General features: G+C 48.4%; 71 protein-coding genes (1 of these 71 running past the window's edge). 6 read left to right on the top strand and 65 right to left on the bottom strand.

The genetic code is table 11. The features are described from left to right. The 14 genes from H9X84_RS07270 to H9X84_RS13090 all read right to left on the bottom strand — a co-directional run. Nucleotides 1-2,147 carry the 5' portion of a xanthine dehydrogenase family protein molybdopterin-binding subunit gene (locus H9X84_RS07270; protein WP_205133634.1) on the bottom strand. Its footprint begins 130 nt before the window's first position, so the window shows 2,147 of its 2,277 coding nt (coding positions 1-2,147); its start codon is at nt 2,145-2,147; its stop codon lies off the left edge, out of view. After that, entirely contained in the window at nt 2,144-2,611 is a 468-nt protein-coding gene (locus H9X84_RS07265; RefSeq protein WP_205133633.1) for a (2Fe-2S)-binding protein, read from the bottom strand. Before H9X84_RS07265 ends, H9X84_RS07270 begins: the two co-directional genes overlap by 4 nt. After that, the gene (locus tag H9X84_RS07260) at nt 2,602-3,399 is read right to left on the bottom strand and encodes an FAD binding domain-containing protein (protein WP_205133632.1); all 798 of its coding nucleotides are present in this window, start codon (nt 3,397-3,399) and stop codon (nt 2,602-2,604) included. Before H9X84_RS07260 ends, H9X84_RS07265 begins: the two co-directional genes overlap by 10 nt. Continuing rightward, on the bottom strand, nt 3,392-4,180 hold the full coding sequence (locus H9X84_RS07255) for an ABC transporter ATP-binding protein (protein ID WP_205133631.1): 789 nt from the start codon (nt 4,178-4,180) through the stop codon (nt 3,392-3,394). The genes H9X84_RS07260 and H9X84_RS07255 overlap by 8 nt, the downstream gene beginning before the upstream one ends. Further along, nucleotides 4,170-5,168 carry a FecCD family ABC transporter permease gene (locus H9X84_RS07250; protein WP_205133630.1) on the bottom strand — a complete coding sequence of 333 codons (999 nt, stop codon included), beginning with the start codon at nt 5,166-5,168 and terminating at the stop codon, nt 4,170-4,172. Before H9X84_RS07250 ends, H9X84_RS07255 begins: the two co-directional genes overlap by 11 nt. Before the next feature lie 27 nt (nt 5,169-5,195). Next, the gene (locus tag H9X84_RS07245; RefSeq protein ID WP_205133629.1) at nt 5,196-6,263 is read right to left on the bottom strand and encodes an ABC transporter substrate-binding protein; all 1,068 of its coding nucleotides are present in this window, start codon (nt 6,261-6,263) and stop codon (nt 5,196-5,198) included. Further along, the gene (locus H9X84_RS07240; RefSeq protein WP_205133628.1) at nt 6,260-6,790 is read right to left on the bottom strand and encodes a nucleoside-triphosphatase; all 531 of its coding nucleotides are present in this window, start codon (nt 6,788-6,790) and stop codon (nt 6,260-6,262) included. The genes H9X84_RS07245 and H9X84_RS07240 overlap by 4 nt, the downstream gene beginning before the upstream one ends. A 251-nt stretch (nt 6,791-7,041) precedes the next feature. Next, a complete protein-coding gene (locus tag H9X84_RS07235) occupies nt 7,042-8,928 on the bottom strand; it encodes an ABC transporter ATP-binding protein (RefSeq protein ID WP_243423619.1) in 1,887 nt (628 codons plus the stop codon). Between the two features lie 20 nt (nt 8,929-8,948). Continuing rightward, nucleotides 8,949-10,697, bottom strand: coding sequence for an ABC transporter ATP-binding protein (locus H9X84_RS07230; RefSeq protein WP_205133626.1), 1,749 nt, complete (start codon nt 10,695-10,697; stop codon nt 8,949-8,951). Nucleotides 10,698-10,759: 62 nt separating this feature from the next. Next, nucleotides 10,760-11,221 carry a MarR family winged helix-turn-helix transcriptional regulator gene (locus tag H9X84_RS07225; protein WP_205133625.1) on the bottom strand — a complete coding sequence of 154 codons (462 nt, stop codon included), beginning with the start codon at nt 11,219-11,221 and terminating at the stop codon, nt 10,760-10,762. A gap of 176 nt (nt 11,222-11,397) precedes the next feature. After that, nucleotides 11,398-11,925, bottom strand: a complete 528-nt coding sequence (locus H9X84_RS07220) for a hypothetical protein (protein WP_205133624.1) — start codon at nt 11,923-11,925, stop codon at nt 11,398-11,400. Nucleotide 11,926: 1 nt separating this feature from the next. Further along, the gene (locus tag H9X84_RS07215) at nt 11,927-12,739 is read right to left on the bottom strand and encodes a hypothetical protein (protein WP_205133623.1); all 813 of its coding nucleotides are present in this window, start codon (nt 12,737-12,739) and stop codon (nt 11,927-11,929) included. 548 nt (nt 12,740-13,287) lie between these two features. After that, nucleotides 13,288-13,638: a helix-turn-helix transcriptional regulator gene (locus H9X84_RS13095; RefSeq protein WP_243423605.1), complete on the bottom strand. Its 351-nt coding sequence runs from the start codon at nt 13,636-13,638 to the stop codon at nt 13,288-13,290. 24 nt (nt 13,639-13,662) lie between these two features. Then, nucleotides 13,663-14,289 carry a hypothetical protein gene (locus H9X84_RS13090; protein ID WP_243423603.1) on the bottom strand — a complete coding sequence of 209 codons (627 nt, stop codon included), beginning with the start codon at nt 14,287-14,289 and terminating at the stop codon, nt 13,663-13,665. Between the two features lie 129 nt (nt 14,290-14,418). Here H9X84_RS13090 and H9X84_RS07205 point away from each other — a divergent pair, with 129 nt between their 5' ends. The 3 genes from H9X84_RS07205 to H9X84_RS07195 all read left to right on the top strand — a co-directional run bounded on the left by H9X84_RS07205 (nt 14,419) and on the right by H9X84_RS07195 (nt 16,412). After that, nucleotides 14,419-14,991, top strand: coding sequence for a flavin reductase family protein (locus H9X84_RS07205; RefSeq protein ID WP_205133622.1), 573 nt, complete (start codon nt 14,419-14,421; stop codon nt 14,989-14,991). Between the two features lie 771 nt (nt 14,992-15,762). Next, nucleotides 15,763-16,152: a TnpV protein gene (locus H9X84_RS07200; protein ID WP_087369957.1), complete on the top strand. Its 390-nt coding sequence runs from the start codon at nt 15,763-15,765 to the stop codon at nt 16,150-16,152. Next, nucleotides 16,149-16,412, top strand: a complete 264-nt coding sequence (locus H9X84_RS07195; protein WP_087369955.1) for a DUF6809 family protein — start codon at nt 16,149-16,151, stop codon at nt 16,410-16,412. Before H9X84_RS07200 ends, H9X84_RS07195 begins: the two co-directional genes overlap by 4 nt. A gap of 53 nt (nt 16,413-16,465) precedes the next feature. On the opposite strand, the gene H9X84_RS07190 is transcribed toward H9X84_RS07195, so the two are convergent. The 8 genes from H9X84_RS07190 to H9X84_RS07155 form a co-directional block, all read right to left on the bottom strand. After that, nucleotides 16,466-17,629 (bottom strand): AAA family ATPase, encoded by a 1,164-nt coding sequence (locus H9X84_RS07190; protein ID WP_087369953.1) that lies wholly within the window; start codon nt 17,627-17,629, stop codon nt 16,466-16,468. An 8-nt stretch (nt 17,630-17,637) separates the two neighbouring features. Beyond that, the gene (locus H9X84_RS07185; RefSeq protein WP_205133621.1) at nt 17,638-18,510 is read right to left on the bottom strand and encodes a hypothetical protein; all 873 of its coding nucleotides are present in this window, start codon (nt 18,508-18,510) and stop codon (nt 17,638-17,640) included. A 48-nt stretch (nt 18,511-18,558) separates the two neighbouring features. Further along, on the bottom strand, nt 18,559-19,668 hold the full coding sequence (locus tag H9X84_RS07180; RefSeq protein ID WP_089704906.1) for an HNH endonuclease family protein: 1,110 nt from the start codon (nt 19,666-19,668) through the stop codon (nt 18,559-18,561). A gap of 1 nt (nt 19,669) precedes the next feature. After that, entirely contained in the window at nt 19,670-20,818 is a 1,149-nt protein-coding gene (locus tag H9X84_RS07175) for an adenine-specific methyltransferase EcoRI family protein (RefSeq protein ID WP_089704910.1), read from the bottom strand. Continuing rightward, nucleotides 20,818-20,970, bottom strand: coding sequence for a hypothetical protein (locus H9X84_RS07170; RefSeq protein ID WP_158099785.1), 153 nt, complete (start codon nt 20,968-20,970; stop codon nt 20,818-20,820). Before H9X84_RS07170 ends, H9X84_RS07175 begins: the two co-directional genes overlap by 1 nt. Nucleotides 20,971-21,111: 141 nt before the next feature. Further along, nucleotides 21,112-22,374, bottom strand: coding sequence for a plasmid recombination protein (locus tag H9X84_RS07165; protein WP_205133620.1), 1,263 nt, complete (start codon nt 22,372-22,374; stop codon nt 21,112-21,114). Nucleotides 22,375-22,727: 353 nt separating this feature from the next. Then, nucleotides 22,728-25,037, bottom strand: coding sequence for a DUF3987 domain-containing protein (locus H9X84_RS07160; protein WP_205133619.1), 2,310 nt, complete (start codon nt 25,035-25,037; stop codon nt 22,728-22,730). A 136-nt stretch (nt 25,038-25,173) separates the two neighbouring features. Continuing rightward, on the bottom strand, nt 25,174-25,407 hold the full coding sequence (locus H9X84_RS07155; protein ID WP_205133618.1) for a hypothetical protein: 234 nt from the start codon (nt 25,405-25,407) through the stop codon (nt 25,174-25,176). Nucleotides 25,408-25,566: 159 nt separating this feature from the next. Here H9X84_RS07155 and H9X84_RS07150 point away from each other — a divergent pair, with 159 nt between their 5' ends. Further along, entirely contained in the window at nt 25,567-26,193 is a 627-nt protein-coding gene (locus H9X84_RS07150) for a helix-turn-helix domain-containing protein (RefSeq protein ID WP_243423601.1), read from the top strand. A 133-nt stretch (nt 26,194-26,326) separates the two neighbouring features. Next, entirely contained in the window at nt 26,327-27,313 is a 987-nt protein-coding gene (locus H9X84_RS07145; protein ID WP_330612299.1) for a tyrosine-type recombinase/integrase, read from the top strand. Between the two features lie 231 nt (nt 27,314-27,544). Here H9X84_RS07145 and rpsI read toward each other — a convergent pair whose 3' ends face one another. The 9 genes from rpsI to H9X84_RS07100 all read right to left on the bottom strand — a co-directional run bounded on the left by rpsI (nt 27,545) and on the right by H9X84_RS07100 (nt 35,517). Then, on the bottom strand, nt 27,545-27,937 hold the full coding sequence (gene rpsI / locus H9X84_RS07140; RefSeq protein WP_205133615.1) for a 30S ribosomal protein S9: 393 nt from the start codon (nt 27,935-27,937) through the stop codon (nt 27,545-27,547). Nucleotides 27,938-27,955: 18 nt separating this feature from the next. Beyond that, nucleotides 27,956-28,393 (bottom strand): 50S ribosomal protein L13, encoded by a 438-nt coding sequence (gene rplM, locus H9X84_RS07135; protein WP_205133614.1) that lies wholly within the window; start codon nt 28,391-28,393, stop codon nt 27,956-27,958. Nucleotides 28,394-28,599: 206 nt separating this feature from the next. Next, nucleotides 28,600-29,349 carry a tRNA pseudouridine(38-40) synthase TruA gene (gene truA, locus H9X84_RS07130; protein ID WP_205133613.1) on the bottom strand — a complete coding sequence of 250 codons (750 nt, stop codon included), beginning with the start codon at nt 29,347-29,349 and terminating at the stop codon, nt 28,600-28,602. Next, nucleotides 29,346-30,386: an acyltransferase family protein gene (locus H9X84_RS07125; RefSeq protein ID WP_205133612.1), complete on the bottom strand. Its 1,041-nt coding sequence runs from the start codon at nt 30,384-30,386 to the stop codon at nt 29,346-29,348. The genes truA and H9X84_RS07125 overlap by 4 nt, the downstream gene beginning before the upstream one ends. 129 nt (nt 30,387-30,515) lie before the next feature. Then, entirely contained in the window at nt 30,516-31,340 is an 825-nt protein-coding gene (locus H9X84_RS07120; RefSeq protein ID WP_205133611.1) for an energy-coupling factor transporter transmembrane component T family protein, read from the bottom strand. Continuing rightward, nucleotides 31,337-32,194: an energy-coupling factor transporter ATPase gene (locus tag H9X84_RS07115; protein WP_205133610.1), complete on the bottom strand. Its 858-nt coding sequence runs from the start codon at nt 32,192-32,194 to the stop codon at nt 31,337-31,339. Before H9X84_RS07115 ends, H9X84_RS07120 begins: the two co-directional genes overlap by 4 nt. Beyond that, the gene (locus H9X84_RS07110) at nt 32,170-33,036 is read right to left on the bottom strand and encodes an energy-coupling factor transporter ATPase (protein ID WP_205133609.1); all 867 of its coding nucleotides are present in this window, start codon (nt 33,034-33,036) and stop codon (nt 32,170-32,172) included. The genes H9X84_RS07115 and H9X84_RS07110 overlap by 25 nt, the downstream gene beginning before the upstream one ends. Nucleotides 33,037-33,299: 263 nt before the next feature. Beyond that, nucleotides 33,300-35,171 carry a heavy metal translocating P-type ATPase gene (locus tag H9X84_RS07105; RefSeq protein ID WP_205133608.1) on the bottom strand — a complete coding sequence of 624 codons (1,872 nt, stop codon included), beginning with the start codon at nt 35,169-35,171 and terminating at the stop codon, nt 33,300-33,302. A gap of 70 nt (nt 35,172-35,241) precedes the next feature. Beyond that, entirely contained in the window at nt 35,242-35,517 is a 276-nt protein-coding gene (locus H9X84_RS07100) for a metal-sensing transcriptional repressor (RefSeq protein ID WP_205133607.1), read from the bottom strand. A 373-nt stretch (nt 35,518-35,890) separates the two neighbouring features. Here H9X84_RS07100 and H9X84_RS07095 point away from each other — a divergent pair, with 373 nt between their 5' ends. After that, on the top strand, nt 35,891-36,052 hold the full coding sequence (locus H9X84_RS07095; protein WP_205133606.1) for a hypothetical protein: 162 nt from the start codon (nt 35,891-35,893) through the stop codon (nt 36,050-36,052). 289 nt (nt 36,053-36,341) lie between these two features. On the opposite strand, the gene H9X84_RS07090 is transcribed toward H9X84_RS07095, so the two are convergent. The 34 genes from H9X84_RS07090 to H9X84_RS06925 all read right to left on the bottom strand — a co-directional run bounded on the left by H9X84_RS07090 (nt 36,342) and on the right by H9X84_RS06925 (nt 54,589). Continuing rightward, entirely contained in the window at nt 36,342-36,884 is a 543-nt protein-coding gene (locus tag H9X84_RS07090; RefSeq protein ID WP_205133605.1) for a bL17 family ribosomal protein, read from the bottom strand. A gap of 105 nt (nt 36,885-36,989) precedes the next feature. Next, the gene (locus H9X84_RS07085) at nt 36,990-37,949 is read right to left on the bottom strand and encodes a DNA-directed RNA polymerase subunit alpha (protein ID WP_205133604.1); all 960 of its coding nucleotides are present in this window, start codon (nt 37,947-37,949) and stop codon (nt 36,990-36,992) included. Nucleotides 37,950-38,036: 87 nt separating this feature from the next. Continuing rightward, a complete protein-coding gene (gene rpsD, locus H9X84_RS07080) occupies nt 38,037-38,639 on the bottom strand; it encodes a 30S ribosomal protein S4 (protein ID WP_205133603.1) in 603 nt (200 codons plus the stop codon). 21 nt (nt 38,640-38,660) lie between these two features. Continuing rightward, entirely contained in the window at nt 38,661-39,062 is a 402-nt protein-coding gene (rpsK, locus tag H9X84_RS07075; protein WP_205133602.1) for a 30S ribosomal protein S11, read from the bottom strand. A 28-nt stretch (nt 39,063-39,090) separates the two neighbouring features. Further along, the gene (gene rpsM / locus H9X84_RS07070) at nt 39,091-39,459 is read right to left on the bottom strand and encodes a 30S ribosomal protein S13 (RefSeq protein ID WP_205133601.1); all 369 of its coding nucleotides are present in this window, start codon (nt 39,457-39,459) and stop codon (nt 39,091-39,093) included. A 233-nt stretch (nt 39,460-39,692) separates the two neighbouring features. Continuing rightward, nucleotides 39,693-39,806, bottom strand: coding sequence for a 50S ribosomal protein L36 (gene rpmJ, locus H9X84_RS07065; RefSeq protein WP_004034721.1), 114 nt, complete (start codon nt 39,804-39,806; stop codon nt 39,693-39,695). 16 nt (nt 39,807-39,822) lie between these two features. Beyond that, nucleotides 39,823-40,041: a translation initiation factor IF-1 gene (gene infA / locus H9X84_RS07060; RefSeq protein ID WP_004034723.1), complete on the bottom strand. Its 219-nt coding sequence runs from the start codon at nt 40,039-40,041 to the stop codon at nt 39,823-39,825. Between the two features lie 19 nt (nt 40,042-40,060). Continuing rightward, on the bottom strand, nt 40,061-40,336 hold the full coding sequence (locus tag H9X84_RS07055) for a KOW domain-containing RNA-binding protein (RefSeq protein WP_205133600.1): 276 nt from the start codon (nt 40,334-40,336) through the stop codon (nt 40,061-40,063). Between the two features lie 155 nt (nt 40,337-40,491). Further along, nucleotides 40,492-41,121 (bottom strand): adenylate kinase, encoded by a 630-nt coding sequence (locus H9X84_RS07050; protein ID WP_205133599.1) that lies wholly within the window; start codon nt 41,119-41,121, stop codon nt 40,492-40,494. Nucleotides 41,122-41,214: 93 nt separating this feature from the next. Continuing rightward, nucleotides 41,215-42,480 (bottom strand): preprotein translocase subunit SecY, encoded by a 1,266-nt coding sequence (gene secY, locus H9X84_RS07045; protein WP_205133598.1) that lies wholly within the window; start codon nt 42,478-42,480, stop codon nt 41,215-41,217. A gap of 1 nt (nt 42,481) precedes the next feature. Continuing rightward, entirely contained in the window at nt 42,482-42,922 is a 441-nt protein-coding gene (rplO, locus tag H9X84_RS07040) for a 50S ribosomal protein L15 (protein ID WP_205133597.1), read from the bottom strand. Between the two features lie 17 nt (nt 42,923-42,939). Further along, the gene (gene rpmD / locus H9X84_RS07035) at nt 42,940-43,119 is read right to left on the bottom strand and encodes a 50S ribosomal protein L30 (protein WP_205133596.1); all 180 of its coding nucleotides are present in this window, start codon (nt 43,117-43,119) and stop codon (nt 42,940-42,942) included. 13 nt (nt 43,120-43,132) lie between these two features. Then, on the bottom strand, nt 43,133-43,636 hold the full coding sequence (gene rpsE, locus H9X84_RS07030; RefSeq protein WP_022253560.1) for a 30S ribosomal protein S5: 504 nt from the start codon (nt 43,634-43,636) through the stop codon (nt 43,133-43,135). Nucleotides 43,637-43,655: 19 nt separating this feature from the next. Then, nucleotides 43,656-44,024 (bottom strand): 50S ribosomal protein L18, encoded by a 369-nt coding sequence (gene rplR, locus H9X84_RS07025; protein ID WP_205133595.1) that lies wholly within the window; start codon nt 44,022-44,024, stop codon nt 43,656-43,658. A 71-nt stretch (nt 44,025-44,095) separates the two neighbouring features. After that, the gene (gene rplF / locus H9X84_RS07020; protein WP_205133594.1) at nt 44,096-44,638 is read right to left on the bottom strand and encodes a 50S ribosomal protein L6; all 543 of its coding nucleotides are present in this window, start codon (nt 44,636-44,638) and stop codon (nt 44,096-44,098) included. 32 nt (nt 44,639-44,670) lie between these two features. After that, nucleotides 44,671-45,072 (bottom strand): 30S ribosomal protein S8, encoded by a 402-nt coding sequence (rpsH, locus tag H9X84_RS07015; RefSeq protein ID WP_205133593.1) that lies wholly within the window; start codon nt 45,070-45,072, stop codon nt 44,671-44,673. A gap of 20 nt (nt 45,073-45,092) precedes the next feature. Next, entirely contained in the window at nt 45,093-45,278 is a 186-nt protein-coding gene (locus H9X84_RS07010; RefSeq protein ID WP_205133592.1) for a type Z 30S ribosomal protein S14, read from the bottom strand. Nucleotides 45,279-45,295: 17 nt separating this feature from the next. Further along, the gene (rplE, locus tag H9X84_RS07005) at nt 45,296-45,835 is read right to left on the bottom strand and encodes a 50S ribosomal protein L5 (protein ID WP_205133591.1); all 540 of its coding nucleotides are present in this window, start codon (nt 45,833-45,835) and stop codon (nt 45,296-45,298) included. Nucleotides 45,836-45,857: 22 nt separating this feature from the next. Further along, nucleotides 45,858-46,160: a 50S ribosomal protein L24 gene (gene rplX / locus H9X84_RS07000; protein WP_205133687.1), complete on the bottom strand. Its 303-nt coding sequence runs from the start codon at nt 46,158-46,160 to the stop codon at nt 45,858-45,860. Between the two features lie 22 nt (nt 46,161-46,182). Beyond that, the gene (rplN, locus tag H9X84_RS06995) at nt 46,183-46,551 is read right to left on the bottom strand and encodes a 50S ribosomal protein L14 (RefSeq protein ID WP_205133590.1); all 369 of its coding nucleotides are present in this window, start codon (nt 46,549-46,551) and stop codon (nt 46,183-46,185) included. A 25-nt stretch (nt 46,552-46,576) separates the two neighbouring features. Next, entirely contained in the window at nt 46,577-46,834 is a 258-nt protein-coding gene (gene rpsQ, locus H9X84_RS06990) for a 30S ribosomal protein S17 (RefSeq protein WP_022253568.1), read from the bottom strand. A 32-nt stretch (nt 46,835-46,866) separates the two neighbouring features. Then, entirely contained in the window at nt 46,867-47,076 is a 210-nt protein-coding gene (gene rpmC, locus H9X84_RS06985; RefSeq protein WP_334298065.1) for a 50S ribosomal protein L29, read from the bottom strand. Further along, on the bottom strand, nt 47,073-47,510 hold the full coding sequence (gene rplP, locus H9X84_RS06980; protein ID WP_022253570.1) for a 50S ribosomal protein L16: 438 nt from the start codon (nt 47,508-47,510) through the stop codon (nt 47,073-47,075). The genes rpmC and rplP overlap by 4 nt, the downstream gene beginning before the upstream one ends. A 2-nt stretch (nt 47,511-47,512) precedes the next feature. Continuing rightward, nucleotides 47,513-48,172: a 30S ribosomal protein S3 gene (rpsC, locus tag H9X84_RS06975; RefSeq protein ID WP_205133589.1), complete on the bottom strand. Its 660-nt coding sequence runs from the start codon at nt 48,170-48,172 to the stop codon at nt 47,513-47,515. Between the two features lie 11 nt (nt 48,173-48,183). After that, nucleotides 48,184-48,573: a 50S ribosomal protein L22 gene (rplV, locus tag H9X84_RS06970; RefSeq protein WP_022253572.1), complete on the bottom strand. Its 390-nt coding sequence runs from the start codon at nt 48,571-48,573 to the stop codon at nt 48,184-48,186. Between the two features lie 29 nt (nt 48,574-48,602). Then, nucleotides 48,603-48,887 (bottom strand): 30S ribosomal protein S19, encoded by a 285-nt coding sequence (rpsS, locus tag H9X84_RS06965; RefSeq protein ID WP_016407826.1) that lies wholly within the window; start codon nt 48,885-48,887, stop codon nt 48,603-48,605. 49 nt (nt 48,888-48,936) lie between these two features. Further along, a complete protein-coding gene (gene rplB / locus H9X84_RS06960; RefSeq protein ID WP_205133588.1) occupies nt 48,937-49,767 on the bottom strand; it encodes a 50S ribosomal protein L2 in 831 nt (276 codons plus the stop codon). A gap of 75 nt (nt 49,768-49,842) precedes the next feature. After that, nucleotides 49,843-50,142 carry a 50S ribosomal protein L23 gene (rplW, locus tag H9X84_RS06955; RefSeq protein WP_205133587.1) on the bottom strand — a complete coding sequence of 100 codons (300 nt, stop codon included), beginning with the start codon at nt 50,140-50,142 and terminating at the stop codon, nt 49,843-49,845. Continuing rightward, on the bottom strand, nt 50,142-50,762 hold the full coding sequence (gene rplD / locus H9X84_RS06950) for a 50S ribosomal protein L4 (protein WP_205133586.1): 621 nt from the start codon (nt 50,760-50,762) through the stop codon (nt 50,142-50,144). Before rplD ends, rplW begins: the two co-directional genes overlap by 1 nt. A gap of 27 nt (nt 50,763-50,789) precedes the next feature. Next, complete coding sequence (rplC, locus tag H9X84_RS06945; RefSeq protein WP_205133585.1) at nt 50,790-51,419, bottom strand: 50S ribosomal protein L3; 630 nt, start codon at nt 51,417-51,419, stop codon at nt 50,790-50,792. A 186-nt stretch (nt 51,420-51,605) separates the two neighbouring features. Then, entirely contained in the window at nt 51,606-51,920 is a 315-nt protein-coding gene (gene rpsJ, locus H9X84_RS06940) for a 30S ribosomal protein S10 (protein ID WP_205133584.1), read from the bottom strand. Between the two features lie 656 nt (nt 51,921-52,576). Continuing rightward, on the bottom strand, nt 52,577-53,935 hold the full coding sequence (locus tag H9X84_RS06935) for a PFL family protein (RefSeq protein ID WP_205133583.1): 1,359 nt from the start codon (nt 53,933-53,935) through the stop codon (nt 52,577-52,579). Between the two features lie 16 nt (nt 53,936-53,951). After that, a complete protein-coding gene (locus H9X84_RS06930) occupies nt 53,952-54,224 on the bottom strand; it encodes an ACT domain-containing protein (RefSeq protein WP_205133582.1) in 273 nt (90 codons plus the stop codon). Between the two features lie 149 nt (nt 54,225-54,373). Then, entirely contained in the window at nt 54,374-54,589 is a 216-nt protein-coding gene (locus tag H9X84_RS06925; RefSeq protein WP_205133581.1) for a hypothetical protein, read from the bottom strand. Nucleotides 54,590-54,806 lie beyond the last annotated feature (217 nt).

Raw genomic sequence — 54,806 nt, 5'->3', positions numbered from 1 at the left:
GATTTAGCGCCAAAGGGACCTGTCTGCTCATAACTGCTGTCAAATTCCACATGCAGTTTTCCCATATCCAGACGGGTCGGGATCTTATACTGCATCAGAGAATTTTCCGCCACATATCCCTTTTCGTCATAGGTGATCTCCTCAAAAAGGGCCATGCCAATGCCCTGTACCAGACCGCCTTCCACCTGTACCTTCGCCAGATTGGGGTTTACCACCGTACCGCAGTCCACCACAGCAGCATAGTCCAGCACTTCCACAGAGCCGGTCTCCGGGTCTACCTCCACTTCTACGGCGCCAGCCATAAAGGGCGGCGGAGAAATGGGAGAAGAAAAGGCTTCTGTGGCATAAAGCGCGTTATTGGCGGCGCACATGGCCGCGTTGCCCAGCTCCTTCCGGCTGATGCTGCGCTCCTCCTTCAGGCAATATACTTTTTCCCCGTCAAACTCTACATCCTCTACATCACAGCCCAGCTTTTCCGCGCCATAGGCTTTGATCTTCTCCACCAGCGTCTGGCAGGCCTTTACCGTTGCCATACCCGTTACATAGGTGGTACTGGAAGCGTAGGAACCGCTGTCATAAGGGGAAATATCCGTATCTACCCCATGAACGATGATCTCATCCACAGAGCAGTCCAGACAATCCGCCGCCATCTGCGACAGAATGGTATCACAGCCTGTGCCCATGTCCGACGCACCAATGGACAGAGAATAAAATCCGTCATCGTTGATCTTCACGGAAACAGCGCCGGTATCCACATTGGAAATACCGGAACCCTGCATAGCCATGGCAATCCCCACGCCGCGGATCTTGCCATCGGGCATGACGCGTCTGGGGTATTTCTCCTTCCAGCCGACCATTTCCGCCGTCCGTTCCAGACAGCGGTCCAGATGGCAGCTTCCGGCTGTTTCGCCGTAATAGCCATGCATGACGTCCCCTTCTCTGGTCAGGTTCATTTCCCGCAGAACAACCGGGTCCATATCCAGTTTTACCGCCAGTTCATTGACAGCGGACTCCACAGCGAAAATCCCCTGTGTAGCCCCGTAACCCCGGTAAGCCCCCGCCGACATACGATTGGTATAGACCACGTCATACTGGAAACGGAAGGCCTCCGCCTTGCTGTACAGAGGGATGGATTTATGGCCGGACAGGCCTACTGTCGTAGGGCCATGCTCGCCATATGCTCCTGTATTGGACAATGTCTTTACCTCAATACCCCGGATATGGCCGTCCTTTGTGGCGCCGATGCGCACCTTGACCTCCATTTCATGTCGAGGGGAGGAAGCAATCAGACTTTCCTCTCTGGTATAAATGATTTTAGCGGGGCGTCCTGTTTTCAACGTCACAATGGCGGGATACACCTCCGCCACCACCGTCTGCTTGGCGCCGAAGCCGCCGCCGATTCTGGGCTTTACCACACGGATTCTGGACTTGGGAATATCCAGAGCATTGGAAAGAATCCGGCGCACATGGAACGGCACCTGGGTAGAGCTGATGACATTGAGTCTTCCGTAAGTATCCATGGTCGTATAGGTACGGAAGGTCTCCATCATGGTCTGCTGCACCGCTTTGGTATGGTAGGTATTCTCTACCACCACATCGCTTTCGGCAATAACCTTATCCACATCCCCGTGTTCCTCCAAACCGCAGGCGCAAAGATTGCGTTTGTTGTCCGCTCCCACTGGACAAAGCGCCTTCCAGTTCTCTTCCGGATGGACCAGAATGGGGTTATCCTTGGCTGTCCGAAAATCCAGTACCGGCTCCAATACCTGATATTTCACTTTGATGACTTTCATGGCCTTTTCTACGGCCTTTTCGTCCTCACCGGCTACAATGGCCACAGCATCGCCTACAAAACGGACTCTTTTGTCCAGAATCAGCCGGTCATAAGGGCTGGGCTCCGGATAGGTCTGCCCCGCCATGGTAAATCGTTTCTGAGGCACATCCTCATAGGTCAGTACACAGACAATCCCCGGCAGTTTTTTTGCAATATCCGTCTGGATCTCCTCAATGATGGCGTGGGCATGGGGACTGCGCAGTACCTTTACCACCAGACAATCCTTCGGCGCCAGATCATCCGTATAAACAGGCTTGCCTGTCACCAGAGACATGGCGTCCTTTTTTCGTATGGGTTGGTTCACATATTTCATTTGCTTTCCCCTCCCTTTTTATGGGCCATATAGGCACGAATGGCCCGCAGCTGGCCCTCATAGCCGGAACAGCGGCAAAGATTCCCCGCCAGATATTCCTTGATTTCTTCCTCTGTGGGGTCCTCATACTCCCGGAACAGCGCCAATACATTCATAATAAAACCGGGACTGCAATAACCGCACTGCTCCGCCCCCTGATCCGCCAGAAATGCCCCGAATTCGGCGGCTTCTTCCTGACATCCCTCTAACGTCACGATCTCATGGCCGTCTGCCCGGGCGGCCGGTACGGAACAGGACAACACCGGTTTTCCGTCCATCCACAGCGTACAAAGGCCGCAGTTGGTGGTCTCACACCCGCATTTTACACTGTAACAACCCTGAGAACGGACAAACTGTAACAAAGTCATATCCGGCGCTATATCGGCTGTCACCGGTTTTCCGTTCAGCTTCATGGTTATCTGCATTCCTCAGCACCTCCCCACAGGGCTTTTGCCCCTCTTCTGACCAGCACCCCTGCCACATGACGGCGATAGGCGCCGCTGGCTCTTGTATTATCGGCAAAAGCGACTTCCTGCTGTACTTTTTCGGCGAAGGTCTTCCAGCCTTCCTCGCCCCGCTCCAGCAGGCCCTCGCGATCCTCTACGATCACCGGCATACAGGGTCTTGCCCCAATGACAGCGTAATTCCCCGCCGCTCCTTTGGAAAGCGCGCAGGAAACCACGGGAAAATCTGTGGCGGAATTCCGCTGGGAAAGATAAACGGCCTTGCGGTCTGTTTTCTTCAAAATCACCTGTACCAGAATATCATTGTCTTTTTTCATTTTCACAAACTCCGCCAGAGGGATTCTCCCTGCCTGGTAAAGCTCCACCTCACAGTCCAGCCCCAGCAGACAGCAAAGGGGATCGGAAAAACCGAACCGGCCGTAAATACTGCCGCCAACGGTGGCACAGTTTCGCATCTGTACCCCAACAATATGGCGCAGACTTTCTTTTACAGCGCCGCCGGTATAGGTGTCAATACCCGGATGGATCTCCAGCTGACGCAGGCTCACCATGGCGCTGATGAAAAAGGCCGTCTCATCCTCCGTAATCTGATCCAACCCCAGCCCGGACAGATCAATGGCCGTCTGGATATTCTTTTTCCCAAGACGCAGCCAAAGGCCGCCGCCCAGGATGGTATTCATTTTTTTCTGGTTCAGCTCATAGGCCTCCTCCAGACTGGATACCTTGACATAAGTACGAATACTATACATGCTCCTCCTCCTTCCATAACAACGCCTGCCGGCCCTCCTGCTCCGTCAGCAGGATCTCCGGGCCGTAGATCTGACGCAGACACTCCTCCAGCCTTCTGGGAAACCCATCCTTTTCCCGGCAAAAATCCCCGAGGATGCTTTTTTCTCCCAGCACCAGGATGCGGTCGGCATACTGCACCGCCAGAGAAGGATTGTGAATGGTCAGAAATACTCCCCGGCCCTTTTGGCTTTCTTTCCGCAGAAGCCGCAGAAAATGATGCTCTCTGGTAAAATCCAGAGATGCCGTTGGCTCGTCCAGAATCAGCCAGGGTGTTTTCTGCACCCGTGTCCGGGCAATGGCAACTAACTTCTTTTCCCCGCCGGAAAGCCGGGTCATCTGTCTTGCTCCCAGCGCCGCGATCCCCAGTTCCTCCAGAGCCGCCGCGCCTTCCTTTAATCCTATTTTATCATAATTTTTATAAAAAGGGGTATAAGGTGCCTGCCCCATGGCAGCATATTCCAACGCCGTACAGCCCATGGGAATCTCCCGCTCCTGAGGAATATAGGCAATCCGCCGGCTTCGTTCCCCTGCCGTCCATTGTTCCACAGGCCTGCCATCCAGCAGAACCTGTCCCCTTTTTGGCCGATACCGGCCCAGTATGGTTTTCATCAGAGTCGTCTTTCCCGCGCCGTTTCGTCCCAGCAGCATGGTCACGCCCTCCGGCAGCAGACGCAGATTGACCTCCGCCAGCACCGGACGCTCTCCCAGGAAAACACTTACCTGCCGCAGCTCAATCTCCATCGCTCCACCGCCCTTCTTTGCGCCGTGTCAGCAGAAATACCACCAGGAATATCGCACCGATCAGGGAAGTCAGGATACTGATGGGAATTTCCGCCGTAAAAATACTTCTGGCCAGTGTATCCGCGATCATCAGCAAAATACTGCCGCAGAACACAGACTGTATAAAATTATCCTCGAACCGCTCTCCAAAGATCATCCGCACCATATGTGGTACGATCAGCCCTATCCAGGAGACCACGCCGGCCACGGAAACCACTGCCGCCGTCAGCACCGTCGCGCCCAGGATGCCCCCGAGACGCACCGGCAGTACCCGCACCCCCAGGGCAAAGGCTTCTTCTCCGCCCAGAATCAGCAGCTTCAACTGCCATCGCAGCAAAAACAGCAGCAAAAACGCGCCCAGAGAAAGCAGGCCCGCCACAATGCCATCCGACCAGTTGGCGGTATGAAAGCTGCCCATAAGCCAATATTCAATGGCCGCCAGCTGCCGGCTGGGGTCCGCGCCGTACTTCAAAGTCATAATGACCGCGTTGGAAAGGGCTCCCAGAATGATCCCCGCCAGAATCAGGCTGTAAAGCTTTCTGCCGCCCATGGCCTGGGCCAGTGCCACAGACAGCGCCACTACTGCCAGTCCTGCCGCGAAGGAAAGGGCCTGAGAAATGACAGCACTGCCGCCGAAAAAGAGCAGGGCCGTAATGGCACCGACGGAACAGCCGCTGCTGACGCCCAGCACATCCGGGGAAACCAGCGGATTCTGAAACATGCTTTGATATACAAAGCCCGCCAGCGCCAGTGCGCCGCCGGATACGGCAACCAAAAAAGTTCTGGACAGCCGTATTCTCCAGAAAACATTACACTTCATGGCATCGTCGCACCATCCCAGCAGTATCTGGCCGATATCTGTCATCGACAAATCATATCTGCCCACACAGCAGGAAAGCATAAAGGTCCCTATCCAAATTACGATCATGATCCAGAACTTTTTTCTCATGTCATTACTCCATTATACGCACATTTTTCAGGCAGCTTCCGCAGCGCTTTCCTCCAGACCCAGATCGCTTCTGCTGATCTCGATGCCGAAGAACTGCTGATAGAAGGCTTCTGCCTCTGCCACATAGGCTTCTTCTGTATACAGATCCGGATGCAGCACATGGGTCAGCCACAAAATCCCCAGTACGGAGGAAGGTGTCGGATAATCCCAGGGCTCCAGATCAGAAGGGAAGGAATAGACTCTGCCGTTTTCAATGGCGTCCATTCCTGCCAGCGCGCTGTCATTCTTGATATCATCCAGAGAATATTCCGCATAGTTGACAGCAAAAATATAAGCGGGATTCCAGCTGAGCAGCTGTTCCGCGGAAATGCTCTGCCAGTAGCCGTCGGTCAGCTCTGCGGATACGTTTCTGCCGCCTGCCATAGCGATCAGATCATTCTGATACATTTTGGAGGTGCAGGTGCTCAGGTAATCAGAGCCAGCGGACAGATATACCGCGGGGCGTTCCTCGTCGCTGAGGCCGCCGGTCAGTTCTGCCGCTTCCGCCATTTTATCTTCATAGTAGGTCAGCAGCGCCTGGCTGGTCTCCTCCGCGCCGGTTGCCTTACCCAGCAATTCCACGCAGGCGGTGTAGTTTTCCAGTGTTTCCGGGTCTACCACCAGAACAGGGATACCCAGTTCCTCAAAGGAAGCAACGGAATCCTGCAATTTCTGAGGCAGGATCACAAGATCCGGCTCCAAAGCCGCGGTTTCCTCTACATTGATGCCTTTGCCGGAGCCTACGGCAGGCAGATCCAGCAGCTGCGGCGCAGCGGCCTTATAAAGATTTCTTGTGTCCGCCTTCATTTCGATACCTACCAGCTGGTCCTCTTTACCTAACGCAATGAGAATAGCGGTAGAGATATAATAAGAAGACACAATCCGTTCCGCCGGTTTCTCCAGTGTGACTTCTCGACCAATCTGGTCTGTCAGCACAATGCCGCTTTCGACGGTATCCTCTTCCTGTGCCGGCTGAGAGCATCCTGCCAGCAAAGAGAACATCATCACAAAGACCAGCAAAAGACCTGTCCGTCTTTTTCCAAATACTTTTTTCATACGTTCCACCCCTCATATGTTTGCAAATAATTTTGAATGGCTGCTTTCGCCATTTCTTCCGTTGTCTCATCCAGGTCCAAAAGCAGAATATCCTCTCTGGAGCGCAGTCGGTCCAGAAACGGCGTTTTTTTCTTCTTCACGGCGCATATGGTCCATGCGTCGCTCTCCAGCACCGCTTCCACAGCTCTTTGGAACCGGGCCGCCTTTCCTTCCAGCCGTCCCAGCTCATCCATGACCACAAAGGAGGCTGCCGCCGCCTGCCGCAGGCACGCACTGCCCAGCCCCTCGAAGGTTTCCGTCACCGCTACGGCGCCGGAAGCCGTCGTCTGCACCGAAATGGGCACATCGTTCTCCCAATGCGCTACGGGCGCCAAACTGTGGAAATAAAACCCCTTTCGCCTGCCGCCGATCTCATAGGGCAGTGTAAAAAATCCCTGCCATGGTCCGCCCAGCTCCTTCATGAGTCTGCGGACCCAGGTAGACTTTCCGCTGCCTTTGCCGCCTGTGAACAGTATATTCCGTGGCATAGACCGCCTTCCTTTCCGCTTTTTTCCCCTCTTCGACACCGTTTTTTAGTATATCACGCGCCTGCCTTTTCTGGCAACGGATATTTCGGGAAAAACCCGCCAAAAATCAAGAATTTTTCCATACAAAACCACCAATATTTCCGGGCGGAAAAAGAAGCGCCTCCCTTTACTGGGGAAAGCGCTTCCTGTGGGGGGCATCCTCCTGTGAAACCCAATGTTTGCTCAGGAAGAACCCGGTTTTATTTTTACTTTTATTCCAGTTCAAAGGCGCCGGTATACAGCTGATAATATCTGCCTTTTTCCTCGATCAGTCTGTCGTGGTCGCCTCTTTCAATGATGCGGCCCTGTTCCAGTACCATAATAACATCGGCATTCTGGATGGTAGACAGTCTATGGGCAATGACAAATACGGTTCTGCCCTTCATCAATGCGTCCATACCACGCTGTACAATGGCTTCGGTACGGGTATCAATGGAGGAGGTTGCCTCGTCCAGAATCATAACGGGAGGATCTGCCACCGCCGCCCGGGCAATAGAGATCAGCTGCCGCTGGCCCTGGGAAAGGCCGGAGCCGTCACCGGAAAGAATGGTGTTGTAGCCCTCCGGCAGCATCCGGATAAAGCTGTCGGCGTTAGCCAGTTTTGCCGCCGCGATACATTCCTCGTCAGTAGCGTCCAGCTTGCCGTAACGGATGTTATCCATCACTGTGCCTGTAAACAGGTTAACATCCTGCAAAACGATACCCAAAGACCGGCGCAGATCGGATTTGTGGATCTTATTGATATTGATGCCGTCGTAACGGATTTTACCGTCAGCCAGATCATAGAACCGGTTAATCAGATTGGTAATGGTGGTCTTTCCGGCACCGGTAGCGCCTACAAAGGCTACCTTCTGGCCCGGTTCCGCGTAAAGGGTAATGTTATGCAGTACAATCTTGTCTTCCGTATAGCCAAAGTCCACATCAAAGAACCGCACATCCCCGGTCAGCTTGGTGTATTCCACCTCGCCATCCTCCTTAGGCTGTTTCCATGCCCAAATACCGGTATGCTCTTCACATTCTGTCAATGTGCCGTCCTCTGTGTACTTGGCGTTGACCAGTGTCACATAGCCCTCGTCCTGCTCCACTTCCTCATCCAGCAGGGTAAAGATACGTTTCGCGCCGGCCATAGCCATAACAACGGCGTTGACCTGCTGGGAAACCTGACTGATGGGAGCGGAGAAACTCTTGGACAGCTGCAGGAAGGAAGCGATGGCGCCCAGCGTCAGGCCGCCGATGCCATTGACTGCCAAAACACCGCCCACAATGGCGATCAGCACATATTGCAGGTTGCCCAGGTTCATCATAATGGGCATCAGGATATTGGCATACTTATTGGCCTTTGTGGCGTTTTCACACAGCTCGTCATTCTTCTTGCGGAATACTTCTTCCGCTTTTTCCTCGTGGCAGAATACCTTAACTACCTTCTGGCCATGGATCATTTCCTCGATATAGCCGTTGACATCCCCCAGTGATTCCTGTTGTTTCAGGAAATATTTCCCACTTCGTCCGGCGATGAATTTCATGCACCGCAGGATGAAGAATACGACAATCACCACCAGCACAGTCAGATATACGCTGGTATACAGCATGGCGCAGAATACGGCTACAATCGTCACAACAGAAGAGAACATCTGCGGTACACTCATGGAAAGCATCTGACGCAGTGTATCTGTATCGTTGGTATAACGGCTCATGATATCCCCATGGGTATGGGTATCGAAATACCGGATCGGCAGCTTCTGCATATGCGCAAACATCTGGTCACGGATGGTTTTCTGAATCCCCTGAGAGATTACGACCATCGTCCGGTTATACAGGAAGGTTGCCGCGATCCCCACCAGATAAATGCACGCCATTACGATGACTGCCCGCAGCAATCCGCCAAACTGTGGAGAAACCTGAGACAGCAGCGGCGTAATATAATCGTCAATGACGATCCGCAGGAACATGGAGCCCGCCACATTCGCCATGGCGCTCAGGCAAATGAATACCAGCACCAGCGTAAAGCGGAATTTATAATTTTTCAGATAACCCAGCAAACGGTTCATGGTTGCTTTGTCTAATTTGGGCCGTCCAATGGGAACGCTTCGTCCCCGCATGGCCCCGTGTGTCGTTCTGCTCATCCTTCCAGCCCCCCTTTCTGCTGGGATTCATATACTTCACGGTAAATCTGATTGTTCTGGAGCAGTTCCTCATGGGTACCCATACCATTGATCTTGCCATCGTCCATAACCAGAATGATGTCCGCATCCTCTACAGAAGAAATTCTCTGGGCAATAATGATCTTTGTGGTATTGGGGATTTCCTCCTTAAACGCCTTGCGGATCAGGGTATCCGTCTTGGTATCTACGGCGCTGGTGGAGTCGTCCAGAATCAGGATCTTCGGTTTTTTCAGCAGAGCTCTGGCAATACACAGACGCTGTTTCTGGCCGCCGGATACGTTGGTACCGCCCTGCTCGATATAGGTGTCATATTTGTCAGGGAAATTCTGGATGAACTCATCGGCCTGAGCCAGTCTGCACACCCGTTCCATTTCCTCGTCTGTGGCGTTTTCGTCGCCCCAGCGCAGATTGTCCTTGATGGTGCCGGAGAACAGCACGTTTTTCTGAAGTACCATGGCAACCGCTTCCCGCAGCGCCTCCACATCATACTCCCGTACGTCTCTGCCGCCGACCTTGACACAGCCCTCCGTCACGTCATACAGTCTGGGAATCAGCTGTACCAGAGTACTCTTGGAACTGCCGGTGCCGCCGATGATTCCCACCGTCGCGCCGGAAGGAATTGTCAGATTGATATGATCCAGACACAGCTTATCAGCACGTTTGCCATAGCGGAAATTTACGTTTTCAAAAGAAATACTGCCGTTCTCTACTTCGTAGACAGGAGATTCCGGATTATGAATATCGCTTTCCTCCTGAAGGATTTCCACGGCTCTTTCCATAGACGCATAAGAAATGGTAATCATAACGAATACCATAGAGAACATCATCAGACTCATGAGGATCTGCATGGTGTAAGAGAACATACTGGTCAGATCCCCGGTGGTCATACCCAGCGCCGGGTTATTGCCGGACTGCACAATCAGCTTTGCCCCCAGCCAGGAGATCAGCAGCATACAGCCATAGGCGCAGAACTGCATCAGCGGCGCGTTAAAGGCCAGCAGTTTTTCCGCCTTAGAGAAGTCCTGGAAAATAACTTCGGATACCTTCCGGAACTTCTGGGTCTCATGTTCCTCACGAACAAAGGATTTTACTACACGGATGCCGTGCAGATTTTCCTGTACTACGTTGTTCAATTCATCATAGGTATGGAATACCCGTTCAAAAATCACCTTGGCGTTGCTGGCGATCAGCCACAGCCCCACAGCCAGAATGGGCACGGCGATTACGAAAATCGGCGCCAGATGGGAATTGATCTGGAATGCCATAAACAACGCGAAAATCAGCATGATGGGGGAACGCACCGCGATACGAATAATCATCTGGTACGCGTTCTGGATATTGGTAATATCCGTTGTCAGTCTGGTTACGATACTGGCGGCGGAAAATTTATCAATATTGGAAAAGGAATATCCCTGTACCTTGTGGTACATATCCATACGCAGATTTTTCGCCACACCGGCGGAAGCGTCCGCTGCGTATTTGCCGGAAAGGGCGCCGAAGATCAGCGAAACGATACAGCAGACCACCAGAGCGCCGCCCATTTTCAAAATATAATTCAGGTCACCCGCCTCGATACCGAAGTCGATGAGCTTTGCCATCAGCATTGGAATCAATACCTCCAGCACTACTTCACAGGTGACAAAAAACGGTGTCAGGAAAGAAGCTTTTTTGTATTCCCTGACGCTTTTTAACAAACAGCCAACCATTTTCTGTTTTCCCTCCTTCTTTTTTTACAGTTCCGTCTCTTCCTGCATGTAAGGAATTTCTCCTAGTCACAGGCGTCAAAAAAGCCAAAGGGCTCTTTGCCGCACAGATTCTTCTCCATTTTTTCCAGGATCTGACACAGAGCTTCCTTCTCCTGCTCCGAAATCCCTTCATACATTTTCCGGGTCAGATCATGAAAAATCTTCGACGATGTCTGATGGATCTCCCGGCCCCTCTGCATCAGCAGAATCTGTTTCAATCTGGCGTCGGCGCTGACAGCCCGGCGCTCGATCATGCCTTTTTCCTCCATCAGCCGCAGTACCTTGGATACCGTGGAACGCCGGATAGAAAAATGCTCCTCCAGATCTTTCTGGTACACCGGCTCACTGCTGTGCGCCAGATACCCAATTACCATCATATTCTGCCCTGTAATGTTTTCATTCAGCTTTTGAGAAGTTCTGTTGTCCAATTCCCGGAAAAACCGATGTACGACACGATTCAGCAGCAGAATAGTTTTATCCTGCATGTTACGCGCTCCCTTCATTTGTTAGCTATCGAACTGTTTTCCGTCTAACATTATACTCGATCTAATTTTATTGTCAATACTTTTTTCTTCTTTAATGAAATTCTCATATTTGTGGATTTTGCCCAATAAAAAAGCAGACAGCTCCTGGCCGCGGCCGGAACCGTCTGTTCTCATTTTTATAATACTTCTTCCTCTTGCGGACACTCCGCCAAAGGCGGGGTCTCTCTGCACAAAGGCACAATGGCCAAAAAAAGATACAGCAGATAAATCACATCCGTAATGCCCCGTACCAGACCTATGGCCGGCAGATTCAGCTGTAAGCAGAAGGCCATGATATTGACCGCACAGATCATCAGCAGATTCCGCCGCCGCAGCAGGATAAATTCCTCCTGACGTTTCTGATACAGCAGTGTGGCAATACCGTAAAAAAACAGCAGATCCAGTACCTGATAGCCCACACTGATGGTCCAAAAAGGAATCGTCGCGCGTATCCCGCTGTATTCAAACACCAGAGAGTATGCCGTTAAAAGTTCCCCCAGCAAAGTCTGCCAGTGACGGCCTGTCTCCTCTTTCTGCATGGTCCAGACGCACCATGTCAAAACGGCGTAGCCTAGGGCCCGGGGCAGAACATTGATCCCGCCGATATGCAGATTTACGATCAGCAGCACAAGGCCCACATACATCCAGTTTCTGATTTTCTTCATCTCAGATGGCCCCCTTCATTTTCAGAATACGGTAAATCTGCCTAAATCCCAGATTCGGCTCATGGACGACCATTTCCCCGGCGGAAAATTCCGCCAGACTTCCGTCAGATGTTCTCGTCTGAAACCAGGGATGTATCCCTACGACTTCCTGCCGCCGGTAATCTCCCGGCAGAAGTTCCATGCTGGCGATAATTTCCATCTCTTCTCCTGCCGCCAGTTTCATAGGGAACGTAACCTCCTGACCGTCTCCATCCCTCAGATACAGAACATCAGAAAACCGGTTCTGCCCATAATGGGTGATCCCCAGAATCTCCACATCCTCCTGCGCATACCATGCCACATAAGCACTGCCGTCGGCCTCCTTGCCGCAGGCCACCAGAGATAAGGCCTCACTTTCCTCCATAGGCACATATAAATGGACTTCCCCCACATCCACCCGGCTTTTTGTGCCGTCGGCGCATAAAATCTCCATTTCCGTAAAGATCAAATCAGAGTTGCGCATCTCCTTAGGAAAATGAAACTCGATTGATGTATCATACAGGCTATATACGCCGTAATCCTCTTTATTGCAGTTTCTTGGCATTCCCTCCAGATAATCCAGTTCCGGCAGGCTGACAGATAATATCTCCTTGTTCTCGTCCCGGTTGGCGATATAAGAAAAGTCCAGGGACATCCAGTCCTCCATGGGCACACTGTAATAATGGGAAAGAAATACCGGTTCCTCCAGACGAGCCGCCAGATATATGACAAAATTGATTAAAAAAACAATCAGGATCGCTGCCAGTACCAGCGGAAGCTCCCATGTTTTTTTCATATCGCTCCCCCCTTTTCGCTCTTCTATCAGAATACCAGAAAATACAGAAAAAACCCATAGAAAATTTTCATATTTTCACCAAAAGAAAAGATTTTGCCAAAAAAGCGAAAAAAAAGTTTATTCTCTCCTGAAATTGTATTTATATCCATGCACTCTCAAAAATCTGCTTTCCGGAAGCTTTCCCAAAACCCAGCGCTAACATACACTCGGTTTTCTTGTTTTCTAATAAAAAATCCCTAAGACCCATAGGATCTTGGGGATAAGGTTCTCCAATAAATAATTATCTCTTGGGTAAATGAGATTAGCGCTTGCTGAACTTCAAGGGCTTTGTGCCGCCCTTGCCAAATATCCGGTCATTTCTTCGCTTTTCATCTGATTTTGCTTAATCATACGGTTTTTCCACGTATTATGTTCTAATTTTTATCCCCGTACATAGCGCACGAAAAACAGATTTTGCTCCTTATGCGCGCCTTGCGTATCGCTGCCCAGGACAACGGTAAGGAAAGAAAACAGGTTGCTGTGCTTGTCACTCCCTCTGAGAATCGTCACTAAGGCAGGGACTCATCTTCAAGGCGCAGAGAACCAATAGATTTCTTTCCGCTTTTGCCATATGCACGTGGTGACATACCGAAATAGCGCCGGAATGCCTTATAAAAGTTGCTGCTGTTGCCGTATCCAAGCATATCAGCTATTTTTTCTATGGGCAGATCTGTCTGATTCAGCAGCAGTTTTGCCCGCCGCATCCTGGATGCCAGCAGAATTTCAGAAAAAGTTCGTCCTGTCTTTTTCGGCAGAAGTTTGGAAAGATAGACCGGATGATAACCAAAGTGTGCGGCGGTGGACGCCAGGGTTACGGTATCCGAATTTGCTTCTATGTACTGCACAATCCGATCTTCCAAAACTTCCTGTACAGCCAGGCGCTGCTATTTATATTCCGCGGAAAGGTACATGGAGATGGCCATGACCATGGGCTTTATAATCTTCTGGATGTGTTCCGTCTTGTTGGCGTACTCCCAAACGATGAGGCCCAGCAGTTTCCAAACCGGTGAATCGTCGGGAATGGTAAAATGGAGAAACTCCTCCGAGTAGCGGTTCTTTTGCGGCTCAAGAAAGAACCGGAGCATGGCGGTGTCCGCCGAAAGAGATTGCAGGTACTCCCGGATGAATGTATCCCTGCGAATCAGTATGCCGATGATGATACACTCCTTATCTGACACGCGGCGGGCTGCATAACCGTTGTAAGGCTGTCCGATACAGCAGCTTCCCTCCGGCACACAAATCCGGCTGTGATTTTTGACGCTCAGGGTCTCGTAGGATTCCTGATAGGCGAAATGGATAAAAAAGAAATCCTGGCGATGAAAAGGCTCCTGAATAAAATTTCCTTTGAATACGTTTACCATCACTTCTTCCGACGATTCCCCCGGCCAATAGGAGACCAATTCTCCGCTGCCGGAAGCGGGGTCAGGGCGAAAATCCCAATTCAGGCGTGGAAACTCCTGCCCCAGCGTTTCCAGGGCCAGCAGAATTTCCTGATCCATGTATTTGTACATACTTGCGTTCTCCTTTTATTCCCTACGGTAGATTAAATAAAGCCATACTTAATCTTAATATATAGCGCTGTTTTCCGTCAAGAAGTGCGCTATAATATCAGCAAAAAAGAAGAAGGAAGTGTGTATGAAATGTTAAAAAATCTGGGACCCTACGCATTTGGCTTCGGTTATCCCATGCCGGTTTTGATGGTGGCCACTTATAATGATGATGGCACGGTCAATGTGATGAACCTTCACGAAGCCATGCGGACCAACGCCGGAGATTTGGCCCTGTGTATCGGCCCTCGCAGCAAGACCCATGCCAATGTGGAGAAGCGCCGCGCCTTCACGGTGGCGCTGGTCAACCAGGATCTGCTGGCGCAGGTGGACTATTGGGGCAGCGTATCCGGCCGGAATGTTCCCGACAAATTCGAGCGAACCGGGGCAAAAGCCGTTAAGAGCCAATTTGTCGATGCGCCCATCATTGAGGGCAGCCCCCTGGTCATTGAATGCCAGCTCGTTGAAATTGCCCACGGCACTAATTTTTCCACGGTCCTTGCCAGGATTGTCAATGTGGCCGCCGATGCCTCCGTCCTGGATCAAAGCGGGCGAGTAGATTCCCTGAAAACGGGGATGATTCTGTACGATCCCTTTGGCACCAGCTATGTTAGCCTGGGGCAACGGGTGGGAACCGCCTGGGGTGAAGGAAAGAAGTTCATGTAAATTACAGTGTGCGTTTATCGCCGACATCCGGACGAATGGACATCTCCCTTCACCGGGAATATACACAAGCCGTCACTTCAAAAAAATGAAAGTGACGGCCTTTTCTTATCTCGGAACAAAATTTCCCGGAAACGCAAAAAGCACACAGTAAAAAATACTGAGCGCTTGGCGATTAGATTTATTCTGTTGTATTCAAATCAGGGCAGATTATCTCAAACCAATCAGATGAAAATGGTCGATGACGGAGGAGAAAAAAGTACTCCTCCGGGGGACAAAAACCGGCCTTCGGTTATCCTGTTTGGTAACCACATGGCCCTCTTTTGACCATCTTTTTTGCCGGTTATCCACTTGGTAACCACTAAAAATCGGATGAAAATGGGTCCTGTTATATCAAACTTCATCAAACCACATCAAAAGGAAAACCCCGGAAAACCTTGATTTTCCGGGGTTTGTAAGCCATATCGGACTCCAATTATCTCTTGGGTAAGTGAGATTAGCGCTTGCTGAACTTCAAGGGCTTGGTGCCACCCCTGCCAAACATCCGGTGATTTCTTCGCTTTCCGCCTGATTTTTGGCTTAATACTGCGGTTTTTCTGCACATCAGATTCTAATTTTCATTCTCGTGCATGACGCACGAAAAACAGGTTTTGCTCCTTATGTGTGCCTTGCGTATCGCTGCCCAGGGCAACGCAGGACAACAGTAAGGGAAGAAACCTGGTTGCTGTTCTTGTCTTCACCTCAAAATTAAATTCAGACACGGAGGACAGCATAATGGAAAAATACATTTTCGATCAAAGCAACGGCCTTTGGTATGCACTCCAGGGCAACTACTATATCCCCTGCTTAGTGCTGGATGAAGCGGGGACATCTTCTATTGGCATGTGGGGCAGAAAGCACCAGCAATACCTGAAAGAGCATCGACCTATGCTCTATTCTAATCTCATTCTCAGCGGAAGATTGCTCAGCTATCTGGCTGATATTGATACCCAGGCACGAAACAAACTCCATCTGCTCATAACACAGCTGGCAGAGAAGGAGGGTATCAATGAGCAGCTGAAAGCGCAGGATCAGATGGCATGGGTGGGAGCTATGAATAACATCCGAAACCGGGCAGAGGAAATCATCCTCCAAGAGCTGATCTATGGGGAGGATGCCGTATGAGACTTCTTGAAGAATTTTGGTATGGCAACATTGAACCGACCGAATACGACACAAACGCCTGCAAGGAATACAAGGAAGTGCTTCACCTGATTACCCGAAATGAAGAAAAGCTTCAGGCAACCATGACGGATGAACAGAAAGAACTGTTCTCTCGATATACGGACGCCGTTCGTGAGTATCAGACCATGGCAGAGTGCCTGCTGTTCCAAAATAGCTTTAAGCTGGGTGCCAGAATGATGCTTGAGGTCATGGACGAATAACAATATCAACGATCAGCCGGGTAGTAGTTAGCTACTCGGCTGATTTATTACTTCTACTCGACGATCTGCTCGTACAGCGCGTCTGTGATCTGACGCATTATTTCACCATTGATGTCACGCATATTGGAATAGCGTGAAACATCAATACGCACTATATCAGAAGCCTTCAAATCGCTATCTATTTCGGGACATTCACACCTTATTTTCTCTAAATAACGTTCGCTCTTAAATGCTACATATTGTTCTTTTTCCTTTGTGGAAAGCGGCCAGAAAGCGCATTTATAATTAAACCTTGAACGCAATTCAGGAGGAAGAAATTCTCCGATCTTTTCCTTAGGCATATTGGAAGTAAAGACAATAATGTATTTATCTAAGTCATACTCTCGTCCTAAGGAGTCTGTAAATTTTCCTTCTTCAAGCAGCTGCAAGAAAAAGTTATAAACGGGTTTGCTGGCTTTTTCAAATTCATCTATCAGGATTACCTTACTTCGGCTACGCATAAGCTTGTCCGGTAATTCACCTTTATTACTGCCAATATAACCTCGTGGACTACCAATCAAACTATTCAGTGCATCTTGAGCACTATAATTGCCGAAATTAATTTTTATCATTGGTTCCTCTGGTGCCAACTTCTGATGGAGCAATCTGGCGACTTCTGTTTTACCAATGCCCGATGCACCACATATTAAAACAGAGAAAATCGGCTGTTGGCCAATTCGATTGAAAAGCCTATACTTTGTTAATTCCTCCTTTAAGCGTTTTTTGAATAGTTCGTTGCCAAAAAGATTTTGATTTAAGTAATCTAAGATATTGTCAAAATCAGACTGATTAACGTCAACAATATTTTGAATTGGGTCCTTTTCAATTTTAAGGAAGCTCTCAAGCTCAAGAACTTTATCAATTTTGTAATACAGCAAATCTTGAACTTGTTTGCTATATTGACGCTCGATAATGACATACAAGGCAACAGACTGCTCTTTTTGAACAGCATTCAACATAAGTTCTGCTGGTGCAACAAGAGCATCAGCCCGATCTTCGCTATAAAATAATGAAGACAAATCAATAAAGACCGAGCGAGTACCTGCAGGAAAGTCAAATTTTGATTGATCTTTGGCGAAAAAAGACCAACTTAATATTTGCCCATCAGCTTCTTCAATTGCTTTAACAACACGCTCTCGGTTCTTTCGATCGTACTCATAAATACTTACTCTATCCATAATAACACCTAAGCATTAAGGTCCTGAATAATTGCAATAACATCGATGTAATGAACCTTCCCCTGCGTACCAGAAGCATTCGGAATATCTTTTTTAGCCTCTTCTTGGACGCCATCTTCAATATCCATACCACTGTCTTGAAAATTGACTGTCTGCTCTTGATTCTTTTTACTGCTATCGTTTAACGCCATCATGCGATTGATCTTTCGCTCAACATCACTGCGTTCAAATTCTCCTCGATAAATGCCAAGCACAGTAACTTTACCGATCTCAATGTCCGAAATGCTGTACTGACTTTCCATTTCATTTTCAGCGCTCATGGGAATTTTGAGCATCATGTGCTCATTGGAGCCAAATCTATGTGGCAACTCACCGCAAAGAACATAGGCGGAGCCTTTAAACATTACCTCCACAAGAGAGGTGAAGTTCATATTACCAATGCCTTTAACAGGTACTTGACTCACCAAACCACTCATAAGCGCTTTTGTAGCCAAAACATCATTGGAATTTACGACAGTAAGGTAAACATCTTTAATTTTTACCAAATTCCCAACCTTGCTATCGTCCAACCGACGCACTTCTTTGGCTTTTTCATAAATAGGTTTGAGAATTGTTGATTTAGAGCTTACTACTTTTACGGTATCTTCCACTCCATTAGATCTACTATGAGATAAATTACCATTTAGATCTATGCTGGGCAAATACTGACCAATAACGGGAATCTTTGAAGCAGCGCTTGTAGTGGCATCCATATCACCCGCTAATGATAGTTCTGTGTTCTTAATACGAGTAATTTTCTCTACTATCTGATTATCAAACAACATTGAAATTTCGGAAGCTTTCTCGTTGTTGATATAGTAGATATTAAACATATTCTTCAATTAATCCCCTCCTTGCAGCCCAATTCTTTAGCCACGTTCTCTTGAAGCCTATTCCTGTGCACCTTTTTTTAGATTACAATCCCGGCAAAGCATTTGACAGTTATCAGGCGTCGTCTTGCCGCCTTTGCTCCACGGTGTAATATGATCAGCGTGCATCTGTTCAAACTCAAATTCTTCACCACAAATAGCACACTTATGTCCTTGCTTCTCGTAAGCCGCAAGAGCATCCCGACGGTCAAAGGAACGGATTGACAGTTTCTTTTCTTCGCCAGTCAACAGGTACTCATAAATACCGGATTTTTTGGTCACATCTTCATCACCCATGAGTCGCTGAATTTCCGTCTCCAGCTTCTTGGGGTCAAGGTCTGTCCGCTTGCCGTGCTGATTGTAGAAAAGGCCCCATGGCAACCCCTTCATTTCTTTGCGCTTTTTGGGGAAAATCGCTTGTACCCAGTCGATCACAGAGCGAAAATAGTTCCACAGCTGCACCGCACTTGGGTCGTTCTGATGTTCAGCCATGTACGCTTCAATGGTTTTTCCTTCAGCGCTGGCCGCCCAGAAAATAGCCGTTTCAAGGTATTCCTGACGGATAGAAGCGCCTTTCAAATAATCACCAGCCAGCATACCTGCTGCGCAGCCGGTCTTAGAGAAATACCGCTTTGCGTCAGAAGTCCAGCTACCGGCATAGACGGCGTTCCGCAGCTCCTGATCGGTCAATTCTTCGCCTGCAATGTTGATAATACGGAACCATTCCAGCTTTTCGCTGTCCGTACCATCACAAACATACACAAACAGGGGATAGTCAAGAATCTGCTGCTTCTTGTCGGCCGGTAGATTATAAAAATACTTGTCATCTACAGAGAAGGTGCCGTCTACATACTCGCACAGGGAAATGGTACGCTGCTGACCATCCAGCACCTCGAATCCATCTGACCCGTCCTCTTTCTTCACCTTGCACCAGTACATCACATTGAGCGGTAAGCCCTTCATGACAGTGCGAATGACTTCATCACGCTGCGCGTCCTTGTAGACGAACTCCCGCTGATACTTCGGCCTTATATCAAGGCGCTCGTCGTATCCAACGACACCTTCCTCTGCATCATTGAAATAGCCCTCACAGACTTCACCGACAGTTACTTTCAGTTCTTTGATTTGCATATCATTTCACCTCTTTCGGTGGTTCTGGATGTTTGTTACGAATGAACACACGGTCATAAGTCCTTTTGCCATTGAGCAAACAACATCCCCCACGATCTTCTTTGCTCGGTTTATATCCTAATTGTTCTAATATCTCAACCGGAGCAGATGCTCGTGTATTTCCTGACGCTTGCCAAATAATCTCAAATTGATCCGGATTAAACTTATCAAAGAATGTAATCGGAACTCCCATGATACCTGTGTAGTCACATGGAATATCAGCAGTTTTAGAAACTTCAACGGCATTATAATTATCATACGAAGGATTATTCTCTGGGCTATATCGCTTTACGAGAATTAGTTCCTCATGGCGCTGTTTCATGTCAAGATTGGTATACCACCGCACGCCTTTTACTCGGATATATTTTCGGCCTGTAGCTTCATCAATGCCACAAGTCGAAGCATCAAGTGAATAATCATCCGGAACAAAAAAAGCTCTATCTCCCGAATGGATACTTGCTCCAAGCCATATCTGATTTGATATGATATACGGGAATATTTCTTTATACTTCAGTGCATTAACATTACCAATAATGATAAAATGCTTTTGATGCTCCACCAACGTAGCTACATACTCACGAAACAATGAAAATGGCGGATTTGTAACCACAATATCTGATTCATCCAGCAAGGCCAGACATTCAGGCGAACGGAAATCGCCATCGCCCTCCAGCTCTACCAACTCATTTTCGCCGGTTCTGAACAGCTCTGCCACATCCAGCATATCCACGCCACCGTCACCCATCTTGTCATATACTTGAGTAACTACAGCCTTATAAGGACGCTTGCTTTTATTTTCTTCTGCACCCTTATCTTCAAAGTAAAAAGTCATCTGGCCGTTTGCGTCACAACCGTATTGTAACTGCTGCCCTGCAATCGGAGACGAATAGTAGCAAGTTGCAATCAACTTTTTCAGCCCCAAACGATTGAAATTCAGCGCAAAATACTTAAAAAAGTTGCTCTCAAACGGATCATCGCAGTTACACAGCACCGTCTTACCCTGGAAGTGCTTGCGATAATATCGCATTTCCTTTTCAATATCAGTTAGCTGTGTATAGAATTCATCCTTTTTAGCTGTTTTGGCAGCACCTAAATCAGCATTCTTTGCCATTACTGCTCTGCCTCCTTTGCTTGATATTCTTTCAGCCATTCACGCAGAAGGGCAGAAACCGTCATGTCTTTATCCAAAGCAATCTGCTTGAGCGCTTTGCGCTCTTCCCGTGTCATCGTGATTGTCAGATTTACCATGTTTCTTTCTGCCATAATCGTTTACCTCTCATGCACATTTAATTGTGTACTTGTGTAATAGTGTACCACAAAATGGCACATAAATCAACAAACTTAGACTGGCTCCGTCTTTGTTTTATAGCTGTAGATAAGATATTTCTCCGCCTTGTTTGTTAATTATCGCGACTCTCCTCTATCAATCTCGCTTCTTCTATGCTGTGAAAAATATGACCACAAATTATGCCGAGAAATTACATCTTCATATTTGCGGAGTTTACCACGAAGCTCACCATTTTCCTTCTCCAAGTCTACGGTGCGAAGCTGCCCCCGAACGGACTTGTACTCTGCCAGTTCTGCGGTCAGTGCGGCGACCTTTGCTTTCAACTCACTTATCATTTTCATCGCTGCATCCAAAGCCTTTTGCAGCTTGGATTCCTTGCGCTCCTGGACATAAAACTTCTTTGCCGCAGCTGCCAGATTTTCATATTCAGAACGATCCAGCATAACTTTTGAGGAAAACGGAACGGCATGAGGTTCTATTTGCTCCACTTCCTGAACCGCAATCTGCTGTTTTTGAATCTTCTCAATCTTCTTTTCCAGAGAAGCTGCCTGCTGCTCTTTCTGCTGCGTTTGTGCGGTGAGTTGTTCCAATCGCTCCTGTTCCCGTTCCACCTTGAACTGTGTCACGGTCAAATGTTCCTCGGAACTACCCCGTTCTCCACGCTCCACATCCGCATATCCAGCGTTTCGCATAGCCCGGAAGAAATCATCCTGGAGAACGCTGTAAGACTTCCGCAGCACCGGCTTGCCATTCTTCTGGAGAATAGGCGCTCCCTGTTCGTCCAATGCCGGTTTAGACAGCCATTTTTTACTGCTGCTCACCTGCATAATTGTTTCCTTGACAGTTCCCACAAGTGATTTGTCTTTGCACCTCTTAGACCAGAGGATCTGCTTCTCCACAACCGGAACATAAACCACATGGAGATGATAATGGAATACATCCTGCCCCAGTGCTTCGGACATGGCCCGGTTACGCTCATCGGCGTGCATAACAGCGGAGAGAATATACTGTTCGCCGCCAACGATCTCTATGGCAGCTTTGTAAGCGTCCTCATAAAATCGCTTGGCAAACTCATACCCACCATGGTTATAGAAGTAGGCGGAGTTTACATCAAAAATCAATTCCCCGTAAAGGTTGGCGTCTGATTTCAGACCACGGGTGGAGATTACACCGTCTTTTTCCATCTGAGCAAACATCTCTGCATATCCGGCGGTAGGTTTCTTAAAATGGATGTTCTGAGGGGTGTGTTCTGGTATAATATCTGGGTTGGTATAGGATTCCTTTTCTCGTTCGTTGTGCCGCTGGGCATTTCCGATTTTGGCGGCAGTCAAGTTTACGTTTCTTGCACTGGTACGGTCAATCCCGTCGTTTCTCGCCATAGAGCTCCTTTCACGTTTGTACGGCCTGCGGGCCGGGGCGCACTTCCTGCGGAAGTGTAATAACCCACTATGATACTTTCATCCTGCGGCTGCAAAGTATCGTGGGCTCTCCGAGGGGGGATGCGGCTCCTGCGGGAGCCTCCCTGACTTGCGTGTGCTATCCACACAGCAAGTCAGGTGTGTCCGGCCTCCTTGCTCCGGTAAGCAATCCTGCCGGCCACGGTTCGGGAAAATCCACCGGATTCTCCCGAACCTTCCATCTCCAAATCTGAGGATTTTTCGATGGGGACGGTGGTGCGATACCAGAGTGCAACTCTGTGCAGGAAATGCAATAAATGCAGATAATTCCGGTTTCATGCGGCGGGGTTCACGATGATTTTCACATCGGCTGGTCTGCCCACCGACTGGCGTTCCGGTTCTTCCAGACGAATGTATCCATGTCCCTCCAGCAGTTCCAGCGTCGGAAAAATCTCCTCCGTTTTCTTGAAGAACTTTCCCCGGCACATCTGAAAAAGCTCTGAACGCTTGATCACCGATATGTTCTTCTTTTTCAGCTTTGCCAGGACAAATTTAGCTTTCTGAATGCTCAAGTCAGTACCCATCATGGAATAGGCGTAGGTGGAATGAGCCAGAAAGTATTTGCCGATCTGAATCGCCTTGCTCATCGTAGAAGCTGTTACTTCTGCTTTGTCATCTTCCATATCAGCACAGTGCAACAGTCCTGCAATCCGGAGTACGGCACCGATATATTTGCTTGCCCAATCGGAAATTGCCTGTCCCTCGCCAACCAGAAACTTCTCATGTTCCTGAAAGTAATCGGCCATCAGGTCAAAGGCTTTTTCGGAAAGGTGTACCGTCTGGGCATCTCCAGCAATCGGTAAAGCCATCAGGCGAAAAATCAAGCTGCGATAAGCGGCGGTTATTTCGGGCGGAATCGGCTGGGTACGAAAGACCCGGCTGCCAATTCTGGATGGTGGGGACGCATACAGGAAGCGGGCAATCAAGCCCCGCCCGGTCATGGTGGTATTGGACATGATTTCATCCAGCACACTGGGCTGAATCGAGAGGATGGCTGACAATGCCGGGTGCATGATGCACTCCGCTTCACGGGTCATTCGATCCACATAAATGGCATCCCCACAGTGGCCTTTCAGCCAGACATCAATGTTGGATTTGTTGGAATACCGTCCTGCCATGATGTCAAATATGCCGCCCTCGGTGGAGATCACGGAGAACACTCCGTTGTTAGCTGCCATTAAGCTGGTCAGAGCTTCACTGGAACAATCGTCCGCAAAAAAGCGAACCGGCTTTCGTTCTGGAGTTTCTTCCAACTGCTCCTGAAGCTGCCGTAGCTCCAGCTCCATTTCCTGGCTTTCCTTACGCTCCAGCTTCTTTTGCAGACCGGAAATCTGACGTTCCAGAGATTCCCGCTGCAAGTGGTTTTCCCGTATTTCCATGCTGTGCGCCTTGTTATATTCCTGCTCATACTCATAGAGGAATGTGGTCATATCCCGCATGACGCTGGACTTTCGCTCCCCCGGTGCGGCGATCACCACTGTGTACAAGCTCAAAGGCTCACAGTATCCCGGCGTTCCCTCTATCTTGTATTTCCCTTGTAAGCAGGTTGCCAGCACACCCAGGCTGATCGCCGCTGCCATGTCCGGGGCAGTCTGACTGTGTTCGGCCACCGCACTCACATAATTCCGAATCACATCCGAGAGAGCGTCTACCGGAAATGCAGGCAGATCACTCCACTGTGGCGTCAGCGGAACAATAGGTTGAAAAACCGGTGACGGCTCCGCTTTTGGAGTGTAGATCTCTCGGCAATGCTCGATTGCCTTCTGAATGGTGATTGCACCATACGTTGTGCCGGATTGCTGCCGGTCCCATTTATCCCGCATCAATCCCGACTGCCGGAACATAGTGTCCATCTTGGCAACATCCCGTCCTGTCCAAAAGGCGAGATGACTGCACAGCGCCAGATCTGCCTCTGATGGGGACGAATATCCCTCCAACGAACCGTTCCAAAGGGCTGTGAACGCTGCCCCATTCTTACTGCTTTTTGCCAGTTGCAGAAGCTGCTCCATGCTTAAATCAGAGTTTTTTGCATTTATTGCATTTTCTGCGCATACCTCTGGCCTGCGCATGAACTTGTCCAGCAACACTTGCAGCTCCTGGGTCCGGTCACCATACTCATAGTCCTCACAGCGGTTTCCGGTCACGGTGACATATTTGTTGGTTGCTCCCGCCACATAAACCTCGATTCCGGCCTGATGGTTCATAATGTAGAATCGCTTGGTATCATACTGAAAGCCTTTTGCCGAAAAGAGGATGTGCAGACCGTTGCCGCTGGGGCTGTACTCGGTATAGCTGTGCATTAAGGCCACAATTTCTGCGGCGGTCTGGGTGTAATAGCCGCTGTCCGAAAGGCAGTTGTCCAGGTCAATCGCACAGATGCCGTTGAAAATGCCAATTCCAATGCCATCATATCCGCTGGCCTGTACTGCTGTTTTATAAGGTACGAAGCTGGAAGGATCGTTGCTTTTTGCTCCCAGGCCGGTTTCCGGCTGGTATGGCACCTTCGTTTTCCTCCCATTCCGTTCCTCGTACTTCCAGCAGCAGAACAGACCATTTTGTATGATGCTGTCTGGTAAAGCTGTCAAATTCTGTTCCTCCTTAAATAATTATTGAATTTGGCAGCTGTCGTGTTATAATATCCTTGCTGAGTGATAGTCACACGGCAGCTGCCGTTTGTACTGTCGCCAAGAGTTCTCATCTGCCAGGATGGGGGCTCTTTTTTTATGCGGTTTCCGGCTGGAAATATCCAATTTCCTCCCACACCTTTCTGTCGGGGCAGTAGTAGTTGTACTCGTTGGAGTTTTCCAGCTTGATCGCATAGCCGAATTTCAGGATTCCCTGCTGCAAGCCAGTGCGCACATACTGGGCATCTTTGTGCATGGCGGCTGCAATCTCAGTGATGGGGACATTGCGTCCAGTGAAGGGCGGCAGTTCGACATAAACTTTCTTCTCCATGTGAATGACCTCCTTATTGCCAATATGCGAATTATTAGTTCGTATTTCGATTATAAGCCATCCTCGACAGCTTGTCAACACTAAATACGAAAAAATTATTCGTATTGCGACCTTGTAATTCGTACGGCTTCGTGTTACAATACAAACGAGGTGATGACAATGCACAGCAACCCAGCCGAAATTGGCGAGAGAATCAAGGCAGCCCGCAAGGCCGCTCACTTGAGCCAAACAGAGCTGGCACAGCGTCTGGACAAGACGATGCGCACAGTTCAAAAATACGAAAGCGGTGAAATTGAGCCATCCATAGCGATGATCAATGCCATCGCCAAAATCTTAAACATATCTCCGGCAGACCTGATTGGCTACCAGAAACCTGAAATCCAGTTGGATAGCCTGTCTGATGTGATAGCGGTTCTTTACCAATTAAACAAGAAGGCCGGTATCCGGTTCGAGATCGACGTCCAGCGCCCACCCCACAGCGAAGAATGGTCCTGCTCCCTGAAATTCAATGGAAATGACCACTCCGCAGAGATGAACGATTCCCTGTGCCTGATTTTGGAAGAGTTCCGGGACGAACGTGAAAAGCTGGAAACCTATTGGACCGATCAGGAATCCTTTGACCGCTGGATTGAAAAGGAACTGGCCTACTACGCAGATGCCAAACTTCAGGACAAGGAAGTGGAAGTCCTCTCCGATTTGGAGCGCATTCAGCGGCGCAACGAACTGGATCGGCAGATGCTGGAGAAAATGAAAAAGGCCGCCGAAGAAAACGGCGACCAGGAATAACAAAGGGTGTTGCATACCCTTCATCAAATTTAATTCAAACGCTGGGAGAAAGGAAGTTTGAGATTTTTTGAGATTACCCAACGGATATGGAAGCGTCAAGAAAATGTCCGGAAAGCGAAGAAGGCCCTATGCAGTGAGGAAAACGGTAGGGTGGCACGTCAACCCTGAAACTGGAAAGTCTGTTCAGGAACAAATTACCATCGGCTATGCGGCAACCAGAGCAGAGGGGCTGCAAATGCTGGCAGAGTACAACAACAATCCCTTTGACATCAAGGCATCCAAGGCCACCTTCCAGGAGGTCTATGAACGCTGGTCAAAGGAGAAGTTTCCCACCATCTCCAAGTCAAATGTAAAAGGCTATGAGGCGTCCTATCGGGTATGCGGAACACTTTACAACAAGGTATTTCGGGATATTCGGCTGATGGATCTTCAATTTGTGGTGGACACCTGCGGGAAGAATTACCCCACCCTAAAAAAACTCAAGGGGCTGTTCAATCAGCTGTACGCCTACGCCATGAAAAACGACATCTGCAACAAGGATTACTCCGAGTTTGTGGATTTGAGCCGGTACAAGGATAAGAACCCCAACAAGCGTGACCGGAACAAGTTCACAAAGGAGCAGATTGCCCGCCTGTGGGAGCTTGCGGAAGATCCGTACTATCAAATCGTGCTGATGCTGATCTACAACGGCTGCCGCATCTCGGAGTTCCTGGACTTGAAGAAGGAAAACGTACATCTGGAAGAACAGTACTTTGATGTGATCGCCAGCAAAACCGAGAACGGCCTGCGGAAAGTCCCCATTGCCGACAAGGTGCTGCCATTCTACAAAGCATGGTACGAAGGTTCTCAGTGTGAATATCTGCTCCACACGCCGGACCAAAAGCACTTCGATTACAGGAACTATTACGACAGTTACTTCACACCCCTGATGGAGCAGCTTGGATATGACCAGACGCCACACTGTACCCGGCACACCTGCATCTCCATGCTGACAGAGGCCCATGTAGACCAAACCATGATCAAGAAGATTGTGGGACACTCCGGTGCCATGACGCTCACCGAACGTGTCTACACCCACCTGGATATTGAAACACTGGTGGAGGCAATCAACAAGATCTAAAAGGAAGAAGGAAAAACCGTGCAGCACAAAAAAAGCAGGAGATACGCTCCTTGTGGAACGATCTCCTGCTTCATAAGGCTTTTGTTTTCGCTTGCGATTCTTGTTCCTTGTGTGCTCCTTGCTTGCTCCTTACGGAGTAAAACGGAACACTTCTGAGGAACTCTCACAACTCCAAAACCATCCAGTTTTCTGCAAAACAGCGTCCAAAGACGTACTGAGAAGCAGTGGAAATTATCTCTTGGAGAACTGAGGTGCTCTTCTTGCTGCTTTGAGACCATATTTCTTTCTTTCTTTCATACGAGGGTCTCTTGTCAGGAAGCCAGCTTTTTTCAGAGAAGGTCTGAAATCGCCGTCTGCCTGCAGCAGAGCTCTGGAGATACCATGTCTGATTGCGCCTGCCTGACCTGTGAAGCCGCCGCCTTTTACGTTTACCAGAACGTCAAATTTTGCGGTTGTTTCTGTCAGTTCCAGAGGCTGACGAACGATCAGTTTCAGTGTTTCCAGACCGAAATATTCGTCGATATCTCTTTTGTTGATTGTGATTTTACCACTGCCGGGTACCAGATAAACTCTTGCTACGGAAGATTTTCTTCTGCCTGTACCGTAATATCTAGCTGCTGCCATTATGCCTTCCTCCTTCGATTAAAATTTCAGTTCCAAAACTTCAGGTTTCTGCGCTGCGTGGGGATGTTCCGCGCCTGCGTAAACATGCAGTTTGGAGAACATTTTTCTGCCCAGAGCGTTTTTAGGAAGCATACCTTTTACAGCATGTTCGATAACTCTTTCAGGGTGTGTTTCCAGCATTTTGTCCAGTCTTACTGTTTTCAGACCACCAATGTAGCCTGTGTGATGCTGATACAGTTTCTGTGTCAGCTTTTTGCCTGTTACAGCAATTTTTTCCGCGTTTACCACGATCACATAGTCGCCCATGTCAACGTTGGGTGCGTACTGGGGTTTGTTTTTACCTCTTAAGATGTTTGCGATTTCGGAAGCCAGACGGCCCAGTGTCAGATCTGTTGCGTCAACAACATACCACTTCTTTACTACATCTGCTTCTTTCGCAATGTAAGTTGTTCTCATGGTTCTTTACCTCCCTTATTATTTTTTTGTTCGACCCTTTGACTTTACAGCGATACGGGAATATCCCTGCAATCTCCATTATGCCTTTTACCTCATAACTTATTGGGTCCCACCTTGAGAAACTATATTTAAAACGCAAAGCGTCTTAAAATCTAAATCACAGCTTTATTATTATAATACGCCGAAATACCGGTGTCAAGGGATTTCTAAGGCAAATCATAATAAATTTCCAGCAAAGTCAGGCCCTGGGGCTCCGCTGTCTGGCCCGCCTGCGTCCGATCTCTGCTTTCAATGATACCGGCCACCCCTTCGGCGGGAAGTTTTCCCTGGCCTACGGCAATCAGCGTCCCGGCAATGATCCGCACCATATTGTACAAAAACCCGTCGCCCGTCACCAGAATACGGATCTGCTGGCCTTCCTGCTCCATGTGGCAGTCGAAAATGGTCCGCACCGTAGTAGAAACACTGCTCCCCGCGGCGCAGAACGCGGCAAAATCATGAGTGCCCACAAAGGCTTTCGCGCCTTCGTTCATTTTCTCCACATCCAGATCGTGATAGACAAAGGTGCTGTACAGCCGTTCCTTTGGGTTTTTATATTTCCCATGGTAAATGCGGTATTCATATGTTTTTTTCACGCAGTCATAACGGGGGTGAAACGCCGTTGGCACTTCTCTGGCCGCCGTCACCACAATATCCTCCGGCAGAAAAGGACGGATGGCAAGGGGAATTTTCTCCACGGGAATGGTGGTCTCCACATCTACCACCGCCCGCTGGCCCAAAGCATGAACGCCCCGGTCCGTCCGGCTGGCGCCGATACACTCCAGCTCCTTGTCCCGAAAAAGGGCCCGCAGGCCTTTTTCCAGCTCACCCTCCACCGTCAGCACCTCCGGCGATTTCTGCTTCTGCCAGCCGCTGTATCTCGTTCCATCATAGGCAATGGTCAATAATATCCTCATCCCATATCCGCCTTTCTTTTTCGCAAATATTGTACTGCCAAAGCGACCGCGACCGCCAGACCATAACAGCAAAATATCCTTGCCGCCAGAGCCGCGCCGTAATTGGAAATGCCCAACAGACCCAGAAGCCGGTCCTGCACCACATACAGCCAGATGCCATGGTACAGGTACAGCTCATAGCTGAAGGCGTCCACTGCCTGACACACCCTGTTTTCCATGACCTTCCGGCCCAGCGTATCCCCCAGCAAAAACAAAAATGCCATGGCAAACACCACATAAAGCCGATGAATGTCCTCCAGAAAAGGTACTGCCAACATTCCTCTGACCATGCCGTAATACAGCAGGCCGTCGGCACAGGCGGAAATCAGGAACAGACAGAAAATCACACCCTTATTCCGCTGCAAACTCTCCAGAAAGACGTCGTAGTTCCTTCCTGCATAACACCCCAGCACCCAATAGGCCAGATAGGAGGTAAAGACACGGTCATTATAAGGGAAGGCCGTTCCCGGGGAAACCATGGCAATCATAGAAGGCAGGCCGTCATGGAACGCCGCCATCAGCAAAACAGCGCTGACCGCCGCTGCCCAGAAATCCACTTTTTTCACCATCCAGCGCCATACGGGCATCAGCACATAAAACTGAAACAGAATAATGATAAAGTAAAAAGGGGCGATCATATTGCCCAAAAGCGCGGACTTCACCAAAAATTTCAGATCAAAGGCATAATACCCCAGCCAGATCAGCCCCAGATAAGAGACCAGAACGGCAATAAGATACGGCACGCCGATTTTCCGAATACGCCCCCACAAAAAAGGGCCGTAGGAAAAAGGCTTTTTTTCCATGTTCCGAAAAAGTTTCAGCGCAGACAGAAAAAGAAAGCCCTGCACCACAAAAGCGGAAAGCCGCCATGTCATTTCCACTGCAAAAAAGGCCCCGCTGGCCTTGTCCCATGTGCTCACCGCCACAGAACAAATATGAATCCACATAACCAACAGGCAAAGGATCATATTACAAAACGAAATTTCCCGATTCCGCACGCCCATTTCCTCCCCGAAATGTTTCCGGCAAAGTGCCTTTCCGCCCTCCTCCGGAATTTGAAAAAAATGCAGAAAACCACAAAAATACAGACTTCAAGCAGCCTGCATTTCTGCGGTTCTGTTCCTTTCTTAAATCATAAATGTCAAATGACCTGCGGCGATCCGCAACCCTACCACAACGCAAAGATATACCGCCGTCATGACAGCCGCCCGATAGTCCCTGCCCCGCATCCGCATTACGTTCATACGGGTTCTGTTCTCATCGCCGTGGTAGCATCTGGCCTCCATGGCCATAGCCAGTTCCTCCGCCCGGCGAAAGGCGGAAATAAACAGCGGCACCAGAATAGGGATCAGGCTTTTTGCCTTCTGTATCATGTTCCCTGTATCAAAGTCCGCGCCTCTGGCCTGCTGTGCCTTCATGATCTTGTCCGTTTCATCCAGCAGTGTGGGGATAAAACGCAGAGCAATGGTCATCATCATGGCAATCTCATGCGCCGGCACGCCAATCTTTTTCAAAGGCCGCAGCAAATACTCAATGCCGTCTGTCAGCTGGATGGGCGTTGTGGTCAATGTCATCAGAGAGGAGCCTACAATCAAAAGAACCAGTCTGACACACATTTTGATGGCCATATACAGCCCTTCCGTTGTAATGGTCAAAAACTTCCAGCTCCAGAGAATATGGTCCCCCCGTGTCATGAACAGATTGATGACCGCCGTAAAAAGAATGATAATTATAATGCTTTTCAGCCCCCGCAGCATAAACTTCACAGGGACCTTAGAGGCATGGATCACCACGCCCAGCAGCGCCGTTACGATCACATACCCCATAATGGTATTGACGATAAACAGCGATACAATATATAAAAATGTCACAACGATCTTGACTCTGGCGTCCAGCCGATGGATCGGCGACTCCGCCGGGTAGTACTGACCGATGGTAATATCCCGAATCATGCTTTCACCTGCTTTATCAATTTCAGCAAAGCCTCTTTGGCTTCTTCTATGGTATATACATCTGTAGGCACATCAAAGCTCCGCTTTTTCAGCTCCGCGAAAACGTAGCTGACCTGCGGCGCCGCCAGCCCCATCTTCTCCAGGTCTTCCACATGAGAAAAGATCTCTCTGGGGGTGCCTTCCATGGCCGCCTTGCCCCGATGCATCACAATGATGCGATCCACCAGCTTTGCCACGTCCTCCATGCTGTGGCTCACCAGAATGACCGTGATGCCCCGTTTTTCGTGCAGTTCTTTGATGGCCTGTAAAATCTCGTCCCGGCCTCTGGGGTCCAGACCTGCCGTCGGCTCGTCCAGAATCAATACCTCCGGATTCATGGCCAGCACACCGGCAATGGCCACACGCCGCTTCTGGCCGCCGGACAGCTCAAAGGGAGATTTTTCATAAACTTCCTCCGACAGACCTACGGTCTGTAACGCGGAAATGACACTTTCATGGATCTCCTCAGGAGAAAGGCCCATATTGGTAGGGCCAAAGGCTACATCCTTATAAACCGTCATTTCAAAGAGCTGGTACTCCGGGTACTGGAAGGCCAGCCCGATACGGCGGCGCACTTCCTTCAGCTTTGCCTTATCCTTATGAATATTCTCCCCATCCAGCAGGATCTCGCCGGAGGTAGGGGAAATGATCCCGTTCAGATGCTGGATCAAAGTAGATTTCCCGGAGCCTGTATGACCGATGAGGCCCACAAACTGCCCCTTGGGGATCTCCAGGCTTACATCATCCAGTGCCTTTTTCTCAAAGGCCGTACCGGGATTATATATATGGGTTAAATGGTTGATTTTAATTGACATACCGCACCTACCATTTCTTCTATCGTCAGAATATCCGCCGGAAGGTCAATACCTTCCTTCCGCAGAAGATACGCCACCTCTGTTACCTGAGGCACATCCAGACCGTATTTCTTCAGTTCTTCCACCTGGGAAAAGATTTCCCGTGGCGTCCCCTGCATGACTAGGTCCCCATCATCAATGACAAAGACCTTGTCCGCCCGTACCGCTTCGTCCATATAGTGGGTAATGAGGATCATGGTGATCCCCTCTTCTTTATTCAGCCGTTCAATGGTCTCCATGACCTCCCGGCGTCCCACAGGGTCCAGCATGGCCGTAGGCTCGTCCAATACGATGCAGTCCGGCTTCATGGCCAGCACACCGGCAATGGCGATTCTCTGCTTCTGTCCGCCGGAGAGCTTAGACGGGGTATGGGTAGCGTATTCCTCCATGCGCACCGTTGCCAGCGCCTCATCCACCCGACGGCGGATCTCCTTGGGTTCTACGCCCATGTTTTCCGGTCCAAAAGCAATATCCTCTTCTACTACCGTGGCTACCAGCTGGTTATCGGGGTTCTGGAACACCATTCCCGCCGTCTGGCGGATATCCCAAACCAGCGCGTCGTTTTTGGTATCCATGTCCTTCACCCAGAGGGTGCCGCCGGTAGGCTGCAGCAGCGCGTTGATCTGCTTGGCAAAGGTAGATTTCCCGGAGCCGTTATGGCCCAGGACAGCGATAAAATCTCCCTGTTCTATTTCCATGTTGACCTGCTTGAGAGCAGATACCTTTTCTTCCTTAGTGCCATGATCCGTTTCCATAACGCGAATATACTCGTAGGTCAGATCTTTGGCCTTAATCATTTTCATAATTTCCTGTTCACCTTTTCTTTCAGGAAGAAGATTTCTTCCATCTTTCATAGTCTATGGCGTAAATACTCACAGCTATCAATAAGATACCTTTTTTCTATGAAAAAGTCAAGAAAAATGCGGTCTTCCGCAAAATCCTGCGGCCCGTTTTCCGTACCGGAATCAGAATAGAGCCTCTGACGGTCAAAGCGCCTTTGCCCCCTTTCCCCGGCAAAAAAGACCGCGGACAGATCTGTCCGCGGCCGCAGGATACTTTTTCTTTTTCAGGCTTTCTTCCATTTCAGCAGCAGCGCCGAATTGAGAATTACCAGTACAGACCCGGCATTATGTACCAGCGCCCCAATAATGGGATTCAATACGCCAGTCATAGCCAGAATAATGGCGATAAAATTCAGAGTCATGGAAAAGGTCAGATTACATTTGATCGTAAACATCATTCGTTTCGCCAGCCGCAGCAAATGGGGCAGTTGCCGGATATCATCATTCACCAGCGCAATATCCGCCGCCTCTACGGCAATATCACTGCCGATCCCGCCCATGGCGATGCCCACATAGGCTTTTTTCAGCGCAGGCGCATCGTTGATGCCGTCCCCCATCATACAGACCTGTCTGCCGTCCTTCTGGTACTCGTCGATGCGGTTCAGCTTGTCCTCCGGCAGGCACCCGGCGTAGACCTCTGTGATTCCCAGGGCTGACGCAATATGTTTGGCGGCGTTTTCATGGTCTCCCGTCAGCAGTACCGGCGTTACACCAGCGGCCTTTACGCCCTCTATGGTTTCCGCCGCATCCTGGCGCAGTGTATCGGCCAGAGCCAAAAATCCCGCCGCCTGACGGTCTATGGCCACATAGATAATGGTACAGCCTTCCAGCCGGTGTTTTTCCGCCTCTGCCTGTATTGTTTCAGACAGCCTAATTTGATGATCCGCCAACAGCTCCGTATTTCCCGCCAGAATTTCCCTGCCTTCCACCAGAGCCGCCACACCGCGGCCCGGCAGCATCTGAAAATTCTCCGCTTCCGGCAGAAGATGACTGCTCTCCTTTTCACAACACTGCACAACCGCCTTGCCCAGAGGATGCTCCGAGCGCTTTTCCGCCGCGGCGGCCATTCTATACAGCTCCTCTTTTCCCAATCCCGGCAAATCGCTGTAAACTGCTGTCACTTTTGGTTTGCCGTAGGTCAATGTCCCTGTTTTATCAAAGGTAAGCCGGGAAACAGCCGCCAGACGTTCCAGGGCGTCCCCTTCCCGCACCAAAAAGCCATGCTTCGTGGCGTTGCCAATGGCCGCCATAATGGCCGTAGGCGTTGCCAGCACCAAAGCGCAGGGGCAAAATACAACCAATATGGTCACGGCGCGGATGATTTCCTCCGTAAAGAACCAGGTCAGAGCCGCCGAAACCAGCGCGATCACCACCACCCAAGTGGCCCATCGGTCGGCAATTCCCACAATCTTAGCCTTCCCGGCATCGGCAGACTGCACCAGACGAATCATCCGCTGGATGGAACTGTCCTCGCCTACCCGCAGAGCCTTCATATCAAAAGAGCCAAACTGATTGACGGTGCCGCTGGACACTTCATCTCCCGGCCCTTTGTCCACCGGAAGGGATTCCCCGGTCATGACTGCCTGATTCACCGAAGTCTCACCGGAAAGGATCATGCCGTCCACAGGAACGGTCTCTCCCGGAACTACCCGCAGGATATCTCCCGCCTGCACCTCTTCTGCCAGTATCATTTCTTCCTTTCCATCCACTATCCTTCTGGCCGTTCTGGGGGTCAAACGGACCAGCTTCTCGATACCCGCTCTGGCCTTGGCCACTGTCAAATCCTCCAGCAAAGCCCCCAGCTGCATAATAAAAGCCACTTCCCCAGCCGCAAAATGCTCTCCGATAAACACCGAGGCAATCAGCGCCATGGATACCAGCACATCCGCCTTGATGTCAAAGGCCGTCACCAGACCGATAATGGCCTCCAAAATGATGGGCAGGCCGCAAAGCACAATGGCTACCCATGCCAGATCAAAGGGAAAGGGCTGAATTCCCAGAATACTGCCCAGCAGACAAATACCGGAAAGTACCAGAAGCAGAATGTCTTTTTTCACGCCGCCCCATTCCAGCAGTTCTTCTAATTTTTCCACCATACATCCTCCTTTCAATACCCATGGGGGTATATGTTTATTATACATATAGGGGTATGGGTTGTCAATGGATTCATTTCATATTGGCAAAGCGCTCCACCGCTTTGGTAAAGCTGGCAATGGTCTGCTCCGCGTCGCCATGCTCAATGCCGTCCCGTACACAGTGCTTGATATGGCCTTCCAGCACCACCTGCCCTGCCCGATGGAGGGCGGATTTGGCCGCGTTGATCTGGGCCAGCACATCTTCGCAGGGAACATCCTCGTCGATCATGCGGTCTATGGCCTGTACCTGTCCGATAATTTTTTTCAGTCTGCGGTGTAAATTATCCGCGTCCATACATTGTCTCATGATTAAAACCTCCTTATACCTCTAGGGGTATCTGTATAACTGTATCTTATGGAAAAAAAGGCCCCCTGTCAAGAATCTTTCCTATCTCCGTCTCGAACTGTGTGTCTTAAGAAATTCTTCTCTTTTTCGAGATATTCCTGTAATAAAAAAGAAATGCGGCTGTAACCATAAATTTACACCGCTGTAACCTATGCTTGTCCCCTTTGTGGTATGATGGTATCAGATAAAAAAGTATTCTGCAAAGCAGCCTCCCTTTAAGAAAACAACGATTTTCTTATTCCTTGAGAGGAGCTGCAATGGCTGTCTTCATAAGAAAAAAATCCAATCAATATATTTGTTTTCTTATGAAGATGCCCTGAAAGGAGGGTTTCCTATGACAATGAAAAAAACGGTTCTGATGAGCGCTATTGTATTTTCTCTTTCTTTTATGATCGGTATTTCCATGACCTACACACCTGTTGCAGAGGAGACTTCTCCCGCAGCCATGGAACTAGTAGCGGAAGCCGATACTACTTCTGCCGGCGCGGAAGCATAAACAGCCAGTAACATCAAAAAATTCATTTTGATCTCCTAATGTAAAAGAACCCGTCCTCAAATAGGACGGGTTCTTTTAGATTCCTCTTCTGCCATATCTTTTTCCTAAGGGAACTCTGCGTTTCCGGCTTCCAACATAACAATATGGGCGGAGGCCTGCTGTTCCGCACGGATTTCTTTTCATTTTGGGCTACATTCCTCGCTGCAAAAATAAAAAAGCACAGAGCCTCAAAGACAAGGTTCTGTGCTTCTTATTTCTATGCTTGCCTGTCATCAGGCTGTCATCGATCTTAAACCAGTTCGATGATAACTTCCATCGCGCCGTCGCCTTTTCTAGCGCCCAGTTTCACGATTCTTGTGTAACCGCCTGTACGGCCTACATACTTAGGAGCGATTTCGTCGAACATTTTTGCTGCCATGTCAACTTTTTTGCTGTTCTTTCTTGCTTTCTTACCGTCTGCGGGTACCTCTGTTACAGGGTACAGGTAAGCCAGCATCTGACGTCTTGCAGCCAGTCTGGAAGGTTTATCCTTCTTAACTGTTTTCTTTACTTCGTCATAAACAGTTACTTTCTTGCCGTTTACAACTTCTTTCACTCTCTTGCCGTTGCCGTCTTTCTTTGCAACCTTTGCTGTTACTTCAACTTCTTCGAAGTTGTCTTTTTCCTTTACAGCCAGAGTGATGAGCTTTTCAGCGATTCTTCTAACTTCTTTCGCTCTTGTTTCTGTTGTTTTGATCTTGCCGTGGTACAGCAGATTTGTAACCTGGTTTCTCAGCAGAGCTTTTCTCTGAGGTGTTGTTTTGCCAAGTTTTCTATAACCGGATGCATGCATGGTTAAATCCTCCTTGTTGATACCTGCGGAACTTACCCCGGCGCCACTGCTCTTCGGGCTTATGTGTGCCGTAATTCCACAGTAAATAATGGTTAACGGGCAGAATTATTCGTCGCTGGGACGAAGGGACAGACCCAGTTCTGCCATTTTGTTCAGCACTTCTTCCAGAGACTTGCGTCCCAGGTTTCTTACCTTCATCATTTCTTCCTCTGTCTTGTTCGCCAGATCCTCAACAGTGTTGATGCCGGCACGTTTCAGGCAGTTGTAAGAACGTACAGACAGATCCAGTTCCTCAATGCTCATTTCCAGAACTTTCTCTTTCTTGCCTTCTTCTTTTTCTACCATAATGGAAGCGTCCTTCGCGTTATCAGACAGGTCGATGAACAGGTTCAGGTGCTCGTTCAGGATCTTCGCGCCGTAGCTGACTGCGTCATCGGGAGCGATGGTCCCGTTTGTCCATACCTCCAGAGACAGCTTGTCGTAGTCTGTGATCTGGCCTACACGTGTGTTTTCTACCAGGAAGTTTACTCTGGTCACAGGTGTAAAGATACTGTCTACCGGAAGCATACCGATTGGCTGATCGTCTTTTTTGTTTTTGTCGGCGCCAATATAGCCGCGGCCTTTGTTAATGGTAATCTCCATGTAGAGCTTACTGCCTGCGCCGCCGGAAAGAGTCGCGATATGGTGGTCGGGGTTCAGGATTTCAATATCGCTGTCCGCCTTGATATCGGAGCCTTTGACTTCGCCTTCGCCTTCCATGTCGATATACGCAATTTTGGGCTCGTTGCCTTCGCTGGTATTTTTGATTGCCAGTCCCTTCAGGTTCAGGATGATCTCTGTCACGTCTTCCTTAACGCCGGGAATCACGCTGAATTCATGAAGCACGCCGTCGATCTTAACGTTGCTTACTGCCGCACCGGGAAGGGAAGAAAGCAGGATCCGTCTCAGGGAATTGCCCAGAGTTGTGCCATATCCTCTTTCCAGAGGCTCTACCACAAACTTACCATATGTTCCGTCCGGTGACATCTCAGCAATTTCAATGCGAGGTTTCTCAAATTCAAACACTCATTCAAACCTCCCTTTAATATATTAGATGGCCGCAAGGAAAGCCTTGCGGCTGTATCTTTGACTTCACTGCACAATCGAAATCTATTATTTGGAGTACAGTTCGACGATAAATGTTTCTTCAACAGGAACATCGATCTGTGCTCTTGTGGGTTTTGCAAGCACGGTGCCGCTCAGTGCATCGTGGTTTGCGCTCAGCCATTCAGGAACCAGTCTGCCGTCTGTTACAGCCAGAACATCTTTGTATCTCTGAATGGATTTGTATTTTTCTTTTACTTCGATCACATCGCCAACCTTTACCTGGTAGGAAGGGATATCCACTGCCTTACCGTTTACGGTAACGTGTTTGTGACGAACGATCTGTCTAGCTTCTTTTCTTGTTCTGCCGTAGCCCAGACGGAACATTACGTTGTCCAGTCTCATTTCCAGCAGCATCAGCAGGTTTTCGCCAGGGATACCTTCTTTTTTCGCGATCTTTTCAGCCTGTGCATAGTATCCTCTGAACTGTTTTTCCAGTACGCCGTAGATGAATTTAGCTTTCTGCTTTTCTCTCATCTGCAGACCATACTCACTCATTTTTCTGTTTGCTTTCAAGTTCTGTTTTTTGGATTTTTTATCAATACCAAGGTAGATGGGATCCAGGTTCAAAGATCTGCATCTTTTCAGTACCGGTACTCTATCTCTAGCCATTTACTTTACACCTCCTGAAAATTATACTCTTCTGCGTTTGGGTGGTCTGCAACCGTTGTGAGGAACGGGTGTAACGTCTCTGATCAGTGTTACATCCAGACCTGCTGCCTGCAGAGCACGGATTGCGGCTTCACGTCCGCTGCCGGGGCCTTTTACGAATACTTCCACAGTCTTCAGACCGTAGTCGGAAGCAGCCTTTGCAGCTGTATCAGCAGCCATCTGTGCAGCATAAGGAGTAGATTTTCTGGAACCTCTGAAACCAAGCTGACCTGCGCTTGCCCAGGAAAGAGCGTTGCCAACAGCATCAGTGATTGTAACGATTGTATTGTTAAAAGTAGACTGGATATGAGCCTGACCACGTTCTACTTTTCTTTTGTCACGGCGTCTGCGAGTTGTTGCCTTTTTCACAGTTTTCTTTGCCATTTCTTCAAACCTCCTTCATGAAATCTTATTATTTCTTCTTATTCGCAACAGTCTTTCTAGGACCTTTTCTTGTTCTTGCGTTTGTTTTTGTTTTCTGACCTCTTACGGGCAGGCCTTTTCTGTGGCGGATGCCTCTGTAGCAGCCAATTTCAATCAGACGTTTGATGTTCAGAGCAACTTCTCTTCTCAGGTCACCTTCTACAGTCTGTGTTCTGTCGATGACTTCACGAATTCTGGATACTTCTTCGTCTGTCAGATCTCTTACTCTGGTATCCAGGTCAACACCTGCTTCATTCAAAATACGAACAGCACTGGAATGGCCAATGCCATAAACGTATGTCAAACCAATTTCAACGCGTTTTTCTCTCGGTAAGTCTACACCAGCAATACGTGCCATGTATCTCTTGCACCTCCTATGATAATTCACTTTATTTGTCGAAAAATATCTATCGAATGTTACTTCGTTATTCGCATAAATGGATCGTACCCGTCGGGCATTACAAACGGAAAGAACAGACCGTCAGCCTGCACGCTGCTTCCGCTATTAACTGTATGCTCCTTCGCGGTACCTTGACGGATTTACCAACGGTTCCCAGGGACGTTTACCCCTGCAGAGCCATAACGAAATCATCAGCCTTGTTTCTGTTTATGCTTGGGATTTTCACAAATGACCATAACCCGACCTTTTCTTTTGATAATTCTGCATTTTTCACACATCGGTTTTACGGATGGTCTTACCTTCATTGTGATCGCTCCTTCCTTATTTTGCTCTCCAGATGATTCTGCCTTTGGTCAGATCATAAGGAGACATTTCTACCAACACTTTGTCACCGGGCAAAATGCGGATGAAGTTCATACGCAGCTTCCCGGAGATATGCGCCAAAATCTGATGGCCGTTTTCCAGTTCCACCTGAAACATGGCGTTCGGTAATTTTTCCAGCACGGTTCCTTCTACTTCAATTACGTCGTCTTTAGACAAATCCGAGAACCTCCTTCAATTATTTCTCCGCCAATTTTTCTTGATAGCTTTTCAAAGCCTTTGCAATGTCCGCGTCCAGAACGTATTCGTTCCGGCACAGCTTGCCGGCCAACTCTGCGTCCACATACCCTGTCGGCTGGATATGGATGAGCTTCTTTTTCTTGGGCCGCTCCAGCTTCCGGCGTCTGCCGTCTGCCAGATACGCATAGGGTCCCTCCAAAGAAAGGATCATCATCATGCCGCCTTTGTCATGACCGCTTTTGGAATACACCACTTGCCCGATCTGATATTCCATGGTCCTCACCTCGCTGATCTCGAACCGGATAACGTAAGGATCTCAGGTTCCTCCTCCGGTCATCAGAACGGTTTTGCCGCGGCAGGCCTTCCCCGCCGCCGAAGCCGCACAATGCCGCTCCCCATGTTTTTCACCTGTGGTCTTAGGGCGCCTTTTCAGGCGTCCAGACCTTTGATAATCGCTTCTGTCAACGCATCGATTCCCTGTGTGCCGTCCACTTCGATCAGAATGCCTTTCTTGCCGTAGAAATCTACCAGAGGCTCGCTCTGCTCATGGAAGGTAGCGATACGCTTCTTCCCTGCTTCTACGGTGTCATCCTTACGCTGTGTCAGCTGTTCCCCGCATACATCACAAATGCCTGCGACCTTAGCGGGCAGGAACAGTTTGTTGTATGTGGCGCCGCATTTGGGACAGGTCTCTCTTGCGGTCAGTCTTTCCAGCATCACATCGTCCGGAGCGTTGATATAAACTACTTTGTCCAGTGTTACCATTTCTTCCAGTTTTTCAGCCTGCACAACTGTGCGGGGAAAACCGTCCAGGATAAAACCATTTTTGCAGTCGTCCTTTTTGATTCTTTCCTGTACGATGGCAATAATCAGCTCGTCGGATACCAGTCCGCCGGCTGCCATAATGCTTTTTGCCTGGTTTCCCAGTTCTGTACCCTTTGCCACTTCTTCTCTGAGCATATCGCCTGTAGAGATATGAGCGATACCGTAATGTTTAACCAGTCTTGCCGCCTGTGTGCCTTTGCCGGCCGCGGGCGCACCAATGAGTACTAATTTCATACGATTACCTCTTTTCTGATTAGGCCTTCTCTTTGTGTTCTCCCCGAAACAACCGGCGGGAAATGCGCGCTGCATTCCCCCATGCGGTTGCTTTTATTCGCTCAAAAATCCTTTGTAGTGACGCATCAAGAGCTGGCTTTCCAGCGCTTTTACGATGTCCAGTGTAACACCTACAACGATGATCAGTGTTGTGCCGCCGAAGCCAACATTGATCTTAAAGATCCACTGCAGTACGACCGGCACCATAGCCAGGATCGCGTAGCAGATGGCGCCTACCAGTGTGATTCTGCCTACCACTCTTGTGATATAGGCACTGGTGGGCTGACCAGGTCTGATGCCTGGAATAAATCCACCGTTTTTCTTCATATTCATCGCGATCTCATTGGGGTTGATTACGATGGATGTGTAGAAATAGGTGAAGAAAATAATCAGGATGATATACAGACACGCACCGATGGGGTGTGTCATATTCAGCACTTCAATTACCTTGGTAAATACTTCTCCCTTGTTCTGGATAAAGTTCCCGATCTGCTGAGGGAACTGTAGCAGAGAGATGGCGAAAATGATGGAAATAACGCCGGAAGTATTTACTTTGATGGGCATGGAAGTGTTTCTGCCGCTGGCCTGTTTTCTGCCGACCATCTTGGAGGAGTACTGCACAGGCAGTCTTCTCTCACCGCGGTTAACGCATACGATGAACGCCAGAACAATCAGCAGAATAATCAGGATCGCCGCAACCTTTGCCGCGCCTACTGCTCCGGAACCGGAGATAATGTAGTAAAGGCTGGCAACGCCGGAAGGCAGGTTGGATACGATGTTAATAAAGATTACCATGGAGGAACCATTCCCGATCCCCTTCGCAGAGATCTGTTCCGCCAACCACATTACAAATGTGGAACCGCATACCAAACAGAATACGGAGGTAATATAGTACAGCATATTATCCGCAACATACATCCCCTGATAGGTATATGTTAACCCAATACCCTGGATCAGCGCAAGTATTACGGTCAAATATCTGCTGTAAGACTGCAATTTTTTTCTGCCCTCGGGGCCTTCCTTGGACAGCTGCTCAAATTTCGGAATCGCAATGGTCAACAGCTGCATAATGATGGAAGCGTTGATATAAGGCCCGATCCCCATTGCGAAAATAGACCAGTTAGAATTTGCGCCGCCTGCGATGACGCTGTAAAGTGTGCCGATACCGGCTGTTTCTCTTGCCGCAACTACGCTGGCTGCGTCGATGCCGGGCAGAGCAATCTGTGTACCCAGTCGGATGATCGCGAAGATCATCAATGTGTAAAGAATTTTGTTACGGATTTCTTTTGTTTTCCAAGAATTTACAAAAATCTTAAACAAATTAGATCACCTCTGCTTTTCCGCCGGCTGCTTCGATTTTTTCCAGAGCACTCTTGCTGTAGAAGTTTACCTTTACTGTCAGCTTTCTTTCCAGATCGCCTTCGCCAAGGATCTTCACGCCATCTCTGGGGTTGCTGATCAAACCAACGGCCTTTAAAGCATCGATATCTACGACTGTGTCGTTTTCAAATACGTTCAGCATGGAAACGTTGATAGCAACGATTTCTTTGCTGTTTCTGCAAGTGAAGCCTCTCTTAGGCAGTCTTCTGTACAAAGGCATCTGACCACCTTCGAAACCGCATTTACCGCCGGAACCGGAACGCTGGCCCTGGCCTTTATGACCTCTGCCTGCTGTTTTACCGTTACCGGTTGCATGACCTCTGCCTCTTCTCCAGTTCTTTTCTCTGGAGCCTTCAGCAGGTCTCAATTCGCATAAGTTCATGTTGGCACCTCCTAAAATTAAATCTCTTCAACTTTTACAAGGTGGCTAATCTGATGAATCATGCCTCTGATAGCCGCGTTGTCCTGTTGAATCACGCTGCTGTTTGTCTTTCTCAGACCCAGCGCCTGTACTGTTTTTTTATGTTTCGGAATTGCTCCGATTGTAGATTTCACCAATGTGATTTTAATTTCAGCCACTGTCAATTCCTCCTTAACCCAAGAGTTCTTCTACAGTAATGCCACGCAGTTTCGCTACTGCTTCAGGTGTTGTCGCTCTGGACAGACCTTCGATGGTTGCGCTTACTACGTTACGTTTGTTGTTGGAACCCAGGGATTTTGTTCTGATGTTGCGGATACCTGCCAATTCCAGTACGGCACGAGCAGGGCCGCCAGCGATGATACCGGTACCTTCTGCAGCAGGCATCAGCAGAACGCTTGCGCTGCCGTATGTGCCTGTAACGCCGTGGAAGATGCTGTCTACATCATTTCTGTTTACTTCGATGATGTTTTTCATAGCGTCTTCTTTCCCTTTGCGGATTGCATCGGGGATTTCAGCAGCTTTCCCTACGCCGCAGCCTACATGACCGTTGCCGTCGCCAACAACAACCAGTGCGGAGAATCTCATGGTACGACCGCCTTTTACAACCTTTGTAACACGGTTGATGGTTACTACTTTATCTTTCAGATCTAAAGTGCTTGGATCGATTCTTTTCACCTTGCTTTTCCTCCTTGCCTTAGAATTTCAGACCAGCTTCTCTTGCTGCATCTGCCAGAGCTTTTACTTTGCCGTGATAGATGAAGCCGCCGCGGTCAAATACAACTTCTGTAATACCTTTTTCCACTGCTTTTTTCGCGATAGCTTCGCCAACAGCCGCTGCAGCTGCAACAGTGTCTGTATGTTCTAATGTGCTGGCGATCTCAGATTCCATGGTGGAAGCTGCTACCAGTGTATGATGTGCAACGTCATCAATGATCTGCGCGTACATGTGTTTGTTGGATCTGAACACAGCCAGTCTGGGTCTCATTGCGGTACCCTTCACATGATTGCGGATTCTGTAATGTCTTTTCTGACGAGCCGCTGCACGAGATGGCTTATTAATCATAGTATTTTTCACTCCGTTTCTTCAAAAATCAGTCACTTTCCGATATAAACAATCTAAACCTCTTGGTTTAATTATTTCTTACCGGTCTTACCAACTTTACGTCTAATATATTCGTCAGAGTATTTAATACCTTTGCCTTTATAGGGTTCGGGGGGACGTTTTGTTCTGATCTCTGCTGCGAACTGTCCAACTTTTTCTTTATCAATACCCTTAACAATGATCTTGTTTGTGCCTTCTACGATGGATTCGATGCCTTCGGGATCTTCCATCTCAACGGGGTGGGAATAACCCAGAGTCAGTGTCAGCTTCTTGCCGGACTTTGCTGCTCTGTAACCAACACCGTTGATTTCCAGAGTCTTTTCATAGCCCTGTGTAACACCAACGATCATGTTGAAAATCAATGTTCTTGTCAAGCCGTGTAAAGCTTTGTTTTTCTTCAGGTCATTGGGTCTTGTAACCACGATCTGACCATCTTCCATTGCGATATGCATGTCAGCGGATAATTTTCTCTCCAGAGTACCTTTGGGACCCTTTACTGTCAGCAGGTTGTCTTCGCCGATCTTTACTTCCACACCGGCAGGTACTGCTACGGGCAATTTACCGATTCTTGACATGGTCTGCACCTCCTAATATTCTTCGTCTTATCTTACCAAACGAAGGCAACAACTTCGCCGCCTACGCCTGCTTTTCTTGCTTCCTTATCTGTCATCAGGCCCTGGCTTGTGGAGATGATTGCGATCCCCAGACCACCCAGTACCTTAGGCAGTTCGTCTTTGCCGGCGAAAACTCTCAGACCGGGTTTGGAGATTCTCTTCAAACCTGTGATAACTTTTTCGTTCTTGTCTGCGCCGTATTTCAGGCTGATGCGAAGTGTTGTTTTGATACCATCTTCGATTACTTCGTAGCCTTTTACATAACCTTCTTTTGTTAAAATGTCCGCAATTGCTTTCTTCATCTTGGAAGAAGGAACATCTACTGTATCGTGTTTCGCAATATTACCGTTTCTGATTCTTGTGAGCATATCTGCGATAGGGTCGCTCATGGACATTGTCAATTCCTCCTTTCGTTTTACCAGCTTGCTTTCTTTACGCCGGGAATCTGGCCTTTGTATGCCAATTCACGGAAGCAAATACGGCAAATTCCATATTTTCTCAGTACAGAGTGGGGTCTGCCGCACACTCTGCAACGTGTATAAGCTCTTGTAGAGAATTTAGGCTTTCTCTGCTGCTTTACAACCATAGATCTCTTAGCCATTGTTTTCCCTCCCTTAATTATTTAGCGAATGGCATACCGAACAGTCTCAGTAATTCTCTTGCTTCTTCGTCTGTTTTCGCTGTTGTTACAAATACGATGTCCATACCTCTGATCTTGTCTACTTTATCGTATTCGATTTCAGGGAAGATCAGCTGTTCTTTGATACCCATTGTGTAGTTGCCTCTGCCGTCAAAGCTGTTTGCCTTAACACCACGGAAGTCACGTACACGAGGCAGAGCGATGTTGATCAGTCTGTCTGCGAATTCGTACATTCTGTCGCCTCTCAGGGTAACTTTGCAGCCGATGTTCATGCCTTCACGCAGCTTAAAGTTCGCTACGGATTTTTTCGCTTTTGTTACCAGGGGCTTCTGACCGGAGATGATTGCCATATCCTTTACAGCGCCGTCCAGAACCTTAGCGTTTTCTCTTGCTTCGCCAACACCCATGTTGATGATGATCTTTTCGATCTTGGGTACTGCCATTTTGTTTGTATATGAAAACTTCTTTGTCATTTCAGGAACAATTTCTGTATTATAGAAATCTCTTAATCTGCTCATTGTTAACCTCCTTTCGCAGGGATCAGTCGATTACTTCGCCTGTCTTTTTCGCTACTCTAACCTTTTTGCCGTCTTTGATCATTGCGCCCAGACGTGTTGCCTTGCCGTTATGCAGGTACATTACGTTGGAAGCGTGGATGGAACCTTCTTTTTTCACAATGCCGCCCTGCTGGTTCTGCATGTTGGGCTTTGTGTGTTTGGAGATCATGTTTACGCCTTCCACAATGACACGGTTGTTCTTTCTATCTACATGAAGGATCTTGCCTTCCTTGCCTTTGTCTTTGCCGGCGATGACAACTACCTTGTCACCTGTTTTCAATTTCATGTTAGCCACCTAGCACACCTCCTTATAATACTTCCGGTGCCAGAGAAAGAATCTTCATGAACTGTTTCTCTCTCAGCTCTCTTGCAACGGGCCCGAAGATACGTGTACCTCTGGGGTTTTTGTCCTCTTTGATGATAACCGCTGCGTTTTCGTCGAATTTGATATAGCTGCCGTCTGCTCTGCCTACGGGATGAACGGTTCTAACTACGACTGCTTTTACAACGTCGCCTTTTTTAACAACACCGCCGGGTGTTGCGTCTTTAACCGCAGCTACGATAATATCGCCAACTCCTGCATATCTTCTGGTGGAACCACCCAGAACTCTGATGCAAAGAAGTTCTTTTGCTCCTGAATTGTCTGCTACTTTCAATCTGGTTTCTTGCTGAACCATATATTGTCCTCCTCTCTGAACAGGATTATTTTGCTTTTTCGATGATGCTTACAAGTCTCCATCTCTTGTCTTTGGACAGAGGTCTTGTTTCCATAACCTTTACACGGTCACCGATGCCGCATTCGTTGTTTTCGTCATGGGCTTTCAGTTTGTAAGTTCTGTTCACGATCTTACCATACAAAGGATGTTTTACTTTATCTTCTACAGCAACAACGATTGTCTTGTCCATTTTGTCGCTGACTACTCTACCGATTCTGGTTTTACGAAGATTTCTTTCTTCCACGTTGTGTGCCTCCTTTCGCTAAACCGTATTTTTTATTTTGCTGTTCTAGCTTTCTGTGTCATAACTGTCTGGATTCTTGCGATGTTTTTACGAACTTCTTTGATTCTTGCTGTATTATCCAACTGATTTGTTGCGTTCTGGAATCTCAGGTTGAACAATTCTTTCTTAGCGGAAACAAGGTCCTTCTGTAATTCATCTGCAGTTTTACCCATCAATTCATTAACGTAACCTTTTGTTTTCACTGATGATCACCTGCCATTTCTGCTGCTTCTGCTTTGGAAACGATTTTGCATTTGATAGGCAGTTTGTGGATTGCCAGTCTCAATGCTTCTCTTGCTGTTTCTTCTGCAACGCCGCCGATTTCAAACATTACTCTGCCGGGTTTAACAACTGCTACCCAATATTCGGGTGCGCCTTTACCGGAACCCATACGAGTACCGATAGGTTTTGCGGAAACGGGTTTGTCAGGGAAAATCTTGATCCAAACGTCACCGCCACGTTTAATATGTCTTGTCATCGCAACACGCGCTGCTTCGATCTGGTTGGATGTGATCCAAGTGGGCTCCATAGCCATGATGCCGAAATCGCCGTAAGTAACCTTGTTACCTCTGTAAGCGCGGCCCTTCATGGAACCTCTCTGCTGTTTACGATGTTTCACTCTCTTAGGCATTAACATAATTACTTAGCGCCTCCTTCCTTTTTTGCTGCTTTTACAGGAAGTACCTCACCTTTGTAGATCCAAACCTTTACGCCCAGTTTGCCGTATGTGGTGTCTGCTTCTGCGAAACCATAGTCGATGTCTGCGCGCAGTGTCTGCAGGGGGATGGTACCTTCGTGGTAGCTTTCTGTACGGGCAATATCTGCGCCGCCCAGACGACCGCTTACTGCTGTTTTGATACCCTTAGCGCCGAACTTCATTGTTCTGCCCATTGCCTGCTTCATAGCACGACGGAATGTTACACGGTTTTCCAGATCCAGAGCGATTCTTTCTGCAACCAGCTGTGCGTCTGTTTCGGGTCTCTTGATCTCTTCGATGTTTACTGCTACTTTCTGGCTTGTCATCTTCTGGATCTGACCTTTCAGTTCCTCGATGGCCTGGCCGTTTTTACCGATTACGATACCGGGTTTTGCTGTATATACACTGATTTTTACTCTGCCGGCTGTTCTTTCGATTGCGATCTTGGAAATGCCTGCATCGTACAGTTTCTTTTTGATGAATTCTCTGATTTTAACGTCTTCTACCAGGTAATCAGCAAAGTCTTTTTCAGCATACCATTTGGTATCCCAGTCTTTGATGATACCTACTCTTAATCCATGCGGATTTACTTTCTGTCCCATTGTGTACCTCCTTATCTCTCATTGAGAATGATGGAAATGTGGCAAGATCTTTTCAGAATGCGGTAAGCTCTGCCCTGTGCTCTGGGGCGGATTCTCTTCATCGTAGGACCCTGGTCTGCACTTACCTCTTCTACATACAGTTTGCTCACGTCCATACCCAAGTTATTTTCTGCGTTTGCCATTGCGGATTTCAGTACCTTTGCAATGATCTCGGAAGCATATCTTGGAGAATAATTCAACATCGCTGCTGCTGTTACAACGTCTTTGCCTTTGATCTGATCCAGAACAATTTTTGCCTTTGTTGCAGGAATGCCAACGTATTTAGCAGTAGCGTGGGGTCTTTTTTCCTGTGTTGCGATATTTCTTTCTTTCTTAATTTGGCTTCTATGTCCTTTTGCCATGAACGAAACCTCCTTTCCTGTGAATCTGATTAGCGAACTCTGGATTTCTTTTCTGCGTCTTTGCCGTGGCCTCTGTAAGTTCTTGTCAGAGCGAACTCGCCCAGCTTGTGGCCAACCATATCTTCTGTGATATATACAGGCACGTGTTTTCTGCCGTCATAAACTGCGATTGTATGACCGATCATATCGGGGTAGATTGTGGAACGACGAGACCATGTCTTGATTACGTTCTTTTCGCCTGCAGCGTTCATCGCGTCGATTTTCTTCAGCAGGTGATCATCAGCGAAAGGTCCCTTTTTGAGTGATCTGCTCATTATTTCATCCTCCTTGTTTCTATTTACGCTGCGCTAGGCAGCGCAGGAATTAGCCGTTTCTGCGGCGTACGATATATTTGTTGGAAGCTTTGTGTTTGTTTCTTGTCTTGTAGCCCATTGCAGGTTTGCCCCAAGGTGTCATAGGAGAGGGACGACCGATGGGTGCTCTACCTTCACCACCACCGTGAGGGTGATCGTTGGGGTTCATTACGGAACCTCTTACAGTAGGTCTGATACCCATGTGACGTTTTCTACCTGCTTTACCGATGTGAACCAGTTCGTGGTCGATGTTGCCAACCTGACCGATGGTTGCTCTGCATTCGATGGGCAGCAGTCTCATTTCACCGGAGGGCAGTTTTACAGTTGCGTATTTGCCTTCCTTCGCCATCAGCTGTGCTACGTTACCAGCGGAACGAACCAGCTGGCCGCCTTTGCCGGGCTTCATCTCGATGTTGTGGATGTTTGCACCAACAGGGATCTTGCTCATAGGCAGTGTGTTGCCCAGTTTTACTTCGGCTTCGGGACCGTTCATTACGTGGTCGCCAACCTTCAGGCCAACAGGTGCCAGGATATAAGATTTTGCGCCGTCAGCGTAAACGATCAGCGCGATGTTTGCTGTTCTGTTGGGATCGTATTCGATCGCCTTTACTGTTGCGGGAATACCGTCTTTGTTGCGTTTGAAGTCAACCAGTCTGTATTTGATGGCTGCGCCGCCGCCTTTGTGACGAACGGTGATTTTGCCCTGGTTATTTCTGCCGGAGTTTTTCTTCAGGTGTACTACCAGAGATTTCTCGGGCGTGGATTTTGTGATTTCATCAAATGCGGACACTGTCATGTGTCTTCTGGACGGTGTGTATGGCTTATATCTCTTAATTGCCATGTTTTCCACTCCTTTCGATATTGTTTATCCGTCTACACGTTTCCGTGTGTTTTGCGTTTTGGTGTTTCTTCCAGATTACATACCCTGGAAGATCTCGATGTCTTTGCTGTCAGCAGCCAGTTTTACAACTGCTTTTTTGTATTTCTTTGTTTTGCCGAAGATATAGCCTCTTCTCTTGGGCTTGCCGCTGTAGTTCATTGTGTTTACGGAAGCAACCTTTGCGCCGTCAAACATTTTTTCTACTGCGTCTTTTACCTGAGACTTTGTAGCTTCGGGATGAACGATGAATGTGTATTTCTTCTCATCCAGAACAGCCATACTGTTTTCTGTGATAACGGGTTTCAGGATTACGTCATAATATTTCAGGTCTGCCATTATGCGTACACCTCCTCGATTTTTGCTACCGCTTCTTTTGTAACAACCAGAGTGTTGTACTTCAGCAGGTCATATACGTTGATTGTGCTTACGGAAGCTGTTTTTACATCAGGGATGTTTCTAGCGGACAGCATTACGTTTGTGTTTGCGCCGTCCATCACGATCAGTGCTTTGCCGCAGTTGATGTTTGCCAGCACCTTTGCCATCTCTTTTGTCTTAACTTCTGCCAGGCTCAGTTCATCCAGAACGATGATTTTGCCTTCTGCCACTTTTGTGGACAGTGCGGACTGCAGTGCCAGTCTCTTCACCTTCTTATTCAGTTTGAAGGAATAATCTCTGGGCTTGGGAGCGAATACTACGCCACCGCCAACCCACTGAGGGGAACGGATGGAGCCCTGTCTTGCTCTGCCTGTGCCTTTCTGTCTCCAAGGTTTTCTACCACCGCCACGTACTTCTGCGCGTGTCTTTGTGCTCTGTGTGCCCTGTCTCTGGTTTGCCAGATACTGTACAACCGCCAGGTGCATCACATGTTCATTTGCTTCTATACCGAAAATAGCGTCGTTCAGTTCGATTGTACCGACCTGTTCGCCATTCATGTTCATTACTGCAACGTTTGCCATGTTAGTTTCCTCCTTTCGTAAAGTTTATCAAGCCTTTACGCTGTCTTTGATCACCAGAACAGAACCTTTGGGACCGGGTACAGCGCCCTTAATCAGCAGCAGGTTCTTTTCTGCGTCAGCACGAACGATTTCCAGGTTCTGGATAGTTACTTTCACGCTACCCATGTGACCAGGCATTCTTTTGCCCTTCTTAACACGGCTGGGTGTTGCGGAAGAACCCATGGAACCTACTACTCTGTGAGATTTGGAACCATGACCCATGGGACCTCTCTGTGCGTTGTATCTCTTGATTGTGCTCTGGAAGCCTTTGCCTTTGGAAATGCCGCTTGCGTCTACTTTGTCGCCAGCCGCGAATACGTCAGCTTTGATTTCTGCGCCAACTTCGTATGCGCTTGTGTCTTCCAGTCTGAATTCTTTTACATATTTCTTTGCTGTTACGCCAGCTTTGTCAAAATGACCCTTCATAGGTTTTGTTACTTTTTTTGCTTTCGCATCTTTAAAGCCAACCTGTACTGCTTCGTAACCATCGTTTTCCATTGTTTTCTTCTGGATTACTACGCAGGGGCCTGCTTCAAGAACGGTAACCGGTACCAACGCGCCGTTTTCTGTGAAAACCTGTGTCATACCGATTTTCTTAGCCATAATAGCCTTTTTCATGTAGTTGCACCTCCTAATTTTTCTACAGCGGATTGCTCCTACTCCTTTTCGTTTCGGAGTAATCATACTAGATTCATATAAGAGACTGCCGTTTCGCGTTTCTTCTTATATAAACCAGTGTTTTGGATAAATTCCTTTTTATTTGAAATCAGTGGTCGTTGCTTCCCATCTGTGATTTCCTTGATCTTATCTCATTACTTTCAATGTGATGTCCACACCTGCGGGCAGGTCCAGACGGCTCAGAGCGTCTGCTGTTTTAGCAGTAGGGCTCAGAATATCGATCAATCTCTTGTGTGTTCTCATTTCGAACTGTTCTCTGGAGTCTTTGTATTTGTGTGTTGCTCTGATGATGGTCACTACTTCCTTCTTTGTGGGCAGAGGAATAGGGCCACTGATCTGTGCTCCTGTTTTCTTTGCTGTTTCAATGATCTGCGCTGCAGACTGATCGATCAGCTTGTGATCGTAAGCTTTGAGACTGATTCTGATTTTTGGGTTTGCCATAAAAAAAGTCCCCTCCTTTTCGTACTTTTGGTTTCAGCACGACAAGTGGTGACTGCACACTTATCCGGGTGTATCCTGCAACGTGGGATACGCAAAGTTATCCTGTCGAGATAACTTACCCTAAATATTCAGTACAGTGACCTTGTCGCCCGGTTTCTTGAACTGGACATCGCTCCGCGGAAAAACCGTCCGGCCTTATCTTTCTGGCCTTCCGCAACCTTCCGCATCAACACTCTATGTCACAACACAAACTAGTATACACGACCGCACCCCATTTGGCAAGTGTTTTTTTGCTTTTTTTCTCGAAAATTTCTTAGAATTTTAACAAAAATTTAAAGTCGCTTTCCGTCAGTTTTTAAACAAAGCAAACAATTATCTCTCGCTTACTCTTTTGAAAAAGGCTTTTCTTTGTCTATATCGTACAATAACAGCCCTCGTTTTTCTCCTTTTTTACACGCAAAAACCCATATGTCTCTTCCATCGGCGAAATATCGCGGTTTTTCACCTGCTCCTCCGTTTTCTTTGATGGAGTTTCTACTATATTATATCCTCTTTTTTCCCTCATTAAAAGCTCCGTAGAAAAAGAAGCGCCGGTATCCCCCGCACTGTTGGGGGTACCGGCGATCATAATGACACAGTTGTTTTGAAAAATATATTTAGTTTTTAAAGCTGTGAATGGGCGCGGGGATTCTGCCGCCTCTGGCAATAAATTTCTCGCAGCTGTATTTGTTCACTGCCATGATGGGCGCATAGCCCAGCAGACCGCCAAACTCTACGGACTCGCCAACGCCTCTTCCGATGACAGGGATCAGACGGACTGCCGTAGTCTTATTGTTCACCATACCAATGGCCGCCTCGTCGGCAATGATACCGGCCAGTGTGGCAGGAGAAGTATCTCCCGGTACAGCAATCATATCCAGACCTACGGAGCAGACACAGGTCATGGCCTCCAGCTTTTCCAGAGTCAGAGCGCCTTTTTCCGCCGCCTCAATCATGCCGTGATCCTCACTGACAGGAATGAACGCGCCGCTGAGACCGCCCACATAGGAAGACGCCATCACGCCGCCTTTCTTTACATTATCATTGAGCAGTGCCAAAGCCGCTGTGGTACCGGGTGCGCCAGGCTCCTCCAGACCCATTTCCTGGAAAATCTCCGCAATACTGTCTCCCACCGCCGGCGTAGGTGCCAAAGACAGGTCAATGATACCAAAGGGCACATTCAGACGTTTGGATGCTTCTCTGGCGATCATCTGGCCTACACGGGTAATTTTGAAGGCCGTGCGTTTTACAGTTTCGCACAGGGTTTCAAAGTCCTCGCCCCGTACCTGTTCCAGAGCCTTTTTCACAACACCGGGGCCGCTGACGCCCACATTGATGGCGCAGTCCGCTTCGCCGACACCATGGAAGGCCCCTGCCATAAAGGGGTTGTCCTCCACCGCGTTGCAGAATACAACCAGTTTTGCACAGCCGATACACTCTCTGTCTTTGGTCAGTTCCGCTGCTTTATGGATAATCTCACCCATTTCTTTGACGGCGTCCATATTCAAGCCGTTGCGGGATGTCCCAATATTTACGGAAGAACAAACAAAATCTGTTACCGCCAAAGCCTCGGGAATAGAAGCGATGAGCTTTCTGTCACTTTCTGTATATCCCTTCTGCACCAAAGCGGAAAATCCGCCGATAAAGTTAACGCCTACGGCTTTTGCCGCTCTGTCCAGCGTCTGCGCGATGCTGACATAGGAATCTGTTTTGCAGCCTGCCGCCGCAATAGCGATAGGTGTCACGGAAATTCGTTTGTTTACCACGGGAATACCATATTCCTTGGCCAGCTCGTCGCCTACCTTTACCAGGTCCTTGGCATAAGTCGTGATTTTGTTGTAAATCTTTTCATTGAATTTATCAATATCCGCATCAGCGCAGTCCAGCAGGCTGATGCCCATAGTAATGGTACGCACATCCAGATTTGCGTCGTCGATCATCTGATTTGTCTCGAGGATCTCATTTCTTGTAATCATCTGCACATCCTCCTTATCAAATGCGGTGTACCGCGTCAAAAATTTCTGTATGCTGTACTTTGATTTTCAGGCCCATTTCCTCGCCCAGTGCATCCAGACCGTCTGCGATCTCATCAAAGTTCTTGTCTGTATTTGTAATATCCACTACCATGACCATATCGAAATACCCGCCGACGATAGTCTGGGAGATATCCAGGATATTGATATTCCCTTCGGACAAAAACGTACAAACTTTGGCGATAATACCCACTTTGTCATTTCCCAATACTGTGATTACTGCTTTTTTCATGTGTTTGACCTCCTTGAAATTAGAAAACATATTTTCCTCTTTCAGGGGCAAAAGTCCATTCTGGCAAAATGGCAGTCTGCACCTGCAAAAGAGCCGCAAAACCAGAAAAACAAGGCGTTTTCAGCACCTTGCCTTCTAATTTCATGGGACTATTCTAATACCTGTCCTGCGGAAAGTCCAGTATTATTTTGTACCGCCGCTGAACAACAGCACATTTTCCCGGTTTTCAACATCTTTGGCCTGCGGAAAAATCCCGGAATATCAAGGATTTCAGGTTTTTTCTTTTTTTCCTTTCTTCCGGAAAAAAATTGTTTTTTTGACAATCCCGGAGAAAAACAGGCAAAAAAAAGAAGGGCTGTTGCCAAAGCAACGGCCCTTCTGTGCCACAGGGGGAAGGCCCTGTTTGTTTTGTAAATCAGTTCTTCACTTTGTTTGCTTTGTATTTTCTGATGGCGTCAGCCAGTTTCGGCAGAATTACCTTAACGTCGCCGACAATACCCAGGTCGGATACTTCGAAAATAGGAGCTGTGTCGTTCTTGTTGATGGAGATAACCAGTTCGGAGCCTTCCATACCAGCTACAT

It is taken from the genome of Anaerotignum lactatifermentans (assembly GCF_016902535.1).
Taxonomy (GTDB): Bacteria; Bacillota; Clostridia; order Lachnospirales; family Anaerotignaceae; genus Anaerotignum; species Anaerotignum lactatifermentans_A.
This window is presented reverse-complemented; position numbering and strand designations above follow the sequence as displayed.

Coding starts and splice junctions, on each gene's coding strand:
- H9X84_RS07265 (WP_205133633.1), bottom strand. CDS start 2,611: ATGCAGATAACCATGAAGCTGAACGGAAAACCGGTGACAGCCGATATA.
- H9X84_RS07260 (WP_205133632.1), bottom strand. CDS start 3,399: ATGTATAGTATTCGTACTTATGTCAAGGTATCCAGTCTGGAGGAGGCC.
- H9X84_RS07255 (WP_205133631.1), bottom strand. CDS start 4,180: ATGGAGATTGAGCTGCGGCAGGTAAGTGTTTTCCTGGGAGAGCGTCCG.
- H9X84_RS07250 (WP_205133630.1), bottom strand. CDS start 5,168: ATGAGAAAAAAGTTCTGGATCATGATCGTAATTTGGATAGGGACCTTT.
- H9X84_RS07245 (WP_205133629.1), bottom strand. CDS start 6,263: ATGAAAAAAGTATTTGGAAAAAGACGGACAGGTCTTTTGCTGGTCTTT.
- H9X84_RS07240 (WP_205133628.1), bottom strand. CDS start 6,790: ATGCCACGGAATATACTGTTCACAGGCGGCAAAGGCAGCGGAAAGTCT.
- H9X84_RS07235 (WP_243423619.1), bottom strand. CDS start 8,928: ATGCGGGGACGAAGCGTTCCCATTGGACGGCCCAAATTAGACAAAGCA.
- H9X84_RS07230 (WP_205133626.1), bottom strand. CDS start 10,697: ATGGTTGGCTGTTTGTTAAAAAGCGTCAGGGAATACAAAAAAGCTTCT.
- H9X84_RS07225 (WP_205133625.1), bottom strand. CDS start 11,221: ATGCAGGATAAAACTATTCTGCTGCTGAATCGTGTCGTACATCGGTTT.
- H9X84_RS07220 (WP_205133624.1), bottom strand. CDS start 11,925: ATGAAGAAAATCAGAAACTGGATGTATGTGGGCCTTGTGCTGCTGATC.
- H9X84_RS07215 (WP_205133623.1), bottom strand. CDS start 12,739: ATGAAAAAAACATGGGAGCTTCCGCTGGTACTGGCAGCGATCCTGATT.
- H9X84_RS13090 (WP_243423603.1), bottom strand. CDS start 14,289: ATGTACAAATACATGGATCAGGAAATTCTGCTGGCCCTGGAAACGCTG.
- H9X84_RS07205 (WP_205133622.1), top strand. CDS start 14,419: ATGTTAAAAAATCTGGGACCCTACGCATTTGGCTTCGGTTATCCCATG.
- H9X84_RS07200 (WP_087369957.1), top strand. CDS start 15,763: ATGGAAAAATACATTTTCGATCAAAGCAACGGCCTTTGGTATGCACTC.
- H9X84_RS07195 (WP_087369955.1), top strand. CDS start 16,149: ATGAGACTTCTTGAAGAATTTTGGTATGGCAACATTGAACCGACCGAA.
- H9X84_RS07190 (WP_087369953.1), bottom strand. CDS start 17,629: ATGGATAGAGTAAGTATTTATGAGTACGATCGAAAGAACCGAGAGCGT.
- H9X84_RS07180 (WP_089704906.1), bottom strand. CDS start 19,668: ATGCAAATCAAAGAACTGAAAGTAACTGTCGGTGAAGTCTGTGAGGGC.
- H9X84_RS07175 (WP_089704910.1), bottom strand. CDS start 20,818: ATGGCAAAGAATGCTGATTTAGGTGCTGCCAAAACAGCTAAAAAGGAT.
- H9X84_RS07170 (WP_158099785.1), bottom strand. CDS start 20,970: ATGGCAGAAAGAAACATGGTAAATCTGACAATCACGATGACACGGGAA.
- H9X84_RS07165 (WP_205133620.1), bottom strand. CDS start 22,374: ATGGCGAGAAACGACGGGATTGACCGTACCAGTGCAAGAAACGTAAAC.
- H9X84_RS07155 (WP_205133618.1), bottom strand. CDS start 25,407: ATGGAGAAGAAAGTTTATGTCGAACTGCCGCCCTTCACTGGACGCAAT.
- H9X84_RS07150 (WP_243423601.1), top strand. CDS start 25,567: ATGCACAGCAACCCAGCCGAAATTGGCGAGAGAATCAAGGCAGCCCGC.
- rpsI (WP_205133615.1), bottom strand. CDS start 27,937: ATGGCAGCAGCTAGATATTACGGTACAGGCAGAAGAAAATCTTCCGTA.
- rplM (WP_205133614.1), bottom strand. CDS start 28,393: ATGAGAACAACTTACATTGCGAAAGAAGCAGATGTAGTAAAGAAGTGG.
- truA (WP_205133613.1), bottom strand. CDS start 29,349: ATGAGGATATTATTGACCATTGCCTATGATGGAACGAGATACAGCGGC.
- H9X84_RS07120 (WP_205133611.1), bottom strand. CDS start 31,340: ATGATTCGGGATATTACCATCGGTCAGTACTACCCGGCGGAGTCGCCG.
- H9X84_RS07115 (WP_205133610.1), bottom strand. CDS start 32,194: ATGTCAATTAAAATCAACCATTTAACCCATATATATAATCCCGGTACG.
- H9X84_RS07110 (WP_205133609.1), bottom strand. CDS start 33,036: ATGAAAATGATTAAGGCCAAAGATCTGACCTACGAGTATATTCGCGTT.
- H9X84_RS07105 (WP_205133608.1), bottom strand. CDS start 35,171: ATGGTGGAAAAATTAGAAGAACTGCTGGAATGGGGCGGCGTGAAAAAA.
- H9X84_RS07100 (WP_205133607.1), bottom strand. CDS start 35,517: ATGAGACAATGTATGGACGCGGATAATTTACACCGCAGACTGAAAAAA.
- H9X84_RS07095 (WP_205133606.1), top strand. CDS start 35,891: ATGACAATGAAAAAAACGGTTCTGATGAGCGCTATTGTATTTTCTCTT.
- H9X84_RS07090 (WP_205133605.1), bottom strand. CDS start 36,884: ATGCATGCATCCGGTTATAGAAAACTTGGCAAAACAACACCTCAGAGA.
- rpsD (WP_205133603.1), bottom strand. CDS start 38,639: ATGGCTAGAGATAGAGTACCGGTACTGAAAAGATGCAGATCTTTGAAC.
- rpsK (WP_205133602.1), bottom strand. CDS start 39,062: ATGGCAAAGAAAACTGTGAAAAAGGCAACAACTCGCAGACGCCGTGAC.
- rpsM (WP_205133601.1), bottom strand. CDS start 39,459: ATGGCACGTATTGCTGGTGTAGACTTACCGAGAGAAAAACGCGTTGAA.
- rpmJ (WP_004034721.1), bottom strand. CDS start 39,806: ATGAAGGTAAGACCATCCGTAAAACCGATGTGTGAAAAATGCAGAATT.
- H9X84_RS07055 (WP_205133600.1), bottom strand. CDS start 40,336: ATGGAATATCAGATCGGGCAAGTGGTGTATTCCAAAAGCGGTCATGAC.
- H9X84_RS07050 (WP_205133599.1), bottom strand. CDS start 41,121: ATGAAATTAGTACTCATTGGTGCGCCCGCGGCCGGCAAAGGCACACAG.
- rplO (WP_205133597.1), bottom strand. CDS start 42,922: ATGAACTTATGCGAATTGAGACCTGCTGAAGGCTCCAGAGAAAAGAAC.
- rplR (WP_205133595.1), bottom strand. CDS start 44,024: ATGATTAATAAGCCATCTCGTGCAGCGGCTCGTCAGAAAAGACATTAC.
- rplF (WP_205133594.1), bottom strand. CDS start 44,638: ATGTCAAGAATCGGTAAATTGCCCGTAGCAGTACCTGCCGGTGTGGAA.
- rpsH (WP_205133593.1), bottom strand. CDS start 45,072: ATGTCCATGAGCGACCCTATCGCAGATATGCTCACAAGAATCAGAAAC.
- H9X84_RS07010 (WP_205133592.1), bottom strand. CDS start 45,278: ATGGCTAAGAGATCTATGGTTGTAAAGCAGCAGAGAAAGCCTAAATTC.
- rplE (WP_205133591.1), bottom strand. CDS start 45,835: ATGAGCAGATTAAGAGATTTCTATAATACAGAAATTGTTCCTGAAATG.
- rplX (WP_205133687.1), bottom strand. CDS start 46,160: ATGAAATTGAAAACAGGTGACAAGGTAGTTGTCATCGCCGGCAAAGAC.
- rplN (WP_205133590.1), bottom strand. CDS start 46,551: ATGGTTCAGCAAGAAACCAGATTGAAAGTAGCAGACAATTCAGGAGCA.
- rplP (WP_022253570.1), bottom strand. CDS start 47,510: ATGTTAATGCCTAAGAGAGTGAAACATCGTAAACAGCAGAGAGGTTCC.
- rpsC (WP_205133589.1), bottom strand. CDS start 48,172: ATGGGACAGAAAGTAAATCCGCATGGATTAAGAGTAGGTATCATCAAA.
- rplV (WP_022253572.1), bottom strand. CDS start 48,573: ATGGCAAAAGGACATAGAAGCCAAATTAAGAAAGAAAGAAATATCGCA.
- rpsS (WP_016407826.1), bottom strand. CDS start 48,887: ATGAGCAGATCACTCAAAAAGGGACCTTTCGCTGATGATCACCTGCTG.
- rplB (WP_205133588.1), bottom strand. CDS start 49,767: ATGGCAATTAAGAGATATAAGCCATACACACCGTCCAGAAGACACATG.
- rplW (WP_205133587.1), bottom strand. CDS start 50,142: ATGGCAGACCTGAAATATTATGACGTAATCCTGAAACCCGTTATCACA.
- rplD (WP_205133586.1), bottom strand. CDS start 50,762: ATGGCAAACGTTGCAGTAATGAACATGAATGGCGAACAGGTCGGTACA.
- rplC (WP_205133585.1), bottom strand. CDS start 51,419: ATGAAAAAGGCTATTATGGCTAAGAAAATCGGTATGACACAGGTTTTC.
- rpsJ (WP_205133584.1), bottom strand. CDS start 51,920: ATGGCAAACCCAAAAATCAGAATCAGTCTCAAAGCTTACGATCACAAG.
- H9X84_RS06935 (WP_205133583.1), bottom strand. CDS start 53,935: ATGATTACAAGAAATGAGATCCTCGAGACAAATCAGATGATCGACGAC.
- H9X84_RS06930 (WP_205133582.1), bottom strand. CDS start 54,224: ATGAAAAAAGCAGTAATCACAGTATTGGGAAATGACAAAGTGGGTATT.